Genomic DNA, 55,236 nt, shown 5'->3' with positions numbered 1-55,236 from the left:
GCGTGCATCGTTATAGGACAAGCCGTCATGAGCCAGTGCGGCGCGGAATTGCTCTACGCTCATGTTGTTGCGCTGGGCAATGGTGCCAATGGCCTGATTCAGCTCGTCGTCGGAGACACGAATACCGGACCGTTCGCCCATCTGCAACTGCAGGTTTTCCAGGATCAGACGATCCAGAACCTGTGGTTGCAGGGCTTCTGCAGGCGGCACACCAGAGCCACGCTTGGCAATGGTCTGCTGAACTTCACGTACACGCTGGTCCATCTGGCTTTTCATGATCACATCGTTGTCGACGATAGCCACGACACTGTCCAGAGGTTGAACCGCAGCATGCACTGTACCGCTCAGGAGTAACGCGCCCAGCATCAGCGGGCGCAGACAATCAGAAAGCTTGGTCTTCACGTTCACGATAACCTTGAATGCCTTTGTCGAGGAAGCTGTCTACCTTGGCGCCAGTTACACCGCCGAGCCCCTTCAACACGATTTGTAGGAATATGCCGCGGTCGCCTTTCTCGTTCTGAGGCGCTGCCTGACTGAACTCGTCGTAGTCGACCCAATAGCGGTTGACCAGACGCATTTTCCAGCAGCAGTTGTCGTACTCGAACCCGCCGAAAGCTTCGATGGTGCGCTCACGGTTGTAGTCATACTGCCAGCGGCTGATCAGGCTCCACTGCGGCACGATTGGCCAGATGACCGAGAAATCGTGCTGCTGGATCTTGTAGTAGTCCTTCACGTAGTTGGCATCGCCCGGACGTCCGTAGTCGCCACCGCCCACGATCCAGCGGCCAGTGCTTTCGTCGTAACGAATCTGGTCGTTGCGATAGCGATAGCCGAGGTTGACGATCTTGTTCGGGTTGTCTTCAGGCTGGTAATGGAACATTGCGCTGCCCGAACGGGTGCTCTTGCTGTCCGGATCCCAGTTGAAATCGGAGTTGAAGCGCCAGTCGCGGTTGAAGCGGTATTCGTATTCCAGCGCGTAAGGCGAAACGTTGGCGCGCGCATCATCACGATCAGCGAACACTACGCCAGGCAACTGCACCTTACGGTCTTCGAAATACAGCGCCTGACCGATGCTGAAGCGTTGACGTTCAAAGCCGTTGCTTTCAATCCAGCGGTTGGTGATACCCAGCGACAGCTTGTTCTCGTCGCCGATGCGGTCGGAACCGGTGAAGCGGTTGTCACGGAATAGCGAGGCATAATTGAATGTACTTTCGCTGGTGTCGAATACCGGGATGTCGGTCTGGTCTTTCTCGGGTACATAGAGATAGAACAGGCGCGGTTCCAGGGTTTGACGGTAATCCTTGCCGAACCAGTTGGTGTTGCGGTCGAAGTACAGGCCGCTGTCGACGCTGAAGATCGGCACGCTGCGGCTTTGACTACTGCTGTATTCCTCGCCAGCCAGAAGCGAGCTTTTGCCCTGACTGTCCAGGTCCAACGCGTACTGGGTGTAGACGTACTTAAGCTTCGGTGTCAGGAAACCATAGGTCCAGTTCATTGGCAGGCTGACGGACGGCGCCAGATTCAGGCGGTCCCCGTTTGCCCGGGCAAGGCCGGTGATGTTGTTGTCCAGGCGTGTCTCGGAGTTGCCATCTTCATCGATGAACGCGCCGCTGCGCAGATCACGTTCGAAGCGAACGGCTTCAGTCTGATAATCAAACTTCAGACCACCCGGGTTGTAAGGCAACGTACCGTTGAGCGTCAACTGTGGCAGGCGGTTGTAAGGCGTAACGTTCGCAACCGTAGCCAGCTTGTAAGCCTGAGCGTTGAGCACTGCCGAGTAGCTGTCGCCACGGTAGGTCAAAGAGCCCTGCTGGTTGAGGAAGTCCGTCCGTTTAACGCCGATCTGATCGGTTTCCAGATCCTGGAAGTAATACGGGTCGCTGATGTCGGTGTAATCAACCTGGGTCAGCCAGCGCGTATCAAGCCCGCCCTTGTGCTGCCAGTTGATCATCCAGCGAGTCTTGTCGTAGTCCGACTGCAGCTTGCGGTCGTCGTTCTCGTCGTTCAGGTACGCGCCGCCAAACTGGCCTTCGCTGCCTTTGGTCAGGTAGCGGAACTCGCCTTCCATCAGCAGGCCGCGGTCGGCCATGTAACGCGGGTACAACGTGGCGTCGTAGTTCGGTGCCAGGTTGAAGTAGTACGGAGTAACGAGTGTGAAACCGTTATCGCCGCCTGCCGCAATGGTCGGCGGCAGGAAGCCGGACTGGCGACGGTCGTCGATCGGGAAGTAGATATACGGCGTGTACAGAACCGGTATGTCCTTGACCCGCAGGGTAACGTTGGTCGCTGTACCAAAGCCGGTGGCCGGGTTCAGCGTGATGTTGTTGCCCTTGAGCGTCCATGCGTTACTGTTCGGCTCGCACGAGGTGTAGGTACCGTCCTTGAGCCGGATGATCGCGTTTTCTGCACGCTTGGCATACAGGGCGTTACCGCGAATGTTCGACTTGTGCAGGACGTACTCGGCATTGTCGACACGGGCTTCGCCGGTATCGAGTTGCAGCTCGGCCTTGTCACCGACGATCAGCGCGCCGTTGTCGCGCAGACGGACATCGCCGTTCAGCTCGCCACGGTTTTCGGCCTGATGCAGTGCTGCCTCTTGAGCCTGTACCTGCATGCTGCCCTGGCGCAACACGACATCACCTGCCAGCGTCGCGACCTGCGCTTCCTGTTCGTAACGCGAAGCCTTGGCTCCGACGAACATAGGCGCGTCTTTCATCGGCGTCTTGTCGTCCATGCCTGGGCGGATCGGCTCGACGTAGGCACCCGAGCAATACGGACCGGTCTCGGCCAGTTGTGCTGCGGTGAGCTTTTCGCGAGGAACCCAATCAAGGTGGCTGTAGTCAGCACTACGCGACCTGAGACCTTTGCCCTTGGCTTCGGTAACCAGTTGCGTACCTGCAACCTGCTCACCCGAAGAGGTGCCTTGCGAGGTAACTGTGCCGTTGGAACTGACCGACGTCGTGTCATGCACGGGGCGCGGAGGCAGATCCACTGCAGCAGCATTGGATTTCGGCGCACAGTTCCAGGCACCCGAAGCAGAGACTGAGCAGTCATACTGTTCCGCGGCGACCACGAACTGAGTGGCCAGAGGTTGCATCGCCAGCAGACTGCCGGTTACGAGCAACGGAAATTTTTTACGAAACGCGGGGGATTTCAATGCCATCTTATTAGTCCGGGCTTCCTGCGCGCCATCTGCCCGCGGGGGGGCCGCACGCCTCTCGATGGGCTGAAAAAGATTCCGGATAATAAAGCATGACCCGCTTGACGGCTAGCGCCGTCGGAGACCCTTGTAATGTCAGATCAAGATATACGCCTGCAATCCCTGAAAGTTTGGCTCGATGAGCAGTTGCCAGCGCTGTTTGCGGCACAAAATTGGGGCGCTGTACCCCCGGCCACATTGACTGCGGCCAGTAGTGACGCAAGTTTTCGTCGTTATTTTCGCTGGGAGGGCGCTGGCCGAACTTTTATTGTGATGGACGCTCCGCCACCGCAGGAAAACTGCAAACCGTTTGTGGATATCGCTCATTTACTGAAAAAGTCGGGCATTAATGTTCCAGAAATTTATGCCGAAGACCTGAAGCAAGGCTTTTTGCTGCTCAATGATCTTGGCCGTCAGACATATCTGGATGTGATTGACGCTGACAATGCCGATGCCTTGTTCGCCGATGCAATCCAGGCGCTGCTGGCCTATCAGCAATTGCCGATGGACGCGCCGCTGCCCAGCTATGACGTCGCGTTGCTGCGCCGTGAACTGGAGCTTTTCCCCGAGTGGTACGTGAAGCGCCACCTGGGTATCGAGATGGACGAGGCGCAACTGAGCGATTGGCAGCAGGCCTGCGAGTTGTTGATCAACAGCGCTCTGGCGCAGCCCAAAGTGCTGGTGCATCGCGACTACATGCCGCGAAACCTGATGATCAGCGAGCCCAATCCAGGCGTGCTGGATTTTCAGGACGCTGTCTACGGCCCGGTCACCTATGACGTGACCTGTCTGTTCAAGGACGCGTTCCTGAGCTGGCCACAAGAACGCGTCAGCGACTGGCTCAGAATCTACTGGGATCAGGCGCGTGCCGTTGGTATCCCGGTGCAGGAAGATTTTGCCGCCTTTGAGCGCGCCAGTGATCTGATGGGTATTCAGCGCCATTTGAAGGTGATCGGTATTTTTGCCCGCATCTGCCACCGCGATGGAAAACCGCGTTATCTGCAAGACGTCCCGCGCTTTTTCGCTTATATAGAGGCAGTTTTGTCGCGTCGCCCCGAGCTGGCTCAACTCGGGCAGTTGCTCACCAGTCTGCAGCAACCGGTAGAGACCGCTGTCTGATACGCCAGCGACGGCCTGAAAATGGCTATTTTGAAAGAAACCTGATTGTGTTGAAGAGGACTGCATGAAAGCCATGATTCTCGCCGCCGGTAAAGGCGAGCGAATGCGCCCGTTGACCCTGCACACGCCCAAACCGTTGGTGCGTGCCGGGGGGATGCCGTTGATCGAGTACCACCTGAACGCCTTGCGCGCAGCCGGGTTTCACCAGCTGGTCATCAACCATGCCTGGCTGGGGCAGCAGATCGAGGATTATCTGGGCGACGGTCAGCGTTTCGACCTGAGCATCCGTTATTCTCCCGAAGGCCAGCCGCTGGAAACAGGCGGCGGGATTCATCGGGCCTTGCCATTGCTGGGCGTTGAGCCGTTTGTGGTGATCAATGGGGATATCTGGACGGACTATGACTTCAGCGCTTTGCGCGTGCCGCTAGCCGGTCTCGCGCATCTGGTGCTGGTCGATAACCCGGCACATCACCCCACTGGCGATTTCTCGTTGGTCGACGGTCAGGTACGCGATGACGATTCGGCAGGTCAGCGGCTCACCTACAGCGGTATCGCTATCCTGCATCCACAGTTGTTTGCCAACTGTGAGCCCGGTGCGTTCAAGCTTGCGCCGTTGTTGCGTGAGGCCATGCATCAAGGCCTGGTAACGGGAGAGCACCACAGAGGGCGGTGGGTCGATGTCGGCACGCACGAGCGTCTGGCTGAAGTCGAGCAGTTGCTTGCGGAGACCCGCTGAATGCTTTGGCCTGGCACGTTGATCGGCGCGGGTGTCGGCTATGCAATTGCCAGCATCCCGGGCGCAATGCTGGGTGCTCTATTGGGGCAGGCGCTGGACCGGCGCCTGAAGCTGCAGAGCTGGGCGCACCTGCGCGAGCGTCTGGGAGGGCGGGCGGCGATACCCGCCGATGGGCTGCTGTTTGTGTTGCTGGGCCGTCTGGCCAAGAGTGACGGACGTGTCCTGGCCAGTCATATTAATCAGGCCCGTACCGAAATGCGCCGTCTGAACCTGAACGAGGCGGATCAGTTGCGCGCCATCAACGCCTTCAAACGCGGTCGTGACGGTGCCGACGGCCTGCGCAGTTATTTGCGCGGTCTGCACGGGCAGCCGGACACCGCCGAGGAGTTGTTGTGTGCCTGCTGGCGCATGGCCTGGGCGGATGGCAAGGCTTCCCGGGTCGAGCGTGAGTTGATCGGGGTATGGGGCATGTGGCTGGGTTGGACAGGCCCACAAGTCGAAGCGCTGGCTGCCGATCACGACCCGATGAAGCGTTCGCCGGTCAGTAGTGGTGATGACTACAAAAGCGCGATGACGCTTCTGGGAATAAAACCGGACACCGATCCTTTAAGCATCAAGCGCGCCTACCGTCGGCTGCTCAGTCGGCATCATCCTGACAAGGTTGCCGGTTCGGGTGCCAACCCTCAGCAAGTGCGGGTGGCTACCGACAAGACCAGCCAGCTGCATAACGCCTATCGGGTGGTAAAGGCCCGACGCGGGTTCAACTGAGCCTGCTGTGCGTCGGGCGCTCGGGGTGAAGCTTATTTTTCTTCCTTGGCGTCTATCCAGCCACGAACCCTGCGGAACAGTTGTTCTTGCTCGGTATCTTCATTGCCCACGATATTGATCAGACCAATCTGCGTAAAACCGGGGCCTTTGGCGCGTTTGCTGGCCTGCAGACGTGCTTTGGCGGCCTGGTCCGGCGAGTTTTTGTAGATGAAGTCGGCGGTCTTTATTTTCAGCTGAGGCACCATGTCCAGCAGCGAAGGCGCAGCATTGACCGGCTCGCGCGCAGCAAGCATCACCAGCTTTTGCACGGCAGGCGATGTGCGTTCATTGAGGAATCTGGCTGCCCAATAGGCACCGCTGCTATTGCCGATCAATACGATGCTGCGAGCCTTGTTCTGCTGCGCAAAGCTGATCGCGCTTTCGATCCGCGCGAAGATGCGCTCGGCCTGAGCCTTGTTGAGTTCCTCGTCGGCAGCTGCCTTTGCGGTTGCTGCGGCAGCCAGAGCCTCGGCTTCAGCTGCCGGGTCTTGCGCTTTCGCACTGGCGTCCTTGGGGGATTCCTTGGGTTTGGCAGCGTTCGCGTCGGTCGAGGCGGCGTCGGGCTCGCGTGGCACCAGGCTGTTGTCTATCGCATCCGGCAGGGTGATGCTCAGGCTTGACCAGCCGACATCCGGAAATTTTCTGCGCAGCGGGCCGACGGCATCCGGCCAGTCCGGTGACTCGGCGTCGCCAGGCACAATGATCACCGCGCCCTGGGGCTCGTCACTGTTTGCAGGCTTCCAGAGCGCGAGAAAGCTTTCGTCACCCGCCTGAAGTTGCTGCTGATCCTCGCGAGGCAATTGACGCTCCAGCGCTATCGCGTCTTCCTGCGAGCGGCTGAGCAGCGGTGCCCGTTCTACCGGCGCTTCGGCAGCCGCGTCCTTGGCCGGGGCCGGATCGGCTGCGAGCACAGGCAATGCGCAAGGCAGGACCAATGACAGAAACAATGCAGGAAACGTTGCGCGAAAGGTGTAGGACATCGGATATTCCAAGCCAGAAACTATCCCGGCAGCCTAATGGGTTGATCGGCTTTTGTCAGGCCTGAGCCTGCGCGGCATATGGCCGTCATACGAACACACGAGAGCGACACATTGATGATTGGTCTTCTGCGCACCGGCTTTATCGGCTGCCTGGCTTTGCTCTTGATGGTTCAGATGGCGAATACGCAGGCCGACGAGCCACAAACGCCTGAACCTGCGCAGTTGAGTTCAGCACAGCGTAGCTGGCTCGATCAGCATGGCCCGTTGCGGATTGGCCTGGTACTGCGCGCGCCTTACGCCCAGTTCGATCAGCGTTTGCAGCAGTTGTCCGGAGCCAATGTTGACCTGATGAATGCGCTGGCTTCGACGCTGCCGGTCGAGTTGCTGTGGCGAAACTTTCCTGATCAGGCGGCGCTTGAGAAGGCCTTGGCCAATGGTGAAATCGATGTTGCGCCTGGCTTGATGCAGACCCCGGCGGGCCTGCGTCTGTGGTTGTTTTCCGATCCGTATCTGCGTGTTTCGCAACTGTTGATCGGCGAACGCGATGGCAGCACTGCCGTGGACCTCGAGAAACTCGACAGCTTTTCGCGGGTTGCTGTACGCATGCCAGGCCCTGCCGCCGATTACCTGCGCAGCAACTTTCCGCACCTGAACCTGCAAGGCGTGCCGCTGGAGCGTCAGGCGCTGCAATTGTTACTCAGTCAGCAGGCACGGTATGCCGTGGTGGACGAGGCGCAGCTCAGCCGTTTGCTCCGCGAGCCGGAGTTTGCCGGGCTTGCGATAGTGGGGGATATCGGGCTGCCGCAATTGTTGCGCGTGGCTTCACGCCGTGACATGCCGGAGCTGGCCGCCATTGTCAGCGAAGCGTTGCGCGCGATTCCTGCCAAAGAGCTGGAGCAACTGCACGCGCGCTGGATGCCACTCACCCCATCGCATTTCATCGAGTCGACCAAGCTCTGGAAAAACCTGTGCATTCTGCTGCTGGTAATGTTGCTGGCCTGTTTCGCCATCGTGGTCTGGCAGCGTCGCCAGCAGCAGGCGCAGGAGCAGGAGTTGCTTTGCGCGCGAGAAGAACTCGCCCGTCGCGTCGAGGGGGAGGAGGCGCTGCGTCTGGCGCAATTCTCCATCGACCAGAGCACTGTCGGCATCCTTTGGGTCAATTGGGACAGTCGTGTGCGTTACGCCAACCGGGCGGCGGAATCCATGCTCGGCTACGCGCCGGGACAGGTGGTCGAGCGCCCGTTGATTGATTTCGAGCCCGGTCTGCACATGGACCGCTGGCTCAACCTGTGGAAAAACGCGCGTTCCCGCGAAGACAGCCCGCAGGTGTTCGAGGCCCATTGTCTGCGCGCTGATGGCAGTCTTCTGCCTGCCGATGTCTCGTTGAGCTTCCTGCGCTTTCACGAGGCGGAATACCTGGTGGTGTTTCTCAGCGACGCCAGCGAACGACGCCGTGCGCATGATCAGTTACGTGAATTATCAGCGCATCTGGAAAGCGTGCGTGAAGAAGAGAAGGCGCGTATTGCTCGCGAGGTGCATGACGAGCTGGGGCAGATGCTGACGGTGCTGAAGCTGGAAACATCAATGTGCGAACTGGCCTATGCTGACCTGGACCCCGGCCTTGGTGAGCGACTGGACAGCATGAAGCGTCTCATCGCTCAGCTGTTTCAACTGGTGCGTGATGTTGCCACGGCATTGCGGCCACCGATTCTCGACGCCGGCATTGCGTCGGCCATCGAGTGGCAGGCACGCCGTTTCGAGGCGCGCACGCAAATCCCTTGCCTGGTGCAGGTGCCGGACAACCTCCCGGTGCTTAGCGATGCCAGAGCCACTGGCATGTTCCGGATTCTCCAGGAAGCGCTGACCAACGTCATGCGCCACGCCCAGGCGCACACGGTGGAAATCAGCCTGACGTTGCAGGATGGCATGATGTGCATGAGCATCGCCGATGACGGGCAGGGGTTTGTCGTCGAGTCGGGCAGGGTGGTTTCATTCGGTCTGGTCGGGATGCGCGAGCGGGTGCTGATGCTCGGCGGCAGACTGGAGCTGGACAGCGATGCCGGTGAGGGCACAACCTTGCGCGCCTACATCCCGTTGGACCCCGTCGCACAGGAGCGAAGCCAGTGATTCGTGTTTTGGTAGCCGAAGACCACACCATCGTGCGTGAAGGGATCAAGCAGTTGATTGGTCTGGCCAGAGACCTGCAAGTGGTCGGTGAGGCCAGCAATGGCGAGCAGCTGCTCGAAACCTTGCGTCATGTGGCCTGCGAAGTGGTGTTGCTGGATATCTCCATGCCCGGCGTCAATGGTCTTGAGGCGATTCCGCGAATTCGCGCACTGGCCAGTCCGCCCGCCATTCTGGTGCTGTCGATGCACAATGAAGCACAGATGGCGGCACGTGCGCTGAAAGTCGGCGCCGCAGGTTATGCCACCAAGGACAGCGACCCGGCGCTGCTGCTGACGGCAATTCGTCGGGTAGCGGCAGGCGGGCGCTATATCGACCCGGACCTCGCCGACCGCATGGTCTTTGAAGTGGGCCTGACCGATAGCCGGCCTTTGCACTCATTGTTGTCGGAGCGCGAGTTCTCGGTGTTCGAGCGCTTGGCGCAGGGCGCCAACGTTAACGACATCGCCCAGCAACTGGCACTGAGCAGCAAAACCATCAGTACCCACAAGGCGCGGCTGATGCAGAAAATGAAACTCAGCTCACTGGCCGATCTCGTCAAATACGCGATGGAGCACAAACTGCTCTGAGTCTGAAAACGACACTCCAGCTGAGTGTCGGGTCGGTGCCTTACTCACAACTATCGTGCGACGCTCCGCGTCGGCATGCCGTTCTGGACGCTCCGCGTCCTCTTTTGTGACGCAGAGCGTCACGCACTGCATTCCCACGCTGGGGCGTGCGCAACGATCAGGCTCACTCACATACTCAATCGCGCCATCTCTGTAGGGCAATCCCTACCCCTGGCCTTCCAGCCAGCCTAGGCGATTCTCTCCCGGCTGCCGATTTGCGGGGCATTCAGGCTGCTCTAGGCTTGAGCCCACGCAGACAAAACAAAGGTGTGGGTAATGAGCGACGTCGATACAAGCGCTGGAGCAAATGATGTTCTGGTCAGCTTTCGTGGTGTGCAGAAGAGCTACGACGGCGAAGCACTGATCGTCAAAGACCTTAACCTGGATATTCGCAAGGGTGAGTTCCTGACGCTGCTCGGTCCGTCCGGCTCGGGCAAGACCACCAGCCTGATGATGCTGGCCGGTTTCGAAACCCCGACTGCCGGCGAAATTCTTCTCGGCGGGCGCGCTATCAACAATGTGCCGCCGCACAAGCGCGATATCGGCATGGTGTTCCAGAACTACGCATTGTTTCCACACATGACGGTGGCCGAGAACCTGGCGTTCCCGTTGTCGGTGCGTGGCATGAGCAAGACCGATGTTGGCGAGAAAGTGAAAAAGGCGCTGGGCATGGTCCAGCTGGACACCTTTGCACATCGTTACCCGGCGCAGTTGTCCGGTGGCCAGCAGCAGCGTGTGGCGCTGGCGCGTGCGCTGGTGTTCGAACCGCAACTGGTGCTGATGGACGAACCGCTCGGCGCGCTCGACAAACAGCTGCGCGAGCACATGCAGATGGAGATCAAGCACCTGCATCAGCGTCTGGGTGTGACCGTGGTCTACGTGACCCACGACCAGGGCGAAGCCCTGACCATGTCCGACCGGGTAGCCGTCTTCCATCAGGGCGAGATCCAGCAGATCGCACCGCCCCGCAGCCTGTACGAAGAGCCGAAGAACACCTTCGTGGCCAACTTCATCGGTGAGAACAACCGCCTCAATGGACGTCTGGTCAGTCAGGATGGCGACCGCTGTGTCGTCGAGCTTGAGCGCGGCGAAAAAGTGCATGCGCTGGCGATCAACGTCGGCCAGCCTGGCGGCCCGGTGACCCTGTCTATCCGCCCTGAGCGCATCAACCTCAATGGTCGCAGCGAGAATTGTGCAAACCGTTTTTCCGGCCGCGTGGCCGAGTTCATCTACCTGGGCGACCACGTTCGCGTGCGTCTGGAGGTAGCCGGCAAGAACGACTTCTTCGTCAAACAGCCGATTGCCGAACTGGACCCCGGCCTGAGTGTGGGCGACGTGGTGCCCATCGGCTGGCAAGTCGAGCACGTTCGCGCGCTCGACCCCTTGAAGCAAGTGCATTGATCTACCGATAAAAGCAATAACAGAGGCGACCTGATCGCCCATCCCAATCGCTTACCAACACTGCTCGTGGAGAAAAGAACCTATGTTGAAGTCTTTGAAGTTCACCGCCATCACGTTGGGCCTGATGTGCGCCGCGCAGGCCATGGCTGCCACCGACCTGACCGTCATCTCCTTTGGCGGTGCCAACAAGGCCGCTCAGGAAAAGGCGTTCTACGCGCCGTGGGAAAAGGCCGGTAACGGCAAGATCATCGCCGGTGAATACAACGGTGAAATGGCCAAGGTCAAAACCATGGTCGACACCAAGAGCGTTTCCTGGGACCTGGTAGAAGTCGAATCGCCGGAACTGGCCCGTGGTTGCGATGAGGACATGTTTGAGGAGCTGGACCCGAAACAACTGGGCAATGCCGCTGATTTCGTGCCTGGCGCCATCACCACCTGCGGTGCCGGTTTCTTCGTCTGGTCCACCGTGCTGGCCTACAACGCCGACAAGGTCGCCACAGCTCCAAACGGCTGGGCCGATTTCTGGGACACCAAGAAATTCCCAGGCAAGCGCGGTCTGCGTAAAGGCGCCAAGTACACCCTGGAATTCGCCCTGATGGCTGACGGCGTTGCGCCGAAAGACGTTTATAAAGTGCTGGCCAGCAAAGACGGCCAGGACCGCGCGTTCAAGAAGCTCGATGAACTCAAGCCAAACATTCAGTGGTGGGAAGCAGGCGCACAGCCGCCGCAGTACCTCGCTTCCGGCGACGTGGTGATGAGCTCGGCCTACAACGGCCGGATCGCTGCTGTGCAGAAGGAAAGCAACCTCAAGGTCGTGTGGACCGGTGGCGTATATGACTTCGATGCCTGGGCCATCCCGAAGGGCTCGAAAAACGCCGATGCCGCGAAGAAGTTCATCGCCTACATGCTGAGCCCCGAGCAGCAGAAGACCTATTCGCAGAATATCGCCTACGGCCCGGCCAATACCCAGGCGGTCAAGCTGCTGGACAAGGAAACCCTGCAGAACATGCCGACCACGCCTGAGAACATCAAGGATCAGGTGCAGATGGACGTAGCGTTCTGGACCGACAACGGCGAATCCCTTGAGCAGCGTTTCACTGCCTGGGCTGCCAAGTAAACAGGCTGCATCACGTCAGATCCGGGCGCTCTCTGCTGTAGGGAGCGCCCTCTCGTTGAAAGATTCCGGAGTTCGCTATGGCCATCGCCGTGCCCCTGACTGAAGGCGCCAGCCCTAACTTGAAGCAACGTCTCGCTCGCGCGGAGCGGGTCAACCGCTGGAAGGCTCAGGCATTGATCGCTCCGCTGGTGATTTTCCTGTTGTTGGTGTTTCTGGTGCCCATCGCCGCGCTGCTCTACAAGAGTGTTGGCAACCCGGAAGTTGTGACTGCACTGCCGACCACTGTGGTCGACGTGCAAAAGTGGGATGGAAAAGGGCTGCCGCCCGAGTCGGTCTACAAGGCAATGAGCCTGGACCTGGCCGAAACACGCAAGAATTCCACGCTGGGCGATCTGTCCAAGCGTTTGAACATGGAACTGGCCGGTTATCGCAGCCTGCTGAGCAAGACCGCCCGCGCGCTGCCGTTCAAGACTGAGCCGGCCTCTTATAAAGAAGCGCTTGAAGGGCTGGACGAGCGCTGGGGTGACCCGGCCTATTGGCAGGCGGTACGCCGCAATACCAGCAGCATTACCCCGTATTACCTGCTGGCGGCGGTAGACCATCGTATCGACGATCTCGGCGAAGTCGCCCCGGCGACCCCGGACCAGGCGATCTATCTGGATATCTTCGCCCGTACCTTCTGGATGGGCCTGGTGATTACCGCGATCTGTCTGGTGCTGGCTTATCCGCTGGCTTACCTGCTGGCCAGCCTGCCTGCGCGGCAGAGCAACCTGCTGATGATTCTGGTGCTATTGCCGTTCTGGACCTCGATTCTGGTACGTGTGGCTGCCTGGATCGTGTTGTTGCAGTCGAGCGGTCTGATCAACAGCGCGTTGCTGGCGATGGGCATTATCGACAAGCCGCTGGAACTGGTCTTCAACCGCGTCGGCGTGTACATCTCGATGGTGCACATCATGCTGCCGTTCATGATCCTGCCGATCTACAGCGTGATGAAGAACATCTCCCCGACCTACATGCGCGCTGCGATTTCGCTGGGCTGCCACCCGTTTGCGAGCTTCTGGCGCGTGTACTTCCCGCAGACTTACGCCGGGATCGGCGCCGGCTGCCTGCTGGTGTTCATTCTGTCGATCGGCTACTACATCACCCCGGCCTTGCTGGGCAGTCCGAACGACCAGATGGTCAGTTACTTCGTCGCCTTCTATACCAACACCAGCATCAACTGGGGCATGGCCACCGCGCTCGGCGGGTTACTGCTGTTGGCGACCATCGTGCTGTACCTGATTTATAGCTGGCTGGTCGGCGCCAGCCGCCTGCGTCTGAGCTGAGGAGTGTCACCATGTTGAACCCCTACACATCGCCGATCGAACGCATCTGGTATTACGCCCTGCGCATCATCTGTGCGCTGGTGCTGCTCTTTCTCGTGTTACCGGTGCTGGTCATCGTGCCGTTGTCGTTCAATTCAGGCAGCTTTCTGGTCTATCCGCTGCAAGGGTTCTCGTTGCAGTGGTATCAGGACTTCTTCAACTCCGCCGAGTGGATGCGCGCACTGAAGAACAGCATGATCGTTGCCCCGGCCGCTACGTTGTTGGCGATGGGCTTCGGCACGCTGGCGGCGATCGGCCTGACCCGTGGCAACTTTCCCGGCAAGGCGCTGGTCATGGCGCTGGTGATTTCGCCGATGGTGGTGCCAGTGGTTATCGTCGGTGTCGCCAGTTACCTGTTTTTCGCGCCACTGGGCCTGGGCAATAGCTACACTTCGCTGATTCTGGTCCACGCGGTACTGGGCGTGCCGTTCGTGATCATTACCGTGTCGGCCACTTTGCAGGGTTTCAACCACAATCTGGTACGCGCTGCCGCCAGCCTCGGCGCATCGCCGCTGACTGCATTCCGTCGTGTGACCCTGCCGTTGATTGCGCCAGGGGTGATTTCCGGTGCGCTGTTCGCCTTCGCGACCTCGTTCGACGAAGTGGTGGTGACGCTGTTCCTCGCCGGGCCGGAGCAGGCGACCTTGCCTCGGCAGATGTTCAGCGGCATTCGCGAAAACCTCAGCCCGACCATCGCTGCCGCCGCGACCTTGCTGATCGGCTTCTCCGTGCTGTTGCTGCTGGTACTGGAGTGGTTACGCGGGCGCAGTGAAAAACTCCGAACGGCTCAATAACCGGGCGCCGCAAGTTTCAAGCTGCCAGCCAAGGCGAATCCATTGGCGTGCAGCTTGAGGCTTACCGCTCCAGGCGAAGCTTGGCGTACAATCCGCGCACCGTGATTCTGCTCAAACAGGTGCGTCATGCAGCCCTTCGTTATTGCCCCATCGATTCTTTCCGCTGACTTCGCCCGTCTGGGTGAGGAAGTCGACAATGTGCTGTCCAGCGGCGCCGACTTCGTTCACTTCGACGTGATGGACAATCATTACGTCCCGAACCTGACCATTGGTCCGATGGTGTGCAGCGCGTTGCGCAAATATGGCGTTACTGCACCGATCGATGTGCATTTGATGGTCAGCCCGGTGGATCGCATCATCGGTGATTTCATCGAGGCCGGTGCCACCTACATTACCTTTCACCCGGAAGCGACCCAGCACATTGATCGTTCGTTGCAACTGATCCGTGAAGGCGGCTGCAAGGCGGGGCTGGTGTTCAACCCGGCAACTCCGCTGAACCTGCTGGAGTACGTGATGGATAAGGTCGACATGATCCTGCTCATGAGCGTCAATCCGGGTTTCGGCGGGCAGAAGTTCATTCCCGGTACGCTCAACAAGCTGCGCGAAGCGCGGGCGTTGATCGATGAGTCGGGCCGTGACATCCGTCTGGAAATCGACGGTGGCGTAAACGTCAACAACATCCGTGAGATCGCAGCGGCAGGTGCTGATACCTTCGTTGCCGGTTCGGCCATTTTCAACGCACCGGACTACCGGGAAGTGATCGAGAAAATGCGTGCAGAACTGGCAGCATCCCGCGCATGAGCGGCTTTGAGCAGCTATTTGCAGGCAAGTTGCCCAAGCTGATCATGTTCGACCTGGACGGGACCCTGGTGGACTCGGTCCCTGATCTGGCAGTAGCGGTGGATACCATGCTGGCTGAACTTGGCCGGCCAATAGCCGGGCTTGAGTCGGTCCGCGCCTGGGTCGGCAATGGCGCACCGGTGCTGGTACGCCGCGCGCTGGCCAACCACCTCGACCACAGTGGCGTCGATGATGAACTGGCTGAGCAGGGTCTGGAGATCTTCATGCGTGCCTACGCTCAGAAGCACGAGTTCACCGTGGTCTACCCCGGCGTGCGTGAAACCCTGAAATGGCTGCAGAAGATGGGCGTCGAAATGGCCCTCATCACCAACAAACCGGAGCGCTTTGTCGCGCCGCTGCTGGATGAGATGAAACTGGGGCGTTTCTTTCGCTGGATCATCGGTGGCGACACCATGCCGCAGAAAAAACCTGACCCTGCCGCGCTGTTTTTTGTAATGAAAATGGCGGGTGTGCCTGCCTCGCAAGCGCTGTTCGTTGGCGATTCGCGCAGTGATGTACAGGCTGCCAAGGCGGCCGGTGTGGCCTGCGTCGCGCTGAGCTATGGCTACAACCATGGGCGGCCGATTGCCGAGGAAAACCCGGCGATGGTCATCGATGATCTGCGCAAACTGATTCCCGGTTGCCTGGACATGGACGCTGAGATACTGTTGCCCGACATCAAACGTCCCTCCCCAAGAGAATCCATCGTGGTGGTCACTCGCAAGCTCTGGATGAAAGTCATCAAGGCCCTGGCCCGCTGGCGTTGGCGCGCCTGACTTGATCCTGGCCGGCCTGCCGGCACGTTTGCCTGACTGACCGTTTTTCCTCAAACCACGAGGTTGCTCATGAACCGTGAAGAATTCCTGCGTTTGGCCGCCGAAGGCTACAACCGCATCCCGCTTGCCCGCGAAACCCTGGCCGACTTCGATACGCCGCTGTCGATCTACCTCAAGCTTGCCGATCAGCCCAACTCCTACTTGCTGGAGTCGGTTCAGGGCGGCGAGAAGTGGGGGCGCTATTCGATCATCGGCCTGCCATGCCGCACCGTGATGCGCGTTCATGGCCATCACGTCAGCGTGACCCACGATGGCGTCGAGATCGAAAGCCTGGATGTCGAAGACCCGCTGGACTTCGTAGAGACCTTCAAGGCGCGCTACAACGTACCGACGATTGCCGGGCTGCCACGCTTCAACGGCGGGCTGGTGGGCTACTTTGGCTACGACTGTGTGCGTTATGTCGAGAAGCGTCTGGCCAACTGCCCGAACCCTGACCCGCTGGGCGTGCCGGATATCCTGTTGATGGTTTCTGACGCGGTCGTGGTGTTCGACAACCTGGCGGGCAAGATGCACGCCATCGTGCTGGTCGATCCGGCGCAGCAGGATGCCTACGCACGTGGCGTCGCGCAGCTTGATGAACTGATGCACAAGCTGCGTCAGCCGATCACTCCGCGTCGCGGTCTGGACCTGGACCGGCCTCCGGCTGCCGACCCGGTGTTTCGCTCCAGCTTTACTCAGGGCGATTACGAGGCTGCGGTCGACACGATCAAGCAGTACATCCTCGCGGGTGACGTCATGCAGGTTGTGCCGTCGCAACGCATGTCCATCGATTTCAAGGCCGCGCCCATCGATCTGTATCGGGCGCTGCGCTGCTTCAACCCGACGCCTTACATGTACTTCTTCAACTTCGGCGACTTCCATGTCGTCGGCAGTTCGCCGGAAGTGCTGGTAAGGGTCGAGGACAACCTGATTACGGTGCGTCCAATCGCCGGTACTCGCCCTCGCGGTGCCACCGAAGAGGCCGATCTTGCGCTGGAAGAAGACCTGCTGTCCGATCACAAGGAAATCGCCGAGCACCTGATGCTCATCGATCTGGGCCGTAATGACGTTGGGCGGGTGTCCGAGATCGGTACGGTCAAACTGACCGAGAAGATGGTTATCGAGCGTTATTCCAACGTGATGCACATTGTTTCCAACGTCACCGGTCAATTGAAAAACGGGCTGACGGCAATGGACGCACTGCGGGCGATTCTGCCGGCTGGCACGTTGTCCGGTGCGCCGAAAATTCGCGCCATGGAAATCATCGATGAGCTGGAGCCGGTCAAGCGCGGTGTCTATGGCGGCGCCGTGGGGTATATGGCCTGGAATGGCAACATGGACACGGCTATCGCGATTCGTACTGCGGTTATCAAGAACGGCGAACTGCATGTACAGGCCGGTGGCGGCATTGTTGCCGACTCCGTGCCAGTGCTGGAATGGGAAGAAACCCTGAACAAACGCCGCGCCATGTTCCGCGCCGTGGCCCTGGCCTCGCAGACTGCCGAGGGTTGAGCAGGCTTGCTGCTCTGGTAATGAACGGTAATTAGAGAGCTATCGTTCCTCACGCTCCAGCGTGGGAATGCCTTGGGTGACGCTCCGCGTCACAGATTTGCACCGCGCCGCAGTTCTCAGGAGAGGACGCGGAGCGTCCAGAACGGCATGCGACGCGGAGCGTCGCACGATAGCCGAGATCATCGTTCCTCACGCTCCAGTGAACTGCCCCCAAGAAGTTGGACACCAATCCGACCTCACGGGGGTGTTCAAATGGGTAAGTATTCAGAGCAGTTCAAGCTCACTGTCGTCAAAGCGTATCTTGAAGACAACATGGGCTTTCGTATGGTAGCCCGCCAGTTCTCGATCGATTTCAGCCTGCTTCGACGCTGGGTCGCTAACTACAAGAGTCATGGTCACACCGGCCATCGCAAGCCTGGTCTTCGATACAGCGAAGCTTTCAAGCGCTCAGTGCTTGAGCACAGGCGTGAACACAAGCTATCGCTCCGTCAGGCCGCTGCGCATTTTGGTATCGGGGATCCCGGCCAAATAGTCATTTGGGAAAAGCGGCATTACAGTAGCGGTACAGCCCCGTATGTTCCTGCCAGAAGAAAGCCTGTCGCCATGCCAAAGAAGCCTTATCCCGCCAAACCAGTAACCGCCGACGATACGCAGAAGACGCGCGACCAGTTGATGAGCGAGCTTGAATATCTGCGCATGGAGAACGCTTACCTAAAAAAGTTGGAAGAGCTGAAGGAGCAGAAACGACGGCAACCGAAAAAGCCCTGAGCATCAAGCAACTGAGGGGCCGGTTCCCGCTTTGCGCTCTGCTGAGGCTGGCGGGCTTGGCACGCAGCACGTTTTACTATCAGGTTCAGGTGCAATCCAGACCCGATCCCTATGCTGCTTTGAAACAGTTAGTCGAAAGCATTTACCACGAGGAGAAAGGCCTTTATGGCGCTCGGCGTATCACGGCGGTCATTCGCACTGCAGGTATTTTGGTCAACAAGAAGGTTGTAGAACGACTGATGGCAGAACTGGGCCTGCGATCAGTGGTGCGCCCCAAAAAATACCGCTCCTATAAGGGCGTAATCGGAACCATTGCGCCGAATTTGCTGGAGCGCAATTTCAGCGCGCAACGCCCGAACCAGAAGTGGGTGACCGATGTGACTGAGTTCAAGGTAGGCAATCGAAAGCTGTATCTCTCACCCGTGATGGACTTGTACAACGGTGAAATCGTGGCGTATGAAGTGTCGACAAGGCCGAGCTTTGAGCTGGTCACCAGCATGCTGGACAAGGCGCTTCAGCAGTTGCAGGACGAGCCGAAGCTTGTGATGCACTCGGACCAGGGCTGGCAGTATCAACACGCGCAGTATCGCCATAAGCTATCGGTACGAGGCGTCAAACAAAGCATGTCCCGTAAGGGCAACTGCCTGGACAATGCGGCAATGGAAAGCTTTTTCGGTACACTGAAATCCGAGTTTTTCTACCTGAAACAGTTTGAAAGCATCGATGAGTTGAAAGCAGGTCTGGATGAGTACATCCACTACTACAACCATGACCGCATCAAGCTGAAGCTCAACGGCCAAAGCCCCGTAAAATACAGGGCTCAGGCGGCAAGCTAAAACCGTCCAACTTTTGGGGGGCAGTTCACCAGCGTGGGAATGCCTTGGGTGACGCTCCGCGTCACAGATTTGTACAGCGCCGCAGTTCTCAGGAGAGGACGCGGAGCGTCCAGAACGGCATGCGACGCGGAGCGTCGCACGATGGCCGAGATTATCGTTGGATCATCGTTCCTCAAGCTCCAGCGTGGGAATGCCTTGGGTGACGCTCCGCGTCACAGATTTGCGCCGCGCCGCAGTTCTCAGGATAGGACGCAGAGCGTCCAGAAAGGCATGCGACGCGGAGCGTCGCACGATAGTGAAACCCTGAAAAAGCGCCACGCACGATAGTGAGGCTGCCCGGCGGACTCTCTAGAAACTCATACTCAACGCAACATTCACGCCTTGCTGGGTCACGTCGTCGTTCTTGCGCCAGTTGTAGTTGCCGCGCAGTGTCAGGTCTTGGGTCAGCTTCTGGCTGACGCCCAGCGTTGCCCGATTCAGGTCGCGTTGCGGTGTGTAACCTTCCAGCGTGAAACCCACTGACTGGACGCTGTTGAGCGCCATGGTCACGTTCTGCTGATCGGTCTCGAACTCCCGTTCATGGGCAACTTCTCCCCATACCTGTGTGCTCGGTGTCACCTGGAACTTGCCCTGCACACCCACGCCTGCACGCCGCGACTTGCGGGTCTGGTCGCTGAAGGTCAGTGCCGTCGAGCGATCACCTTTTTCCGAGTAGCCATCGACATCGATGTGCGCGTAGTCGGCGCTGACAAAAGGCGACAGATGCCAGCGGCTGGAAGCCCCCGCGATGTCGAAGCCGACTCGACCGCTGGCCGCCCACATCTCACCGTCGGTATCGCCTTTTTCCTGACCCTCGCTGACCCCCAGTGCGAACTTGCGCTCGGCATTTTCGTAGTCCAGCTTGCCGCCTGAAACCGCCAGATCACCCCACCAATGGTTGGCCTGATACTGCAGAAACGCGGTGGCGATGTAGCTGTTGAGTTTGTAGTCCGAGTCCCTGGGGCCTACCTCAAGATTCTGCCGATACGCTCCGGCAACAACGCCAGTGCGCCAGTTTTCGGCAAATCGGTAGCTGCCGCCTATGGTCAGGTTGTAGCCTCTTCCATCAGCATCGGCCGAGCTGTCCTGCGCGTCGAAGTCCATTTTCTGACCACCCGCCGCAAGCACGCTCTGCCACTGGCCGACACCTTGCCAGTTGCCCCAGTCGCTCAGCCACTGCGCGCGAATCTCGTCCTGATGCATCCGCAGCGTGCCATTGGCCATTTCCGGCAGCAGGGAGACTTCCCAAGGGGCCGAAAGCAGCGAGTAGGCGTAGTCGGCCAGCAACCTCTGTCCGGCCTCGGTCGGGTGCACGCGATCGTTGAAGAACAGCCGGTTCGGATTCGGCGTCGCACTGGACCTGCCGTTGGTGGTGCTTTCCCGGCAGCTATTGCCGCTGAAGCAGGTACTGACCAGGTTCTCGTTGGGATCGAACCCGAAGCGTGCCGGTTCAGCGAGGACTTCATTGATCAGCAATGGAACATTCAGTGGAATGATCTGGGCATTGATCTGCGCCAGTCGGCTGACCAGCTGCTGATTGAAGCCCGTGCTGAGTGCGGAAGTTGCCGAAGCCAGTGGCGAACCGCTCAAGGCTGGCGTTTTACCGATATCCGGCAGCAACCAGACCATGATGTAGCGCGCACCGGCCTGTTGCAGGGCTTGCGCGCTGTCAGCCAGCTGATTGGCGGCTTGCGCTGCGCTGCTGGCACTCACCACGCGACCCTGCAGGAAGTCGTTGCCGCCTCCGGTCAGGTAATAAAGCGCATTGGGGTCGGCGCGAAAACCGTTTGCGGGCAGGTAGCCGGTCCGGCTGCGCAGCAGTGTGCCGGTGTTCGGGTCGACAACGGTGGATTGCGAGTTGATCGACTCAAGAATCTGGTCGGTCCGATAGCCGCCGACTGCCCAGTTATTGCCATCCGGGGCACCCAGCGCAGCATTGACTGGCGACGTGGAGGCCGCCAGATCTCCTGCCGGAACACCGAGCATTCTGCCAATCAGCGTCGATGAGTTCAGATTGAACACTTCACCGCTGCCGTCCTGATACGTGGGGCCGACACGATTGGTGAACCTTAGCGTAGAGCCCCTGGGCCCTGCGGTATCCGGAAACTGCCCGGCATCGGCCAGACTGTCACCGAACACCACCATGGTCGAATAGGGCGCGGCAGCAGCGGTGCCGCAGGCAACCGATAACAGGCAGGCCGCGAAGGGCCAGCGCCTCGATGTCTTGGTCATGAACGGATCCCGATTGTTTTTGTTTTGTACCGGAAACGTAGCAAGATTTTTCATGGCTGCAAAGTTTGATGAACATTATCGCGCTGCGGCGGTGCTTTTTTGACCTCAGGCAGCCCTGTTGGTCACGATGGCGCTCAGATAGTTGGCCAGGTCATGCAGGTACACGAAGGGGTGACCCTGACGACTGCCGCCTGTGCGGCTGACCTTCAAGTCGATGCGTCCTGCGTTGATCTTGCGCAGCAGATTTCTGTCGCTCGACAGGTGCGAAAAATAACGCTCTCTGACGGCGCTCAGCGAAGGGCACGGCGTGGCGAATTCTTTGCGAAGTTGATCCAGTATTTCGTTCATTCCATGACTCCCTGTGGTTTGCATGTGAGGACTCCCGAGATGGGGTGCAGACAAACAATACGATATGTAGCGCGTCGTGACAATACAGTTTGTATTTTAAATACGATTTGTATTGTTCGTCTCACAGGGAATCAATGTACCAGGACACGCGAGCAGTGCCGTTTTCAGGGTTGCGGGTGACGCTGATACCTTCGGCCTCGCTGATCTGATCCATGATGCGCTCCCAGTGAGCCACCGATTCGCCAGGCTCCCTGATCAGCAGGACCTGATGCTCGATCTGCGCCTTGTCACTGGTGATAGCGTCCTGAATGCGCTGTGCCAAGGCCAGGTAAGCGTCATGTTGCGAGGTGTCGGGGAACTGCTTGAGCATGAGTGAACTCCTTTTACTGTATGTGCATACAGTAATTGAGGGGTGTTTCTCACGCAAGCTACAAATGTTTCCTACACGGACACCTGCCCGGGACGAAACAGTGGCGCATGAAAAAGCCCCGGTTCTCGGGGCTTGGACGTGGCATGCCGGGTCAGAGACGCATCGTCATCTGCCTGATGACACCGATCAGTTTGCACTCCTCGGTCACCGCAAGGGTCGGGTAGGCGGGGTTCAGCGGCTTGAGAAAGTAGCGTCCGGCGTCTTCGACCAGTTTTTTGAACGTGGCCTCGTTACTTTCCGGCAGTTTGGCGATCACCAGCTTGCCGGCAGTGGGCTCGACTCCGGTGTCGACCAGAATCAACATGCCTTCAGGAATGCTCTGGCCTGCGGGTGCGGTCATCGAATCGCCACGGACCACCAGCCAGAAGGCTCTGCCCTTGGCTTTATAGTCGCTGATCTCGAAGGTGTCCGAATAGCCGGCAGGGTAGGGCTCGACGGCTTCACTCCAGCCACCGGCCTCTACCCAGCTGATGACCGGATAGCGATAGAAACGCGAGGGCTGCACCGTGGGCTCCACGTTGTGCATGCCGGGCTCGCTGGCCGGAATGGAGGTGGTGAGAATCGGCAGGCCGAGCTCGGTCAGGAACCGATTGATGACCTCGATCTTCGGCTCACGCTTGCCATTCAGCCAATGCCCTACCGCGCCGGGCGTCACGCCCATCCGCTCAGCCATCTCTTCCTGGCTGATCTGCTGGGTTTCCATGACCTGTCTTGCGACTTCATACCATTTTCTGTTCATGCGTCGAATCATACAGGCTGTAGGGTGTTGAGCAATATACATAATGTAATGCTTCGTTGTGTCATAAAAATACAGAATGTATTTTAAGGCCTTGGTTCTGCGCAGCGAAAGACGCTGCGCAGCGTTTCAGAAAGGTCCTACAGGAGAGACACGATGATCGAGAAAATAGAAGCCGTAATGCAGCATTGGGGGGAACAGCGCATGCGCATTGGCCTGGGCGGCGGACTGAGCAGCCCGATGGCCGGGATCATGGAATGGGGCGCGTACATTCCGCGTCGCACACCCGGCTCGCGCGCACTGGTGGGTAATGGCAGCGGCCTGGACTATATAAGCAGCGAAGTCGAGGCGGCTGTGGCGCAGCTTTCGCGCAGCCCTGCAAAGAGCCGCGGGCCTGAACTGGCCCAACTGGCGACATTGCGTTATGTCGAGTCGTTGCCGGTGCGCGAGCAGATGCGTCTGGTGGGCATCAATGAAGGCGCAGACCGCACCTATCGCAACTGGATCAACAAGCTTCACCAGCAAGTGCTGGCAATTCTCGCTGAGCGCAGCGCTTCCAGAAGCAACAACGCCGTCGCCGACAAGGCTGCGCAAGGGTAAATGAAGACACGGTTTCACGCCGTTTATCCGGGTCGATTGCACAGCTGTGGCCGAACTCGTGTTGAACTCCGGTCAAACTCGACCCACCCCGAAACTGCCCCTTCCCAGCCTTTCCGGAGGGGGGTAAAAAGGTCCCACGATATGCGATTTGCGCCTCAGGGCAGCAGCCGGAAACAGGCTGAACAACAGCCACAACCGGTCACTCGCGACCCATCTCAAACCCCGCCTCGGCGGGGTTTTTCATTGGGTCAGGCACACGGAGGCCAGTGCAAATGTTGAAGGACTTTCGATGCGGGCAGTGCAAGAAGCTGCTGGCCCGCATGGGTGAGTACACAGAGCTCCAGATCAAATGTTCCCGCTGCGGAACGTTGAATCATGTGAAGGCCGCGAGCCTCGAGTTATCGTCGTTGAGCGACAGAGGTACAGCAGCGTCGTTGCTGCCTCGCGGTGCTAACCAGAGGTATTAATCATGTCCAATAGCAGTTCTGCTGTCAGCCAGCTCAAGAATATTCCGCTGGTAGGTATCAACCTGGGTTCAGTGGCTAACGCCGGGCAGATCGTGCCTGGCGAGGCAGGGACTCATTATCAGTGGCCCAATCGTGGAACCATCACTACCTGGGTCAAGAACCGGGGCGTGCGTCTGATCCGTTTCCCGTTCGAACTTCAGCGCGCTATTCAGCTGTCGACTCTGGACGGCCTGCCAGGTCAAGGGGCGAACCTGAATACCGACTTCGTGAAGCGCTGGAAAGAAATGCTTGGCTGGATTCGTGAAGACTCTAATGGCGAGGCCAGAATCATTCCTGATCCGCACCACTACATGCGTTTGAATCGCTACGAAACCGATGCAAACGGGAACCTGACCGGGCGCATTCTTCCTGCCGCGGAGGCCGGTAATCAGAACGGCTGGAAGGCAACCGAGTCGGTATTGATCAAGGATGGGAACGGTGTCAACGGCACTTTCTGGAGCGCCGTTCACCTGGCCAACTTTCACCAGAAGCTGGTCACCGAATGCGACGATCCAATGGTGCTGGGCTGGGGGTTGGGTAACGAGCCGTATTCGAATACTACGGTGGGTGCCAAGGACTACATTACGTTCCCTGCTCTTGAGGCACTGTACATCAGCACGATGAATACCGTGCTGCAGGCGTTGCGCAACAGCTCGAAAAAGCCGGTGTTCATTTGTGGGCTTGAGTTTGCAAGCGCCAGAAACTGGGCCACCGTCTCTGCCAACCTTCAGTCGAAGATCGTCGACCCGGCCAATGCAATTGTCTGGGAAGCCCATGCTTACGGCGATTACGATAAAAGCTCCAGCGGTGCCTACGCCAATAACAACGACCTGATCTCGCCGACCGTTCTGCGCGATGAAATCGTGGGTCCGTTTCTGACCTATGCCAAGACCAACAAAATGGCCGCATTTATCGGCGAAACAGGGATTCCGCCAACGGCTGCCGGTCGCACCGCGCTGAAAAACCTGCTCGATAAAGCGAAGGCGGAAAAAGTGCCAGTGACACTGTGGGTCACAGGGCCAGGCACCGATGGCGAAAAGATGAGCCTGGAGGCCAGCAATCAGGCGGAGACCGTCGCACTGGTCACACCATACTTTGCCGAGCGCATTGCCCTGTGGGGTTATGCACAGGCATGACGGTGCAAGTCATTCCGTTCTGACCCAACAACGGAGCCCCGCATCAAGGGGCTCTTTCCAGTTTATTCAGGCTTTCGATTTTCGAGGGCCTTGAGAGTCCACCACCCTATTACGGAGCACCAATGGACCCAACCGACCTAGGCCCAGGCACAGCTACCTGGCTGGGCGGCACGGGCACAATTCTGCTTGGCGGCTTTCTTTGGCTGCGCAAGTTTCTTTCCAGAGATGCAACAGACCGGGCGATGGACAACGCGGACATCGGTACGGTGCGCCGCCTCAATGAGCTGCTCGACTCCGAGCGCCAGGCGCGCAAGGAAGCCGAAGCGCGGGCTGATTAGTTCGCCAAGGAGCGCAACGAGCTCGCCGCAGCGGTTGGGCGGATGGAGGGCAAGATCGAAGCCCTGACCAGCCACATCGTTCAACTCACCGACAAGGTCACCACGCAAAGCGCCGAAATAGCCCGGCTGCGATCCCAACTCGGAGGTGCAAACGATGCACAGATGCGCAATTGATTTCATCGCTCGCCATTGGTGGCGGCGTCTGGAGGTCTGGCTGATTTCCGTGCTGCTGATCGCTGGCTGCCTGATGCTCGGTTTTCAGGCCGGGCAGTGGTCGGCGAATGCCGAGCATACGCAGCAGCTGGCCGAGGTTCGCAATGCCTACGACGCAGCGCTGGGCAAGCGCGACCGGTGCCTGGACAGGCTGGCCGAAACCACCACCCAGGCGGCAGACAAGGTCGAAAGTGCTGCATCAATTGCCAATCAGACCGCTCACACGGCCAGCCGTGCTGCAGACAAGGCTGATGAGGCGTTGGGCAAGGCGAACCAGTAGGCGTTTCCCACGCCGCAATCAACCTTCAACACACGCGGAACCCCTCATGAAGATAACCCCGATAGTTGCCCACTTGCAGGCGACCTGCCCGAGCTTTGCCGGGCGAATCAGTGCCGGTATCGACTGGGCGGCGGTCGCCCTCGGTGATCAGCTCGCCCACCCGTCGGCGTACGTGATTGCCACTGGCGATCAGTCCACCGCCAACGATTTGCAGAACGTCATTCGCCAGAACATCACCGACACGATCGATGTCGTGGTGGTGCTCGATGGCGGTGATAAGCGCGGGCAGGAAGCCAGTGAGCAACTGCACACCCTGCGCGCTGAGTTGTGGCGAGCGCTGGTGGGCTGGAACCCGGATCAAGATTACGACGCGATGCAGTACACCGGTGGCGCGCTGGTGCAGATCAGCGGCGACCGGGTGACGTATCGCTTCGGGTTTGCAGCGCAGTTTCAACTGGGCCGCAACACCTCCGATCAGCCTGCCGAGACCTGGCATGAAGCGTATCTGGACGGTTTGCCCGGATTTACCGGCGCCACCCTCGAGATGGACTGCGTTGACCCCGCAGATCCGAACCTGAAATCCCCCGGCCCTGATGGCCGTATCGAAGCGAAATTCACAATAGAGGTAACCCCATGACTCAACGCATCACTGTAGTACCGGCCGAGGGCCGCACTGTGCCGGATCCGGAGGCGGGCGATTTGCTGCCCGTCGAAGGTCGGCAGGTGACCTTCAACGCCTGGTGGCAGCGTCGTCAGAACGACGGCGATATCACCCTTCAAACCGAGCAATCCACCACCACCCATCAAGCCTTCACGGCTTAACCAAGAGGAAGCCAAACAATGGCTATCAGCTTTAACAACATTCCATCCGATGTTCGCGTGCCGCTGTTTTATGCGGAGATGGACAATTCGGCCGCCAACAGCGCGTCGGCCAGCATGCGTCGACTGATCGTTGCGCAGGTCAACGACGATGTGTCCGGCCCCGAACTGGGTTCTCTGGTGCTGGTGCCAAGCGTGGCGCTGGCGAAAAACATCGGCGGTCAGGGCTCCATGCTGGCCTCGATGTATGAAACCTGGCGCAAGGCGGACCCACCGGCGAAGTCTGGTGCCTGCCGCTGCTCAATACCGAAGGCGCCAAGGCCGGCGCGAAAGTCACCCTCAGCGGGGCGGCGACCGAAGCCGGTTTGCTGAATCTGTATGTCGGCGGCATGCGAGTGCAGGCCACTGTCGTTAACGGCGCAACCGCTGCCCAGGCGGCCACGGCACTGTCGGTGAAAATCAACGCCACACCTGATCTGCCGATCACCGCGGCTGTCGAAGCGGGTGTGCTGACCCTTTCCTGCAAATGGAGCGGGGCAAGCGGCAATGACATCCAGCTGGAATTCAATCGCCAGGGCAAGACCAATGGCGAAGTCATTCCTGCCGGCCTGACGGCGGCAGTCACCGCCATGACTGGTGGCGTAGGTACGCCTGATCAGCTCAAGGCACTGGCTGCGCTGGGCGATGAACCGTTCGAGTTCATCTGCATGCCCTGGACCGACACCGCCACGCTGGATGCCTGGAAAGCGGCAATGGATGATAGCACCGGTCGCTGGAGCTGGGCGCGTCAGTTGTACGGCCACGTTTACAGCGCCAAGCGCGGCACGGTCGGTACGCTGGTGGCCGCAGGTCAACTGCGCAACGATCAGCACATCACCCTGCAGGGTGTCGAAAACGGTGTGCCGCAACCGGTCTGGCTGCAGGCCGCTGCCCTGGCTGCGCGCACGGCGGTGTTCATTTCTGCCGACGCCAGCCGTCCGACCCAGAGCGGCACCATGCCTGGTATCGATCCGGCTCCGGCCAGTCAGCGTTTCACCCTGACCGAGCGTGAGTCGCTGCTGCGTTACGGCATCGCCACGGCGTACTACGAAGGCGGTTACGTACGCATTCAGCGTTCGATCACCACCTACCAGAAGAACGCTTACGGCCAGGCTGACAACTCGTACCTGGACAGTGAAACCATGCACCAGTCGGCGTTCATCATCCGTCGTCTGCAAGGCATCATCACCAGCAAGTACGGTCGCCATAAGCTGGCCAACGATGGCACGCGCTTCGGTGCCGGCCAGCCGATCATCACGCCGAGCACCATCCGTGGCGAGTTGATTGCGCAATACGCACGTCTTGAAGAAGAGGGTCATGTGGAGAACGCCGAAACGTTCGCCCAGCACCTGATTGTCGAGCGTGATAGCAATGACCCAAGCCGCGTGAACGTGATGTTCCCGCCTGACTACATCAACGGCCTGCGCGTGTTCGCGCTGCTCAACCAGTTCCGCTTGCAGTACGACGAAGCGGCATAAGCCTAACCAACCCTTTCAAGCCCGCCTCGTGCGGGTTTTTTCATTCTGGAGATAAACAACATGGGTCAGAAAGTTGCGGGTACCTGCTACATCAAAGTGGATGGCACCCAATTGACTATCAGCGGCGGCGGCGAAGCGCCTCTGATGAACATCAAGCGCGAGACCGTCGTGCCTGGTTACTACAAGGAAACCGAAAAGGCCGCCTGGTTGAAACTCACCGCCGTGCATACCGCGGATCTGCCGCTCAAGCTGCTCACTACCGGTGTGGACATGACCATCACCTGTGAATTCAAGAACGGCAAGACCTACGTCCTGTCCGGCGCCTACCTGGTCGATGAGCCGAGCAGCAAGGCTGACGACGGCACCATCGAACTGCAATTCGACGGCAATCAGGGGAGCTGGCAATGAGTGAAGTCATCGACCTGGCGAGCCCGATCGAAGCGCACGGCGAAACCCTTTCGCAACTGACCTTCCGGCGCCCTACGGCGCAGGAAGCGCGGGCCATCAAGGCTCTGCCGTACAGGATCGACAAGAACGAGGAAGTTTCCCTGGATCTGGACGTGGCGGCGAAATACATCGCCGTCTGCGCCGGCATCCCGCCCTCGTCGGTCAATCAGATGGATCTGTGCGACATCAACACGTTGAGTTGGAAGGTCGCGAGTTTTTTCATGGCAGCGGCATCAGCAACCTTGAAGGACTGATCGCCGTCGTTTACGACCTCGCGTACTTCTGGAAGACCGATCCCGAACTGATGATGTCCAGGGAGCTGGACGTCATCACCGAATCGATCTTGCAGGCGCAACGCATCAACCAGATCCTGCAGGGGGAGTGATGGCAGACACTATCAGAACGCTGATTACCGGCGTCGACCAGCTGTCTCCAACGCTGGCAACTATCCGCAACAATGTCAAAGGCCTCGAGACCAGTCTGGGGGCCATAGACCTTGGCAAGGCAGTCACGGACAACGCTTTGGCGGGGCCTTTGATTGCCGGGGTGAAGGCAGCGATCGGTTTCGAGACCAGCATGGCCGGCGTGAAACGCTCGGTAAGCTTTGAAACACCGCAGCAGTTCCAGCAGATGGGGTCCGATATTCTGGACCTCAGTGAACGGCTGCCGGAAAGCGCCAATGGCATCGCGGCGATTGTTGCTGCCGGTGCCAAGGCCAATGTACCGCGTGAAGAACTGACCGGGTTTGCCAGCGATGCCGTGAAAATGGGTGTCGCATTCGATCAGACGGCGGCCGAGTCGGGCGACATGATGGCTTCGTGGCGGTCATCGTTTCAGATGACTCAGCCGCAGGTCGCGGCGTTGTCCGAGAAGATCAACGTGCTCGGCGGCAACAACCTGGAAAAGAAAATCGCCACCATGGTCACTGCAATGGGCCCGCTCGGGCCGGTTGCGGGGATGGCCTCCGGGCAACTGGCGGCCATGGGCGCAACCCTGGCCAGCGTCGATGTGCCGGCCGATGTGGCCGCCAGCGGCATGAAGCGTTTCATGCAGTCGTTGACCGAAGGGGGCGCGGCGAAAGCCGGGGCGTTCGAGGCGTTGCAGCTCGACGTCAACCAGCTGACCCAAGGCATGCAGAGTGACCCGTCCGGGACCATTGAAAAGGTTCTGACGGCGGTTTCCAGTGTTGACCCTGGCAAGCAGTCGGATGTCATCACGCAATTGTTCGGCGCGGAATCGCTGGGTGCTATCACGCCACTGCTGGCCAATCTGGATGTGCTCAGGTCCAACCTGGCCAAGGTCGGCGAGGGCGTGCAGAACAGCGGAACTATCGAGAAGGAATTCGCCGACAACTCGCAGACCACGGCCACTGCCATCAAAGAGATGACCAACCGTGTCGATCGTCTGGGCATCAACATCGGCAGTATGTTTCTGTCGGCGATGAACGAAGCAATGGCCGTGATCGGGCCGATGATTTCTCAGGTCGCCGCGCTGGCGGCCGAACACCCTGGCGTGATCAAGGGTGTGGTGGCCGCTGCGATTGCGTTCGGTGTATTGCAAGTTGCGGTCATGACCGCGACGACCGCCATGAGCGTACTTAGCGCAGTGATGGGCCTGTCACCGCTGGCCCTGATCGTGCGTGGCCTGGCGCTGGCGGCAGGTCTTCTGATTGCCAACTGGTCGACCGTCGCGCCTTATTTTCAAGCTGTCTGGGAAGCGATTCGTGGGCCGGCCATGGCGCTTTGGGACGTACTAAAGGCGGTATTCGCCTGGACGCCGCTCGGTATGATCGTCGCCAACTGGCAACCGCTGTCCGAGTTCTTTGCTGCGCTTTGGGACGTTATCAAGGCGCTGGCAACCCCGTTTTTCGACTTCCTGCAGACGCTGTTCGCCTGGACGCCGTTGGGCATGGTCGTGGCCAACTGGCAGCCAATCTCCGAGTACTTCGCCGGGCTATGGGAAACCATCAAGGCCGAGGCGCAGCCGTTTACCGATGTGCTGGCAACGCTGTTCAGTTTTTCGCCGCTGGGCATGGTCATCGAGAATTGGCAGCCGATCAAAACCTGGTTCGCAGGTCTGTGGGCGGACATCAAGCCATTCATCGAACCGATCATGAGCTGGTTTGGTGGCGACACTGATAAGACCGTCCTGCAGCGGGCAACCGAGAAGGCCAATCAGTTCGCGGAAGAACAGCGGATACGCAACGCAGGGCCGGGCGGCGGGACCGGTGCATTTCTGGCGGCCGGTGCCGTCGACAACGTTCGCATGAGTCAGCAGTTGCTCAATCAGGCCACTGGCGTGCCGTCGACCAGCCAATTGCTCGGCGTACCCACCCCGCTGGCGCCCGGCAGCCTGTTGTTGCAGCAGGGCGCAGGCGGGGCCGGTCCGCGACTTGAAGGCGAGCTCAACATTCGCTTTGAAAACGCGCCGCCGGGCATGCGTGCCGGGCAAGTGCAAACCAACCAGCCGGGTTTGACGATATCGCCAAACGTCGGTTATCGAACCCTCGGCGCAGGAGCCGGATCATGAGTACATGGCGTGACAGCCTGCTGCCAGCGTCTTTTCGGGGCGTCGGTTTTTTCATTGAAAAAGCCGTCGTCCCGGCAGGCCGCAAGGGGCAGTTGCATGAGTTTCCACAGCGCGACGAGCCTTATTTCGAGTCGCTGGGCAAACAGTCGAAAGTTCATACGCTGACGGGGTTCATTGTCGGTCCCGACTGTTTCGAACAGCGAGACAGACTGCTGCAGGCACTGGAGCAGGAAGGTGCCGGCGAGCTGGTACATCCCTGGCTGGGTCGCGTGCAGGTTCAGGTTGGCGAGTGCGGCGTCACACACAACCTGAACGAAGGCGGACTCGTCCGACTGGACCTGAAATTCTATCCGGCCAACCCGCTCAAGTTTCCCGTGTCGACGCTCAATACGCGACGGCAGTTGCTGGGCGCGTCCGAGAGCCTGCTGGATTCGGCGCTCAGGCGCTATCGCTCGGTGATGGCCACAGTGGACGCGGTACGTATCAACATTCAGGCGCTGCGCAGCGCCCTGTCGGGTGTGTTCGCGACCATTCAGCGGCAGTTCGTACCGTTTATGGCGATCTATTCGGATGTCACCGCGCTGGTGCATTCGCTGGTCAATGCGCCGTTGACGGTCAGCACGCTGTTTACCACGTTCTTTGCCAGTTTCGACGGGGACAGCCAACGAGCCAGAAGAGCGAGCGGCACCAGCAGCTCCGGCAGCTCGGTCACCGGCAGTTCAGCAAGCGATTCCGCGAGCGGCAACGGTGGGGCGTCTTCTGTTGAAACGGTCGATTACCGGTCTGTGATTTCCGAGGCCACACAACAGGCAGAGGCGGTGTCCGGTATCAATCTGGTCAGCCAGGGCAGCGGTCGTGATACCAGTGTGACGGCTCAGGCCACTGCCAACCTGGTTCAGGATGCGCTGTTGGTCAAGGTGGCGAGAATCGTCGCGAGCATGCCGATTGCGACGACGGTCACGCCGCTCAACGTGGTGCCCTCGCTTGATCAGCAGGTGACGCAAGCGCTGCAACGCGTGGATGTGCCGGTTGCCGATGACGTCATCGAACTGCGCGACACGCTGAGTTCGGCCATCTGGGAAGCGTCGTTGAAAGCCGATCCCGAACATTACCTGGCGCTCAACACGTTGCGTCAGGCGTTGATCAGGCACCTCAACGCGGTGGCGGCCTCCGGTGTACGTCTGGTGGACATGAAGGTCTCTGAGCCTTTGCCCGCGCTGGTGCTGGCCTATCGCCGATTCGGTGACGCCAGCCGGGCGCAGGAAATGGTGCAGCGCAATCGGCTGGCCCACCCGGGTTTCGTACCGCCAGGCACGCTGAAGATCGCACAGGAGTGACCCATGATCGACCCTAACGTTGTCACCCTGACGGTTGACGAGCACGACTATGCCGGCTGGAAGTCGGTGGAAATCTCTGCCGGGATCGAGCGTCAGGCGCGCAGCTTTGACGTGAGCATTACCTGGCAGTGGCCGGGCACTGAAATCTCGCATCCGATCACGCCCGGCGCAGCGTGCGAAGTACGTATCGGCGGCGAGTTGATTCTGACCGGCTGGGTGTTTGCCGCGCCGATCAGCTATGACGGCAAGCAAATCACGCTAAAGATTTCCGGACGCTCGAAAACCGCCGACCTCATCGACTGCTCCGCCATCAACAGGCCGAGCCAGTGGAAGGAGGTGGGGGTGTTGAAGATCGTTGAAGCGCTGGCTGCTCCTTATGGTTTGTCGGTGATCAGCGAAATACCGGAGACCTCGAAGATGGCCGATCACACCATCGAGCCTGCCGAAACCGTGTTCAAGTCCATTGACCGGCTGCTGACCCTGTTCCGGATTTTTTCCACCGATGACGAATACGGCAATGTGGTGCTGGCCAGGCCGGGTAGTCGCGGGCAGAGCGCAGACGCGCTCGAACTCGGCAAGAATGTGTTGAGCGCCGTCATCGCGCGGGACTTTTCCGGGCTTTTTTCCGAATACCGGGTCATTGGTCAACAGACCGGTAATGACCAGACGTTCGGCAAGGAGTCGTCGGAGGTCTCGGCAGAAGTCACGGATGACCGGCATGACGACCCTGCGCGTAAAAAGCGTCTTCGCGTACTGGTCGTTCATGAGGATGCGCCGATCACACCGAAGCTCGCCTTGAGTCGCGCCAATTGGGAGCGTGGTCAGCGGGCCGGCAAGGCACTGCTCACCACCTACAAGGTCCAGGGCTGGCGGCAGTCCAACGGGGCGCTCTGGCGGCACAACACCATGGTCCGGGTGATTGATCCGGTCATCGGTTTCACGAGCCGCAACATGCTGATTTCAGCCGTGACCTACTCGCTGAGCGACCAAGGCACGATCACCACACTGGTGGTCGGTCCGCCTGAAGGTTTCCAGGCCGAGCCAGGTGACCCCAACAAGCGCAGCAAGGTGCAGGTCAATCAGGACGCTTACTCCTGGCTGTTGCCCATCGACGAGGAAACAACCTCATGAGCTTACTCAATCGCATGCTGGTGCGCGGCACGGTGGTGCTCGCCAGGGCCAGCAGCAAAATGCAGGCGCTGCAAATGCGCCTCACCGCCGGAGAGGTCAAGGACGACATGGAGCACTTCGAACCCTATGGCTTCACCAGCAACCCGCTGGCCGGCGCCGAGGGCATCGCCGCCTTCATTGGTGGCGACCGGTCGCACGGTCTGCTGCTGGTAGTGGCCGACCGGCGCTATCGCCTCAAGGGCCTGGAGTCGGGCGAAGTAGCGATCTACACCGACGAGGGCGACAAGATTCACCTCAAGCGCGGCAAGGTCATCGACATTGAAACCGACACCTTGAACATCAAGGCCGCGGTAGCGGTGAACTTCGACACACCGCAGATCACCCAGACCGGAAAGATTGTTTCCAAAGGCGACCAGCTTGCCGCTGGCATCAGTCAGATCAGCCATCTGCACGGCAACGTGCAGGGCGGTAATGGCCAGAGCGGGCCGCCCGTTGGAGGTGCCGGATGATTATCGAAGGCTCTCTGCAAGCGTCCTTGCTGCGCTCGGTGGTCATCAGCCTGTTCACCTGGCGTCGCGCCGAAGCGGACGATCCGTTCGACGATGCCGAACGTTTTGGCTGGTGGGGCGACACCTACCCGGCACAGGCCAATGACCGCATCGGTTCCAGGCTGTGGCTGCTGCGCCGGGTCAGGCTGACTGCCCAGACCCAGCGCGATGCCGAGTTCTATGCCCGCGAAGCGCTCGACTGGCTGATCGAAGATGGCCAGGTCAAGCACATCAACATCCTTACCGAACAGGTTCAGAGCAACCGCCTGAACCTGGGCGTCGAGCTGGTCGTCTCGGACGGTCAGCTCGTGCGTTTCAACCCTTCTGAACAGTGGCAGGTGATTTATGCCGTTTGAAACACCTACGTTACCGGCGCTGATCAACCGAACTCAGGTCGACCTCGCCGACGAAGCGCTGCGTCAGTCCGATGCTCGGGTATTGTCCCGTGCGCACAGCGGCGCGGCCTACGGGCTGTACGGCTATCAGGACTGGATCGCCGACCAGATTCTGCCGGACACCGCCGACGAGGAGACCCTTGAGCGGCAAGCCATCCTGCGTCTGAGGCAGCCACGCAAGGTTGCCCAGGCCGCCACTGGCTCCGTGCGCTTTACCGCTGCTGCCGGTGCGGTGCTGGATGTCGACACGGTTCTGCAATTTAGTGACGGGCGCTTCTATCGAGTGACAAAAGGCGTCACCACGGTTGCAGGCAACAACACAACCACGGTCGAAGCAGTGGATGCAGGCGTGCTCGGTAATGCGGATGCCGGTCTGGCGATGACCGCTGTGCAACCGGTCGAAGGCATCGACAGCAGGCATCGACAGCACCTTCACCGTCATTGCCGACGGACTTTCCGGCGGTATCGCGCAGGAAAGTATCGAGTCGTTGCGTGCTCGTGTGGTGCGTTCCTATCGGGTCATTCCGCATGGCGGCAATCAGGACGACTACGTGACCTGGGCGCTGGAAGTGCCGGGCGTAACGCGCGCCTGGTGTGTGCGTCGCTTCATGGGGCCGGGCACGGTGGCGGTGTTCTTCATGCGTGATGATGAGGCTGACCCGATTCCTGACGCCGAGCAACTGGCTGCGGTGGCTGCTTACATAGAGCCGCTGCGTCCGGTTACTGCCGATGTATATGTGTTGGCGCCGGTGCAGAAGCCGGTGGTTTACACCATCCGGCTCACACCGGATACCTCCGCCGTGCGGGCGGCGGTCGAAGCGCAACTGCTGGACCTGCACAACCGTGAGGGCGGACTGGGCGAAACCCTGTTGCTCACGCACATCGCCGAGGCCATCAGCCGCGCGACAGGCGAAACCGATCATGTGCTGGTTTCACCCGTGGCCAACGTTACTGCTGCGGCCAACCAGTTGCTCACATTCGGGGGTATTCAATGGTCGTCATAAGAACTGCCGAACATTACGCCGGACAACTGCAGGCGCTGTTGCCACCCGGTCCCGCGTGGGATCCGGAGCGGGTGCCGGAATTGCAGCAGGTGATTGCCGGCCTGTCCCGCGAGTTCGCACGCATCGATGGCCGCGCGTTCGACCTGCTCAACGAGATGGACCCTGCAACCGTCAGTGAATTGGTACCGGACTGGGAGCGGGTCATGAACCTGCCGGACCCATGTCTGGGGCTCAAACCCTTGTTCGCAGACCGACGCTTGTCAGTGCGCCAGCGGCTGGTAGCAACAGGAGGGCAGAACGCAGCGTTCTACATCGACATTGCCGTCAGCCAAGGCTACCCCAACGCCACCGTGACCGAACACCGAACGCCCCGTATGGGGCGTTCGCGTTTTGGCCAGGCGCACTTCGGCACCTGGAGCGCGCAATTCATGTGGACCCTGAACACCGGCGGGCGCCAGCGCCTGGGCCGACGCTTCGGGGCCAGCTACTGGGGCGAGCGGTTCGGGGTGAATCCCGGGCTCGCCATCGAATGTTTGATCCGTCGAGCAGCACCGGCGCACAGCGTCGAATTCGTAAACTTCAACTGAGGAACACAATGTGGATTATCCCAAGAGTGTGCCGGGCGTAGGCTTGGCAAGCGGCAAGTTTGTAGATGAAAACCCGGTTACCGGCATGCCCGGCTCGCTTATTCCCGCGCAGTGGGGTAACTCGATCACGCAGGAAATTTTGAATGCGATGGCGGCCGGTGGTGAGCAGCCTGATGAAACCAGAACAGACCAGCTCGCAACCGCAATTACGCAGATTGGTTCGCAGGTCAGGCAGGCTTATAAAGGTGCAGGATTTGGCTACACGGATTCCGAAACTCTTCTACCCGGAGCGGCGGGGCATTGGCACAGAATCAATGCCGGTGGTATCACGCTGACGTTGCCCTCCAAGGCGAACGTAGTGGTGGGTAAGTCGATAACCTTTCATAACGCATCGCCAGCAGCGGCAACGATCAAGGCCAATGGTGCTGAGGTCATCTCTCTATTCGGTGCTGGCAGCAATACGTTGAAGCTCAATGCGGCGGAGTGGGTAGAGCTTGTTTTTAACCCTGATGCGATCTACATCACCAAGCGCGGCAAAATTACGGAGGTAAAGGAGGTCGACTCTCAAAAAGTGTTCTCTTTCAATACCGATACAGTTTTTACAAGAGACCAGATGGAGTTGCTGCTACTGGATGCTACTGGCGGCAATCGTGCGTTCACACTGCCCTCCTCAAACGCGGCACTAGGCGTCAAAGACGTCATTGTTCGCAGGATAGACAGCAGTGGCAACCGGCTGACCGTTAATGCAAGTGCCGGGGAAAAGATCAGGTTCCATACCCATTTAAATGCTGCGGGTTATTCCTTTCTGGTTCTTATGGGGGCTGGCGACTGGTGGCACCTGCGCAGCGATGGTGCTGGAAGTTGGTGGCCAATAGGGCGATATGACAGCACTCCTTTGGGACGGCCTGTTTTCGAGACAACGACATTGTTCAGCCCAGGAGGATATGGAGCGTTGAACGGTGGGCTTCTCAATCGTGCCGACTGGCCGTGGCTTTGGGATCATGCGCAAAAGTCGGGGATGCTTTACACCGAAGCAGCTCGTACCGGCAAGGAAGGTGGGTGGACCAGTGGCGACGGCGCTCTGACCTTCCGAGGGCCTGAAGGCCGAGGCGAGTTCCTGCGGGTACTGGATGAGTCTCGGGGCGTCGATACGTCGCGTGTCGCCGGTTCTTGGCAGGACGGCACTTGGCTCAGGACGGTGGCTCAGGAGTGGAGCGGGTCAGATGTAGAGACTGGCACCTACCTGCTGGGCAGCGGTCATGCGCAGGCAGATGGGCGCTTGAACTCTACAGGCCCGGGTGGCTTGTTGCCGCCAGGCGCACTGGTCCCGGCTGGCGGTTCGGCCTACCTGGCAGAAACAACAGACAACGGCGTTGTGGCGACTGTAATGAGAGACCAGCAACCGATGAATAACTGGATTCGTTTCCGTAGCCGCAACATGGCCTATCCCGGCCGTATCAAACTGATCTGAGGACGTTATGCCTACTTACTTGATAGATGACTCTGGGGCCTTGATAGGGCCTGTTGAATTACCGATTGTTCCTTGACTGGGCGAGCAAACGCCCAGCAATGCTGTAAGCATGACCGAATTGCTCAGCGAACCGAACACAGGATTTGCCTGGACACTGATAAACGGTGAGCTGCAGCAGGTCATAGATCGCCGTGGCTTGATGTATCGAATAAACGACGGCTCGGTAGAGGAGTGGAGCAGCCTCGGTCTGCCGCCTGAACGGCTTACCGCCAAACAATGGCCCGGCAAGTATTACGTTTGGCGAGAGGGTGAATGGGTTCTTGATACCGAAGCGCAGAAGACCGCTTTGGCGTCCGCCGCTCTGCTGGTTCGTGACCAGCGTTTGCAGCAAGCAGCTACACGTATCGCCCCGTTGCAGTATGCCGAAGAACTGGGAGATGCTACCGAGGCCGAGAAGGCAAGTTTGCTCGAATGGAAACGCTATAGCGTAGAACTGAACCGGATCGAGCAAACCCCGGATTACCCTCTCCAGGTCAAATGGCCTTCACCGCCCTCCGATGCAACTGCCCTGTAAACATGACCGCGAGAGCGGTTTTTTTGCCCGTTGCCTACTGAACAGCTAGCCCCGGTAGGGCGCGAGTACAGACGAACTGCCCCGCTCTGAGGGGGAGTTGTTTTATTCGCCATTTAATCTCGCTTTTGAACAGGAGAGCTTTATCGGCTCATGGGGTGGGCTAGTCCCGCAAGCCCTTGGGAGGATCAATGCCTCTTGGCCCGCAACAACAACTCAACATCATCCCTGACGTCGGCCCCACCGCCGGCGTTTTAGTTCCTGTCCTTAAACGAAACAGGAGGTCCGCCGACACCCGCAAGCGTCAATCATTCATAAACCCATACTTTCTCAATAGAAAATCAAAGGTATTCCTATGTACACAGTAATAAGCGCTCGTGATCCACGTTGGTCCGATATGACACACACATACATTAATCTGTGGGTGTTGTTTGCAGAGTTTAAAGACACTTACGGCGAGGTGCCTTTTAGTGCATCTCCCAACGACTCCGCTGCTCATGGAGTCGATCTGTTTAACCGTGCCCTCGCCGGTGAGTTCGGCCCGGTTCTCGAGCCGACCGAGGAGGCGGTCTTGCAGCAGGTGACGAGTCAGCGAAATAACTTGTCAAGTAACGCTACCTATCGAATCCACTCGCTGCTGGACGAACTGGATATTCTTCAAGACGCCATAGCAATGAATCTGGTGACCGAAGAGCAATTGAAATCCGTGCCAGCAATAAACGCTGAGCTGTACGCGTTCCGTCTTTATCGCGTGCGGCTTTCCCTGATTGATACATTGCCAGGTTATCCAAGGAAGTTCGACTGGCCCGTAGCTCCTGCGCAGCCTTTTGTGTATGTGCCACCTTCTGAGTAGTTGGCCATTTGGTAGGGCGAGCGCGAAAACGAATTGCATCCGACGCCGGCTCTGAAGCTGGCGTTACTGTTTATGCTTTCGATATCGCCGCGACCAGCCGACATGACTGCTGCTAACGACTCAGGTAACGACGCCTCGCAATGATGGGGCGTTTGTTACCCCTAATGCGCGTCGCTTTTGAGTCACGAGAGCTTCGTCGATTGGGGACACTGACGAGCTTCATAAGCAAGGCAGGAGTAACCATGCCTATCAACCAGCAACAACTACTGCAAATCCTCCCCAACGCCGGCCCTAAAGCCGGCGTTTTTGTTCCTGCTCTCAACATCGCCATGGCCCGCTACACCATCGACACCCGGCTGCGTATCGCCGCGTTCATCGCCCAGATCGGGCATGAGTCCGGGCAGCTTCGTTATGTGCGCGAGCTGGGTAGCGACAGCTATCTGGCCAAGTACGACACCGGGCAGTTGGCGCTGCGTCTGGGCAACACGCCAGAGGCAGATGGCGACGGTCAACTGTACCGAGGGCGCGGGCTGATTCAGGTGACGGGGCGGGCTAACTACGAAGCGTGCGGGGAGGCGCGGGGGCTGGACTTGTTGCGCCAGCCGCAACTGCTTGAACAGCCGGAGCATGCCGCCATGTCGGCAGCGTGGTTCTGGGACCGTGCCAACCTCAACGCGCTGGCAGACAAGGGTGATTTTCTGATGATCACCCGCCGTATCAACGGAGGCACCAATGGCCTGGCAGATCGGCAGGCGCTTTACCAGCGGGCATTGGAGGTGCTGCCGTGAAAGTGCTGGATATGCGATTCCTGATCCTCGCATTCGTGCTGGGGTCAGGGCTGGGTACATGGGCCGCTTGGCAGTGGCAGGCGGCTCACTATGGTCTGCAACTGTCTACGCAAACGCTGGCTTGGCAGCAAGAGCGCGAGCAGGCGGCGCTGGCGGTCGTCGACTGGCAGAACGCTGAACAAGCACGAAGACGGGCGCTGGAACTCCGTCTGCAAGATAACGATACAACCATTCATAAGGAACTGAGCGATGCACAGACTTCTCAGGCCCGCTTGCGTGATCGTCTGGCTACCGCTGATTTGCGGCTGTCAGTCCTCCTTGCCAGCCCCACCGGTGGCGATGGAATGCCAACCGCCTCCGGTTCCGGCGGCGTGGTTCATGGAAGCTCGCGAGGCGAACTTGACCCAGCGGCTGCTGGACGAATTGTCGCCATCACCGACTACGGCGATCAGGGATTGATCGCTTTGAAGGCCTGCCAGGCCTACGTGCGCGAGATTGCGCACTGATGTTCCCTCCGGCACCCCACCTTTGGCCATCGTGCCCCTGCCTGAAACCCGCCTCCGCAAGGAGGTGCGGCCCTCTTTTCAGCCTTTAACCGCTTTTCAATCGGCGCAGCCCGGTACATTCATATTGCACCGGTCGGTTCGGTACGCTAATGTCCCGAAACGTACCGATGAGACCCCTTCCGTGACGACTGTCAGCAAACTCTTGATGCGCGTTATCAAGGCTCACGCCCGTTGGCGTTGGCGCGCCTGACTATTTCCTTGCCGGCCCTGCCGGACCCGTACCTGTATGCCTTCGATATGTGATGCCTTTGCCTCTGTCACCCCCAGCGTTGTGGCTGAAGAGGGGACGCATGGGCGAAGTGGAATCCGGAAGGCCTGAATCAAGTCAGTAAATCAAAAGGTTGATAGCAAAATGCTGCTGATGATCGATAACTACGATTCGTTCACCTACAACGTCGTGCAGTACCTCGGTGAGCTGGGGGCCGATGTCAAAGTCATTCGTAACGACGAACTGACCATTGAACAGATCGAGGCCCTGAACCCCGAGCGCATCGTGGTCTCGCCTGGCCCGTGCACACCCAATGAAGCCGGTGTCTCGCTTGAAGTGATCAAACATTTCGCGGGCAAACTGCCGATTCTGGGTGTGTGCCTGGGGCATCAGTCCATCGGACAGGCCTTTGGTGGCGATGTGGTGCGTGCGCGTCAGGTGATGCACGGCAAAACCAGCCCGGTGGTGCATCAGGACGGCGGTGTGTTCGAAGGCCTTAATCATCCACTGGTGGTAACCCGCTACCACTCGCTGGTGGTAAAAAGCGATACCTTGCCCGAGTGCCTGGAAGTGACCGCCTGGACTGCGCTGGAAGACGGCTCGGTTGACGAGATAATGGGCCTGCGTCACAAAACGTTGAACGTGGAAGGGGTACAGTTTCACCCTGAGTCGATTCTGACCGAGCAGGGCCACGAGCTGTTCGCCAACTTTCTCAAGCAGAGCGGCGGCCATCGTCAGGGCTAAGGATTTTTTATGACTACCCCCATGAACATCAAAAGCGCGCTGAACCGCGTGGTCAACCAGCTGGACCTGACCACTGACGAGATGCGCGACGTCATGCGCGAGATCATGACCGGCCAATGCACCGAAGCGCAGATCGGTGCGTTTCTGATGGGCATGCGCATGAAGAGTGAAACCATCGATGAGATCGTCGGTGCTGTTTCGGTCATGCGTGAGCTGGCCAGCAGTGTCGAGCTGAAAACACTGGATGGCGTTGTAGACATCGTTGGCACTGGCGGTGACGGCGCAAATATTTTCAACGTGTCCACGGCGTCGGCTTTTGTCATCGCCGCTGCTGGCTGCACGGTGGCCAAACACGGCAACCGCGCCGTGTCGGGCAAGAGCGGCAGCGCCGACCTGCTGGAAGCCGCCGGGGTTTATCTGAACCTTACGCCTGTTCAGGTGGCTCGCTGCATTGACAGCGTGGGCATCGGTTTCATGTTCGCCCAGTCTCATCACACGGCCATGAAGCACACTGCCGGGCCGCGCCGCGAGCTGGGTCTGCGCACACTGTTCAATATGCTTGGTCCGCTGACCAATCCGGCGGGCGTTCGCCACCAGATCGTCGGCGTGTTCAATCAGGCGTTATGCCGGCCGCTGGCCGAAGTGCTGCTGCGGCTGGGCAGCAAGCATGTGCTGGTGGTGCACTCGCAGGACGGCCTGGACGAGTTCAGTCTGGCCGCGCCGACCTTCGTTGCCGAGCTGAAAAATGGCGAAGTGACTGAATACTGGGTACAGCCCGAAGACCTGGGCATCAAAAGCCAGAGTCTGTACGGCCTTGCCGTGGAAAGCCCGGCGGCTTCGCTGGAGCTGATTCGCGATGCGCTGGGACGTCGCAAGACCGAGAACGGTCAGAAAGCCGCGGAAATGATCGTGCTTAACGCTGGCGCCGCGCTCTATGCTGCCGATCATGCGACCAGCCTGAAAGAGGGTGTGGCCTTGGCACACGATGCCCTGCACACCGGCCTTGCGCGGGAAAAGCTGGAAGAGTTGGGTGCCTTCACGGCAGTATTCAAACAGGAGAACGAAGCATGAGCGTGCCAACCGTACTGGAAAAGATTCTTGTCCGAAAGGCCGAGGAAATTGCGGCCCGTCGAGCAATTGTCAGCCTCGCCGAACTTGAACAACAGGTCGCCAGCGCCGGTGCGCCACGTGGCTTTGCCAACGCGCTGATCACTCAGGCCAGGTTGAAGCTGCCTGCCGTCATCGCAGAAGTCAAAAAGGCGTCTCCAAGCAAAGGCGTTATCCGGGAGAATTTTCTGCCGGGCGAGATCGCCAGAAGTTATCAGGCGGGAGGCGCGACCTGTCTTTCAGTGCTCACTGATGTCGATTTCTTTCAGGGTTCCGATGCCTATCTTCAGGAAGCGCGGGCGGCGTGCAATTTGCCGGTGATCCGCAAGGATTTCATGATCGATCCTTATCAAGTGGTCGAGGCTCGCGCGCTGGGCGCTGACTGCATTCTGCTGATCGTGTCGGCACTGGAAGACGCGCAAATGGCTGAGCTGGCCGACGTTGCCAAGCGTGTCGGGCTGGACGTACTGGTCGAGGTGCACGACGGCGACGAGCTGGAGCGCGCACTCAAGACGCTTGATACACCGCTGGTGGGTGTCAACAATCGCAACCTCCACACCTTTGAAGTGAGCCTGGAAACCACGCTGGAGTTGCTACCGCGTATCCCGCGTGATCGCTTGGTCATCACCGAAAGCGGCATTCTCAATCGTGCGGATGTCGAGCTGATGGAAATCAACGATGTCTATTCGTTCCTGGTGGGCGAGGCTTTCATGCGCGCCGAACACCCGGGCGCCGAGTTGCAGCGGCTGTTCTTTCCGGAGCGCAAGCTTGCGGCGAGCGGCCCGTCCATCGACTGACTGAACTGAACACCACGCTGAGGTCCGGCATGCAAGACTCGATCATCGACATCTGCGTCGAACAAGGCTTGCAGGCCGAGCAGGACCTTCTGGCGGCTGTGTGCTCCGGCGCTGCCGATCATGGGTTGCTGTTCTGGCGACCTACTGATCGGGCGCTGGTCATGCCGCGGCGCATGAGCCGCTTGCCGGGTTTTGTCGAGGCCAGCGAGACTCTGGCTGACAATGGATGGCCCGTGTTGTTGCGTGAAACCCGTGGTGAGCCGGTGCCACAATCCTCTTCCACGGTGAATATCGCGCTGGTCTATGCACAGCCCGCTGCTGATGTTGATCGTGACCGCATAGAAACCGCCTACCTGCGCTTGTGTCAGCCGCTGCTCGACCTGCTGGTCGAATTGGGCGGCCAGGCTTCATTGGGCGAAGTGGCAGGTGCATTCTGTGACGGCCGCTTCAACGTCAACCTTGATGGTCGCAAGATGGTCGGAACAGCCCAGCGCTGGCGGCAGAGTCAGGGCGGAACGCGTCCTGTGGTGTTGGCCCACGGCGCATTGCTGCTGGATGATGAACGTGTACAGATGGCGGGAGCGGTCAACCGCTTCAACGAGCTTTGTGAGCTTGAGCCACGTATCCGGGCCGAAAGCCACGTTGCCTTGCACGAAGTGTTTCCGGATGTCGACGTTCTGCCGCGTCTGGCGCAGGCCTATCGGCAGCTACTCGCTGAACTCTGATTGGCAGAGGTTCAGCGCGTACCGTACACCACCATCGTTTTTCCCTTGACGTTGACCAGGCTCTGCTCTTCCAGGGCCTTGAGCACGCGCCCGACCATCTCTCTTGAACAGCCTACGATGCGTCCGATCTCCTGGCGGGTAATCTTGATCTGCATCCCGTCCGGGTGGGTCATTGCATCTGGCTGCTTGCACAGCTCAAGCAACGTGCGAGCTACTCGCCCGGTGACATCGAGAAACGCCAGATCACCGACCTTGCGTGTGGTGTTGCGCAGGCGCTCGGCCATCTGACTGCCCAGCGCGTAGAGAATTTCCGGCTCCTGGCGGGTCAGCTCGCGGAAGGCGCCGTATGAAATCTCGGCCACTTCGCATTCGGTCTTGGCTCGCACCCATGCGCTGCGCACGGATTCGCGTCCCGGCTGCTCAAACAGACCCAGTTCACCAAAAAAATCCCCGCTGTTGAGATAGGCGACGATCATCTCGCGTCTTTCGTCATCTTCGATCAGAACCGTGACTGAGCCTTTCAAGATCAGAAACAGCGACTCAGAGCGATCACCCGCATTGATGATGTTGCTTTTGGCGGGGCAGCGGCGGCGTTCCGCATGGGGCAGCAGCTTGTCGAGACTGTTTGCTTTGGGCGTAAAAGTTATTGCGACCATGCGTGACTTCCGAAATAAGGTGTATGGCCAAATGGCATACCTGTAGGTATCGGCTGCGCCTGCATTCTCACCAGCTTTTCCAGACGTGTAGGAAGCTATTTGCGAATATTCCTACGCGTTTCCTACAAAAAGCATTTTCCCAATGCGTCCAGGCAGCGTTTGGCGCTGTGCTAAGCTGGCGACCCCTTTTTTACAGTGGAGTCCTGGCGATGAAGGCACGCATTCAATGGGCTGGCGAAGCCATGTTCCTCGGCGAATCCGGCAGCGGTCATGTAGTAGTGATGGACGGCCCGCCTGAAAGCGGTGGCCGCAACCTGGGTGTACGCCCGATGGAAATGGTGTTGATCGGTCTGGGCGGCTGCAGCAACTTTGACGTGGTGAGCATCCTGAAGAAGTCGCGCCAGCCAGTGGAAAGCTGCGAGGCATTTCTTGAAGCCGAGCGCGCGGATGAAGATCCGAAAGTGTTCACCAAAATTCATCTGCACTTCGTCGTCAAGGGTCGCGGCCTGAAAGAAGCTCAGGTCAAACGGGCTATCGAGCTGTCGGCGGAGAAGTATTGCTCTGCTTCTATAATGCTCGGAAACGCGGGAGTGGAGATCACTCACGATTATGAAATTGTCGAGTTGACCTGAACGCCAGACATCCAACGATCATAAAAACGGCGCACACTCTGGCAGACGGCTTCGGACGTCTGCATAATGCGCCACTTTTTCAGGGCGCAGCATGTACTGGTTTTCTGCTGCCGGCCCGAACAGACAACCAAAATCGCCAACGCGAAGAGGTGTTAACCGTCCTACGCAGATGAGCCGGACTCAACTGACGGGCATGCTTGATCACGCGGCTGGCGCCGCACCCATATAGAGAGTTTTTAACGGTGAAAAGCAAACTCAAGCTCCACGGGTTCAATAACCTGACAAAGACCTTGAGCTTCAACATTTATGACATCTGCTATGCGGAAACCCCGCAGGACCAGCAGGCGTATGTCGAATACATCAACAGTGTGTACGACGCAGAACGCCTGACGCGGATTCTGACTGATGTTGTCGATATCATTGGTGCCAACATCCTGAACATTGCACGTCAGGATTACGATCCACAAGGTGCCAGTGTGACCATTCTGATCTCCGAGCAGCCGGTGACGCCTACCGAAAGCCAGATCGAAGAGTCGCCAGGTCCACTGCCGGAAACCATCCTGGCGCACCTGGACAAGAGCCACATCACGGTTCATACCTACCCGGAAATTCACCCGGTAGATGGCATCGCCACGTTCCGCGTGGATATCGATGTGTCGACCTGTGGCGTTATTTCACCGCTCAAGGCGTTGAATTACCTGATTCACAAGTTTGAGTCGGATATCGTGACCGTCGATTATCGCGTGCGCGGCTTTACCCGTGACGTGGAAGGCAAGAAGCACTTCATCGATCATGAAATCAACTCGATCCAGAATTACCTGTCCGAAGACACGCGCAACGGTTACCAGATGACCGACGTGAACGTGTATCAGGAAAACCTGTTCCACACCAAGATGCTGCTCAAGCAGTTCGAACTGGATAACTACCTGTTCGGAGACGCGACCAGCAACTTGTCTGCCGAGCAGCGCGAACAAGTGACCGCCAAGGTCAAACACGAAATGCTGGAAATCTTCTACGGCCGTAACGTAGCCGTATAAGCCCGGATTCCGGACATTAAAAAGGCGCCTGATGCAGGCGCCTTTTTTATTCGTCCTTATCCGTCCTGATGCGTCGTCAGATGCGATAAGTCGACTTGGTCATGACCTTGGCCAGTACGCTCATGCCAAACTTGACCGGTGCCGGGAAGCGAAAGCCGCCTGCTTCCAGCGCTGACTCGGCATGGTGTTCTTCATCATTAAGCATCTGTTCCAGAATGGCCCGCGACTTTCCGTCTTCGCTCGGCAATTGCTCAAGGTGCTCACTCAAGTGCTTGCAGACCTGATCCTCTGTCGCCGCGACGAAACCCAGGCTGACCCGGTCGCTGATAACGCCAGCTACCGCACCGATCCCGAATGACAGTCCGTAGAACAGCGGGTTCAGCACGCTGGTATGGCTGCCAAGCTGATGAATGCGCTGTTCGCACCACACAAGGTGATCGATTTCCTCTTCAGCCGCATGCTCCATCGCCTTGCGCACCTTGGGCAGCTTCGCTGTCAGCGCCTGCCCCTGGTACAGCGCCTGGGCGCAGACTTCACCTGTATGGTTGATGCGCATCAGGCCTGCAACGTGGCGTGTGTCGACGTCGCTCATCTTGTGATCGGGCTGGACAACCGCAGGGGAGGGGCGCTGCGGATGTGCGCTCAATGGCAGCAATGTGCGCATTGCGCTATCGGCTTGCAGTAAAAGACGGTCGAGGGGGGAATAGTGACGTTCGGTAGCCATGGGCACCTCCGGAAGATCATGTGGGCAGTTTACCCGAATCGGCCGCAGGCAGCAGGGGCTTGTGTCGACCGGCCAGCGAACATAACGGCCGCTGACCGGCTGCAAAGCCCGGAAACGCGGGATCAGCCCGGCGGCCAGTTCATCTGACGCTGACCGAGTACATGCATGTGAATGTGATGAACGGTCTGTCCGCCCAGATCATTGCAATTCATGACCACGCGGAAGCCTTCTTCACAACCCAGTTCAATAGCCAGACGCTGCGCTGTGAACATGATATGCCCCGCCAGGCCTTTGTCTTCTTCGGTCAGATCGTTCAGGGTCCGAATGGGCTTTTTCGGGATAACCAGAAAATGCACGGGTGCCTGTGGGGCGATGTCGTGAAAAGCCAGTACCTGGTCATCTTCGTAGATGATCTTCGCCGGAATTTCCCGATTGATGATCTTGGTAAACAAAGTTTCCACAGCCGTTTGCTCCTTGTCGGTTGATGGTCGTCGCAGGGTATCGCTGTGCAGCAGTGCGCCTGAGTGTACTGAGCGAGACGCCGCTCGCCCAGTCGTTTGTCTGTCAGCGTGGGCAGTACTTCCTGTTGATGTAGCCGCTGATCTGGCGGGCCAGCCAGCGCGAGACCAGGCGCGGGCTGAACGTCCATAGGCGGGTGCTGAAGCCGGGGATGATCACTGCACGGTCCTTTGCCAGTGCGCGAACGGTATACAGGGCCACTTCTTCGGGGCTCATCAGGTTGTCGACATTGACCTGCAACTGCGCGGTACGGAAAAAAGCCGTTCGGGTCGGGCCGGGGCACAACACCGAGACCTTCACCCCGGCCTTCTTCACTTCCTCGCGCAGCCCCTCGGAAAAATGCAGCACATACGCTTTGCTCGCGTAGTAGGTGCTCATCCACGGCCCTGGCTGGAAAGCCGCCACCGAGGCGACATTGAGTATCTGCCCACCGCCCTGAATGGCCATGAGGTTGCCGACCGTATGGCACAGGCGCGTCAGAGCGAGGATGTTCAGGTCGATCAGGTCCTGCTCGGCGCTCCAGTCCTGCGCCAGAAAAGGTCCGCACGTGCCGATGCCCGCTGCATTGACCAGCAGGTCAATCTGATGCGCGCCGTCTTCCAGCTCCAGCAGGAAGCCCGAGAGTCGCAGCGGTTCGCCCAGGTCGCATGCACGAAACAGCACTTCCACGCCAAAACGCTGAGTCAATTCCAGTGCAATTGTTTCCAGCAGGTCGCGCTGACGGGCGACCAGAATCAGGCTGCGACCACGGCGTGCCAGCGCTTCGGCCATCGCCAGGCCTATGCCGCTGGACGCGCCGGTGATCAGGGCGTAACGGGTCATGCATTTCTCCATTGAGCATATTGCGCCCGGCAGTCTGCCGAACCGTGAGCAGTCTATTACGTGTCACTGTGTTTCTTTGAACTCTTTGTTGACATCCACCGGCACGATCAAGGCACTGTCCTGGTCTTGTTCATCGTCGTACGGGAGGGATTGCTCGTACTCGTCGGTCTGCAATTCCAGCTCGTCGCGCAGCATGCCTGCGCCTCCGGCAGTGAGGCCGATCAGAATAATCGGTAGCAGCAACAACCACAGAACGGCCAGCGTCTTTACGCCTTTCGAGTTCGGCGGTGGCGGTCGGCCGAACTGATTGGGGCCTTTTGTACCCGGCAGCAGGACCATGAGGAACGGGAAGACGCTGCCTATGAAGGGCACCATCGTCAGCAGTAAAAGCCAGCCCGACCAGCCCAGGTCGTGCAGCCGTTGTATACCGATCTGTGCACCGATGACTGCAAACACCACGAGCACCACTGCGCTCAGCAGCCCGCCAGCGACCAGTGACTCGTTCATCGTCAGCAGGCACACGGCAACCAGCGCCAGTGCCGCTGCGCTCAATACCAGGCTCCAGGCCAGATAGCGCAAACGCCCGATGCGCCCGTTTATGCTCAGGACTTTTAGAGTCGAATGCTCTGGCTGATCACCGCCAACCTTTGCTTTGGGCGGCGCATAGGGCGATATTTCCAGATGCGCGGGTTTTTGTGGCGGCGCGCTGGCTATTTCATTGAGGCTCAGGCTGATGTCACTGTCAGGTTCGATGCGTGCTTCGACGCCTGCGTCATTAAGTGCCTTCAGGTAGCGCTCAGCATTCGTATGGGTCAGCCCGCGCTTGAGCGCAACGGGCTGGCCGTTGAACAACTTTTGCACTGCGCGAGCTTCACTTTTGAACAACCCCGCAAGGTTGGCCTTCGCGGTATCAAGCTCGACGCCTTCACGCACCTGTCCTTCAAATATAATCTTGAAGAGGGAATCGGCCATACAGGGCTTCCTTGTCTTGTGGTTGGGGACAGTACCGGGCGCTTGCGTTACACATTGCGTAAAGCCGAGCGCCCTGGTGTGTTACTGGAGAGGCCGAATGCTTTCCGGTCAGAAGGGTTTGACGATGACCAGAATGACGATAGCGATCAGGATCAGCACAGGAATCTCGTTGAACCAGCGATAAAACACATGGCTGCGGCCATTTTCACCACGGGCAAAGCGTTTCATCTGTGCGCCGCAGACGTGGTGATAGCCGATCAGCAGGACAACCAGTGCGAGCTTGGCGTGCATCCAGCCCTGACTGAAATAGCCGCTGACGTCAAAGCTGATCAGCCAGCCGCCGAAGACCAGCGTTGCGATCATCGCCGGGGTCATGATGCCTCGGTAGAGCTTGCGTTCCATCACCATGAAGCGCTCGCGGCTGACCGTGTCCTCACTCATCGAGTGATAGACGAACAGTCTTGGTAGATAGAACAGGGCTGCAAACCAGCAGACCATTGAAATGACATGCAGCGCTTTGACCCATAGATAGAGCATTTTTGATTATTCCCAGGTTCACGGTGGCCGAATAGTAGTGTCTTGTGCGTCCATACGTCACGTTGTCGGTTGTCGCAGAGGCGATAGGCTCCTATTATCGACCGCTTTCCAGTTGTTTCGTTGAGGGCAGGTTATGGTCAAGGTCGGTATTGTCGGCGGCACGGGTTACACCGGGGTCGAGCTGCTGCGTCTGTTGGCACAGCATCCGCAGGCAGAAGTAGTGGTCATTACCTCGCGCTCGGAGGCCGGCATGCCAGTCGCCGAGATGTACCCGAACCTGCGAGGTCACTACGACGGCCTGGCTTTCAGCGTACCTGACGTGAAAACCCTGGGTGCCTGTGACGTGGTGTTCTTCGCCACGCCCCACGGTGTTGCTCATGCACTGGCCGGTGAACTGCTTGCGGCAGGCTCCAAGGTGATCGACCTGTCTGCCGACTTCCGTCTGCAGGACCCGGTCGAGTGGGCCAAGTGGTACGGCCAGCCGCACGGTGCTCCGCAGCTGCTGCAGGATGCGGTTTACGGATTGCCGGAAGTCAATCGCGAACAGATCAAGAATGCTCGGCTCATCGCCGTGCCGGGTTGCTATCCGACAGCTACACAATTGGGTTTCCTGCCGTTGCTTGAGGCGGGCATTGCCGACAACACTCGCCTTATTGCCGACTGCAAATCCGGCGTGAGCGGTGCCGGACGTGGCCTGAGCATTGGTTCTCTGTATTCGGAAGCCAATGAAAGCTTCAAGGCTTACGCCGTGAAGGGCCATCGTCACCTGCCTGAAATCACTCAGGGCCTGCGTCGCGCTGCGGGCGGTGATATCGGCCTGACGTTTGTTCCGCATCTGGTGCCGATGATTCGTGGCATTCATTCCACCCTCTATGCGACAGTCGCTGATCGTTCGGTGGATCTGCAAGCGCTGTTCGAGAAGCGCTACGCCGACGAGCCTTTTGTGGATGTAATGCCCGCTGGCAGCCATCCCGAGACCCGCAGTGTGCGCGGAGCCAACGTTTGCCGCATCGCGGTACACCGTCCGCAGGGCGGCGATCTGGTTGTCGTGCTGTCGGTTATCGACAATCTGGTCAAAGGCGCGTCAGGTCAGGCGGTTCAGAATATGAACATCCTGTTTGGTCTTGATGAGCGCGCCGGTTTGTCTCACGCGGGCATGATGCCGTAAGCACTGCCGCCGTCCAGCAAATAGTTGACCGATTTTCTAGGAGAAGCGGATAATGCCGTCATTACGCATTACGACGGCTAACGCCGGGAGATATCTGACATGAGTGTCGAATCCTTCACGCCTACCGCTTTGGAGTTCACTCCGAATGCAGCGCACAAGGTGAAAACCCTGGTCGACGAAGAGGGCAATGATCGTCTCAAACTGCGTGTATTCGTTACAGGTGGCGGTTGTTCAGGTTTTCAGTATGGCTTTACGTTTGATGAAGACGTGGCCGACGATGACACTATCGTCGAGCGCGAGGGCGTAAGTCTGGTTGTCGATCCGATGAGCTTCCAGTACCTGGCTGGCGCAGAGGTCGATTATCAGGAAGGGCTTGAGGGTTCGCGATTCGTGATCAAAAACCCGAATGCTTCCACGACCTGTGGTTGTGGCTCGTCGTTCTCGATCTGATTGAAGCTTGTTGTAAACAAAAACGCCGCTCATTGAGCGGCGTTTTGCGTTCAGGCACGAGGTCAGGCGGGGTAGATCGCGCCCAGAACACGTCTGCCTTTAGCGCCGGTTACCGTTGGGCGGTTGGCCGGTACGCCTTCGAGGCAGCAATGAGCCAGCCAGGCAAATGCCATGGCCTCAACCCAGTCAGGGTCCACGCCGAACTTCTCGGTACTGCTGACCTCGGTGTCAGGCAATAGCTCTGCAAGGCGTTTCATCAGCGCCTTGTTATGTGCGCCGCCGCCACAGACCAGAAGCTCCTTGGTGATCGCTTGTGCCGATTGCAGGGACTCTGTGATGGTCAATGCAGTCAGTTCCAGCAGCGTGGCTTGCACGTCTTCAGGTGTCAATGTTGGCAGCTGGAACAGATGATGGTGCACCCAACCCAGGTTGAACACTTCCCGACCGGTGCTTTTTGGGCCTTTGGTCAGGAAAAACTGATCGCTGAGCAGCTTCTTGAGAAGCGCTTGATCAACCTCGCCGCTCGCCGCCCATGCCCCGTCCTTGTCGTAGCTTTCATGGCGCTGGGATTGTATCCAGGCATCCAGCAGCACGTTGCCTGGACCGCAATCGAAGCCTTCGACCGGGCGATCGGATTCGATCAGGCTCAGATTGCTGAAGCCGCCGATGTTCAATACAGCGCGGTGGTCTTTGTTATCGTCGAACAGTGCTTCGTGGAAGGCGGGCACGAGCGGCGCACCCTGTCCGCCTGCGGCGATGTCGCGACGACGAAAATCGCTTACCACGGTGATTTCGGTCAGCTCTGCCAGCAGCGCCGGGTTGCCGATCTGAATGCTGTAGCCGCGAGCAGGTTCATGACGAATAGTCTGGCCGTGGCTGCCAATGGCGCGAATCTGAGCAGGCACCATGTTTTGATCTTCCAGCAAGGTCTGCACGCCCTGTGCGACCAGCCTGCACCACTTCTGCTCGGCGATTGCTGCACGTGCAAGCTCATCGACGCCACTGGAGCAAAGCCCCAGCAGTTCGGCATGCAGATCTTCCGGCATCGGGATGTAGTGAGTAGCCAGAAGCCTTGAGCGGTCATCCTGCTTCAAAAGGGCGATATCAATCCCATCGAGACTGCTGCCGGACATCACACCTATATAGAAGAAGTCCATGGATTACCTTTTATTCGAGGCCAGCGTGGTGGCCTTTTCCTGATCCATGCGCGCCATCAACGGCTGGCTTTGTTGCATGAACCGCTGTTTTTCGGATTTGGCGATCGGATCCGCCATCGGAAGCTTCTGGCCCAGCGGGTCTACGTGAACGCCATTGACCTGAAATTCATAGTGCAAGTGCGGGCCGGTAGACAAGCCGGTAGTTCCAATATAGCCGATTACCTGGCCCTGTTTAACGGTTCCGCCGGTTTGTATGCCTTTGGCAAAGCCTTGCATATGACCGTACAGCGTGCGGTAGGTATCGCCGTGCTGGATGATGACGGTATTGCCGTAACCGCCGCGACGGCCAGCGAGCAGAACCTTGCCGTCGCCGGTTGCCTTGATCGGCGTACCGCGTGGCGCCGCATAGTCGACGCCCTTGTGCGCACGGATCTTGTTGAGGATAGGGTGTTTGCGACCCATCGAGAACATGGAGCTGATGCGGGCAAAGTCTACCGGGGTGCGGATGAATGCCTTGCGCATGCTGTTGCCGTCGGCCGTGTAGTAATTGGTATTGCCTTGCTTGTTGGTGTAACGAACGGCGGTGTAGGTCTTGCCGCGGTTTGTAAAGCGAGCGGACAGGATATTACCTGTGCCGACGCTTTTGCCGTTGACCACTTTCTGCTCATACACCACGTCAAACTCGTCACCCTTGCGGATGTCCTGCGCGAAGTCGATGTCGTAGCCGAAGATGTTGGCCATGTCCATTGTCATGCTATGAGTCAGGCCAGCGCGCTGCGCGGATTGCGAAAGTGAGCTGTTGATCACGCCATGCACATACGCATTGCGCACATTGGGCTTGCTGATCTCGCGATTGAAAACGAAGCCGGAAGCCGATTTCGACAGGCTGATGGTCTCGAGCTCGCTGAGTTTGGTATGCAGTTGCTTGAGCTGGCCGTCCGGCGATAGTTCGAACTGCAGGGTTTGCCCGTTCTGCAGCTTGGTGAACTGTTTGGCCTGCTTGTCGCTGGCCAGTACTTCATGAACGGTAGCGGCTGGCAGCCCGACTTTTTCGAACAGAGTCGAAAGCGTGTCGCCCTTGCTGACGATCACTTCCCGATGGTTAGGGTCTTTGGCTGGTGCCGGCTTTTCTGCGTCAGACTGTGCTGTGGCGGTGTCTTGAGCCTGGTCATCGGCATTGTCGATCTGGGCAAATGGCGATTCAGTGGTTTCAGGTGTGGCTTGAGCAGCGTCTGGAGCGTCTTGATCTTGTACGTCCTGATCCGGCATCTCCAGATCAAGGGAAAGGTTCGTTCGTTTGGCTTCAACTTCGCTGGAAGGGAAAACCAGGAGAGCCAGGCTCAACAATGCGGCAATGCCGCTTGCAGCGAGCAGGTGACTCTTCGGATAAAGCGGGGGCGCTTTAGGCGGTGTGTCTTTCATAGGTAATTTGACTTTGAAAAAGGTGAAATGGAAAAGATGAATGACATGATGAAGATGAAATAACTGTATAAAATATAACCAAAACCTGCTCGAAGCAACCCTTCCCGCGTATCAGTCACTGATTCGCAGGCGAACGCTGGGCAAAACTTGTAATTGGGCTCTGATCTTGTAAGGTTGGTTCCCTTTGAATTGGGGGCTGAAATGAAGTCGGTTGAAGAGCAGCTGGCGCTGATCAAGCGCGGTGCGGATGAACTCCTGGTCGAGGCCGAACTGGTCGAGAAGCTGAAGCGTGGCCAGCCACTGCGTATCAAGGCTGGTTTCGACCCGACAGCGCCCGATCTGCACCTTGGGCACACGGTGCTTATTAATAAGCTGCGCCAGTTTCAGGATCTGGGGCATCAGATCATCTTCCTGATCGGTGATTTCACCGGCATGATCGGCGACCCGAGCGGCAAAAGCGCCACGCGTCCGCCGCTTACTCGTGAGCAGGTTCTCGACTACGCCGAAACCTACAAGTCTCAGGTTTTCAAGATTCTCGATCCGGCCAAAACCGAGGTGGCGTTCAACTCCACCTGGATGGACAAGCTGAGCCCGGCTGACTTCATTCGATTGTCTTCGCAGTACACGGTCGCCCGTATGCTTGAGCGTGACGATTTCGACAAGCGCTATAAAAGCAACCAGTCCATCGCCATCCACGAATTCCTTTACCCGCTGGTGCAGGGTTACGACTCAGTGGCCTTGAAGGCTGACGTCGAACTGGGTGGTACTGATCAGAAATTCAACCTGCTGATGGGGCGCGAGCTTCAGCGCGCTTATGGGCAGGAGCCGCAATGCATTCTGACCATGCCGCTGCTGGAAGGCCTGGATGGCGTGAAGAAGATGTCCAAGTCGCTGGGCAACTACGTTGGTATTCAGGAAGCACCGGGCATTATGTACAGCAAGCTGGTATCGATTCCGGATTCGCTGATGTGGCGCTACTTCGAGCTGCTGAGCTTCCGTTCGATGGAAGAGATCAATGGCTTGAAGGCCGATTGTGAAGCGGGTGCCAATCCGCGTGA

At 58.7% G+C, this 55,236-nt stretch carries 56 protein-coding genes and 4 pseudogenes (2 of these 60 running past the window's edge); 45 read left to right on the top strand and 15 right to left on the bottom strand.

The features are described from left to right. Positions 1 to 402, bottom strand: the 5' portion of a protein-coding gene (locus AC4ANK_RS26060; RefSeq protein ID WP_460383679.1) for a peptidylprolyl isomerase. The gene continues 921 nt to the left of window position 1, outside the view; only the first 402 of its 1,323 coding nucleotides appear in the window; it begins with the start codon at positions 400 to 402; the stop codon falls past the left edge of the window. Next, a complete protein-coding gene (locus tag AC4ANK_RS26055; RefSeq protein WP_002551892.1) occupies positions 383 to 3,163 on the bottom strand; it encodes an LPS-assembly protein LptD in 2,781 nt (926 codons plus the stop codon). The genes AC4ANK_RS26060 and AC4ANK_RS26055 overlap by 20 nt, the downstream gene beginning before the upstream one ends. A 129-nt stretch (positions 3,164 to 3,292) precedes the next feature. On the opposite strand from AC4ANK_RS26055, the gene AC4ANK_RS26050 reads away from it, so the two are divergent. From AC4ANK_RS26050 to AC4ANK_RS26040, 3 genes are all read left to right on the top strand, one after another. Further along, positions 3,293 to 4,318, top strand: coding sequence for an aminoglycoside phosphotransferase family protein (locus AC4ANK_RS26050; protein WP_002551893.1), 1,026 nt, complete (start codon positions 3,293 to 3,295; stop codon positions 4,316 to 4,318). Between the two features lie 64 nt (positions 4,319 to 4,382). Then, positions 4,383 to 5,054 (top strand): N-acetylmuramate alpha-1-phosphate uridylyltransferase MurU, encoded by a 672-nt coding sequence (murU, locus tag AC4ANK_RS26045; RefSeq protein ID WP_002551894.1) that lies wholly within the window; start codon positions 4,383 to 4,385, stop codon positions 5,052 to 5,054. Further along, a complete protein-coding gene (locus AC4ANK_RS26040; protein WP_002551895.1) occupies positions 5,055 to 5,822 on the top strand; it encodes a TerB family tellurite resistance protein in 768 nt (255 codons plus the stop codon). Between the two features lie 32 nt (positions 5,823 to 5,854). On the opposite strand, the gene AC4ANK_RS26035 is transcribed toward AC4ANK_RS26040, so the two are convergent. Then, positions 5,855 to 6,841, bottom strand: coding sequence for an alpha/beta hydrolase family protein (locus AC4ANK_RS26035; protein ID WP_002551896.1), 987 nt, complete (start codon positions 6,839 to 6,841; stop codon positions 5,855 to 5,857). Between the two features lie 78 nt (positions 6,842 to 6,919). Between AC4ANK_RS26035 and AC4ANK_RS26030 the strand changes: the two genes are divergently transcribed. The 10 genes from AC4ANK_RS26030 (at position 6,920) to AC4ANK_RS25985 (ending at position 19,080) form a co-directional block, all read left to right on the top strand. After that, positions 6,920 to 8,968 carry a sensor histidine kinase gene (locus tag AC4ANK_RS26030; RefSeq protein WP_031597738.1) on the top strand — a complete coding sequence of 683 codons (2,049 nt, stop codon included), beginning with the start codon at positions 6,920 to 6,922 and terminating at the stop codon, positions 8,966 to 8,968. After that, a complete protein-coding gene (locus AC4ANK_RS26025) occupies positions 8,965 to 9,594 on the top strand; it encodes a response regulator (RefSeq protein ID WP_002551898.1) in 630 nt (209 codons plus the stop codon). The genes AC4ANK_RS26030 and AC4ANK_RS26025 overlap by 4 nt, the downstream gene beginning before the upstream one ends. Positions 9,595 to 9,909: 315 nt before the next feature. Next, complete coding sequence (locus AC4ANK_RS26020; RefSeq protein WP_002551899.1) at positions 9,910 to 11,034, top strand: ABC transporter ATP-binding protein; 1,125 nt, start codon at positions 9,910 to 9,912, stop codon at positions 11,032 to 11,034. An 82-nt stretch (positions 11,035 to 11,116) separates the two neighbouring features. After that, the gene (locus tag AC4ANK_RS26015; protein WP_002551900.1) at positions 11,117 to 12,151 is read left to right on the top strand and encodes a polyamine ABC transporter substrate-binding protein; all 1,035 of its coding nucleotides are present in this window, start codon (positions 11,117 to 11,119) and stop codon (positions 12,149 to 12,151) included. A gap of 77 nt (positions 12,152 to 12,228) precedes the next feature. After that, positions 12,229 to 13,476 carry an ABC transporter permease gene (locus AC4ANK_RS26010; RefSeq protein ID WP_002551901.1) on the top strand — a complete coding sequence of 416 codons (1,248 nt, stop codon included), beginning with the start codon at positions 12,229 to 12,231 and terminating at the stop codon, positions 13,474 to 13,476. 11 nt (positions 13,477 to 13,487) lie between these two features. After that, entirely contained in the window at positions 13,488 to 14,309 is an 822-nt protein-coding gene (locus tag AC4ANK_RS26005; protein ID WP_002551902.1) for an ABC transporter permease, read from the top strand. A 126-nt stretch (positions 14,310 to 14,435) separates the two neighbouring features. Continuing rightward, positions 14,436 to 15,110, top strand: coding sequence for a ribulose-phosphate 3-epimerase (rpe, locus tag AC4ANK_RS26000; RefSeq protein WP_002551903.1), 675 nt, complete (start codon positions 14,436 to 14,438; stop codon positions 15,108 to 15,110). Then, a complete protein-coding gene (locus AC4ANK_RS25995) occupies positions 15,107 to 15,925 on the top strand; it encodes a phosphoglycolate phosphatase (RefSeq protein WP_002551904.1) in 819 nt (272 codons plus the stop codon). Before rpe ends, AC4ANK_RS25995 begins: the two co-directional genes overlap by 4 nt. A gap of 69 nt (positions 15,926 to 15,994) precedes the next feature. Further along, positions 15,995 to 17,476, top strand: a complete 1,482-nt coding sequence (gene trpE / locus AC4ANK_RS25990; protein WP_002551905.1) for an anthranilate synthase component I — start codon at positions 15,995 to 15,997, stop codon at positions 17,474 to 17,476. A 252-nt stretch (positions 17,477 to 17,728) separates the two neighbouring features. Continuing rightward, positions 17,729 to 19,080, top strand: a protein-coding gene (locus AC4ANK_RS25985) for an IS3 family transposase (RefSeq protein ID WP_095077641.1) whose coding sequence is annotated in 2 segments (ribosomal slippage) — positions 17,729 to 18,188 and positions 18,188 to 19,080 — 1,353 coding nt in all. Because the reading frame shifts where the segments join, the coding sequence is not laid out codon by codon here. Positions 19,081 to 19,428: 348 nt separating this feature from the next. Here AC4ANK_RS25985 and estP read toward each other — a convergent pair. From estP to AC4ANK_RS25965, 4 genes are all read right to left on the bottom strand, one after another. Continuing rightward, the gene (gene estP / locus AC4ANK_RS25980) at positions 19,429 to 21,351 is read right to left on the bottom strand and encodes an esterase EstP (RefSeq protein WP_460383673.1); all 1,923 of its coding nucleotides are present in this window, start codon (positions 21,349 to 21,351) and stop codon (positions 19,429 to 19,431) included. Positions 21,352 to 21,456: 105 nt separating this feature from the next. Further along, the gene (locus AC4ANK_RS25975) at positions 21,457 to 21,699 is read right to left on the bottom strand and encodes a pyocin activator PrtN family protein (protein WP_031597872.1); all 243 of its coding nucleotides are present in this window, start codon (positions 21,697 to 21,699) and stop codon (positions 21,457 to 21,459) included. A 121-nt stretch (positions 21,700 to 21,820) separates the two neighbouring features. After that, a complete protein-coding gene (locus tag AC4ANK_RS25970) occupies positions 21,821 to 22,069 on the bottom strand; it encodes a DUF1654 domain-containing protein (RefSeq protein WP_002551908.1) in 249 nt (82 codons plus the stop codon). Between the two features lie 151 nt (positions 22,070 to 22,220). Further along, entirely contained in the window at positions 22,221 to 22,832 is a 612-nt protein-coding gene (locus tag AC4ANK_RS25965) for a LexA family protein (protein ID WP_031597869.1), read from the bottom strand. A 189-nt stretch (positions 22,833 to 23,021) separates the two neighbouring features. Between AC4ANK_RS25965 and AC4ANK_RS25960 the strand changes: the two genes are divergently transcribed. The 27 genes and pseudogenes from AC4ANK_RS25960 to AC4ANK_RS25830 all read left to right on the top strand — a co-directional run bounded on the left by AC4ANK_RS25960 (position 23,022) and on the right by AC4ANK_RS25830 (position 44,082). Then, on the top strand, positions 23,022 to 23,465 hold the full coding sequence (locus AC4ANK_RS25960) for a hypothetical protein (RefSeq protein WP_002551910.1): 444 nt from the start codon (positions 23,022 to 23,024) through the stop codon (positions 23,463 to 23,465). Between the two features lie 272 nt (positions 23,466 to 23,737). Next, a complete protein-coding gene (locus tag AC4ANK_RS25955; protein WP_031597867.1) occupies positions 23,738 to 23,932 on the top strand; it encodes a Com family DNA-binding transcriptional regulator in 195 nt (64 codons plus the stop codon). A 2-nt stretch (positions 23,933 to 23,934) separates the two neighbouring features. After that, a complete protein-coding gene (locus AC4ANK_RS25950) occupies positions 23,935 to 25,107 on the top strand; it encodes a cellulase family glycosylhydrolase (protein ID WP_002551911.1) in 1,173 nt (390 codons plus the stop codon). A gap of 122 nt (positions 25,108 to 25,229) precedes the next feature. Continuing rightward, positions 25,230 to 25,619 (top strand): annotated as a pseudogene (locus tag AC4ANK_RS25945) (chemotaxis protein). Then, entirely contained in the window at positions 25,600 to 25,938 is a 339-nt protein-coding gene (locus AC4ANK_RS25940; protein ID WP_002551912.1) for a hypothetical protein, read from the top strand. The pseudogene AC4ANK_RS25945 and the gene AC4ANK_RS25940 overlap by 20 nt, the downstream one beginning before the upstream one ends. A 46-nt stretch (positions 25,939 to 25,984) precedes the next feature. Next, positions 25,985 to 26,575 carry a phage tail terminator protein gene (locus AC4ANK_RS25935; RefSeq protein WP_002551913.1) on the top strand — a complete coding sequence of 197 codons (591 nt, stop codon included), beginning with the start codon at positions 25,985 to 25,987 and terminating at the stop codon, positions 26,573 to 26,575. Further along, the gene (locus AC4ANK_RS25930; protein WP_002551914.1) at positions 26,572 to 26,760 is read left to right on the top strand and encodes a DUF2635 domain-containing protein; all 189 of its coding nucleotides are present in this window, start codon (positions 26,572 to 26,574) and stop codon (positions 26,758 to 26,760) included. The genes AC4ANK_RS25935 and AC4ANK_RS25930 overlap by 4 nt, the downstream gene beginning before the upstream one ends. An 18-nt stretch (positions 26,761 to 26,778) precedes the next feature. After that, positions 26,779 to 28,274, top strand: a pseudogene (locus tag AC4ANK_RS25925) (phage tail sheath subtilisin-like domain-containing protein). Positions 28,275 to 28,334: 60 nt separating this feature from the next. After that, positions 28,335 to 28,682: a phage tail tube protein gene (locus AC4ANK_RS25920; protein WP_002551917.1), complete on the top strand. Its 348-nt coding sequence runs from the start codon at positions 28,335 to 28,337 to the stop codon at positions 28,680 to 28,682. Next, complete coding sequence (locus AC4ANK_RS25915) at positions 28,679 to 28,975, top strand: phage tail assembly protein (RefSeq protein ID WP_002551918.1); 297 nt, start codon at positions 28,679 to 28,681, stop codon at positions 28,973 to 28,975. The genes AC4ANK_RS25920 and AC4ANK_RS25915 overlap by 4 nt, the downstream gene beginning before the upstream one ends. After that, positions 28,921 to 29,106, top strand: a complete 186-nt coding sequence (locus tag AC4ANK_RS25910; RefSeq protein ID WP_103356788.1) for a hypothetical protein — start codon at positions 28,921 to 28,923, stop codon at positions 29,104 to 29,106. The genes AC4ANK_RS25915 and AC4ANK_RS25910 overlap by 55 nt, the downstream gene beginning before the upstream one ends. Beyond that, positions 29,106 to 31,250 carry a phage tail tape measure protein gene (locus AC4ANK_RS25905; RefSeq protein ID WP_460383668.1) on the top strand — a complete coding sequence of 715 codons (2,145 nt, stop codon included), beginning with the start codon at positions 29,106 to 29,108 and terminating at the stop codon, positions 31,248 to 31,250. Before AC4ANK_RS25910 ends, AC4ANK_RS25905 begins: the two co-directional genes overlap by 1 nt. Further along, positions 31,247 to 32,587: a DNA circularization protein gene (locus AC4ANK_RS25900; RefSeq protein ID WP_002551921.1), complete on the top strand. Its 1,341-nt coding sequence runs from the start codon at positions 31,247 to 31,249 to the stop codon at positions 32,585 to 32,587. The genes AC4ANK_RS25905 and AC4ANK_RS25900 overlap by 4 nt, the downstream gene beginning before the upstream one ends. A 3-nt stretch (positions 32,588 to 32,590) precedes the next feature. Further along, the gene (locus AC4ANK_RS25895; RefSeq protein ID WP_002551922.1) at positions 32,591 to 33,718 is read left to right on the top strand and encodes a phage baseplate assembly protein; all 1,128 of its coding nucleotides are present in this window, start codon (positions 32,591 to 32,593) and stop codon (positions 33,716 to 33,718) included. Then, positions 33,715 to 34,227 (top strand): phage baseplate assembly protein V, encoded by a 513-nt coding sequence (locus AC4ANK_RS25890; protein WP_002551923.1) that lies wholly within the window; start codon positions 33,715 to 33,717, stop codon positions 34,225 to 34,227. Before AC4ANK_RS25895 ends, AC4ANK_RS25890 begins: the two co-directional genes overlap by 4 nt. Next, on the top strand, positions 34,224 to 34,622 hold the full coding sequence (locus tag AC4ANK_RS25885; RefSeq protein WP_002551924.1) for a phage GP46 family protein: 399 nt from the start codon (positions 34,224 to 34,226) through the stop codon (positions 34,620 to 34,622). The genes AC4ANK_RS25890 and AC4ANK_RS25885 overlap by 4 nt, the downstream gene beginning before the upstream one ends. Beyond that, positions 34,612 to 35,665, top strand: a pseudogene (locus tag AC4ANK_RS25880) (baseplate J/gp47 family protein). Before AC4ANK_RS25885 ends, AC4ANK_RS25880 begins: the two are co-directional and overlap by 11 nt. Continuing rightward, positions 35,653 to 36,252, top strand: a complete 600-nt coding sequence (locus tag AC4ANK_RS25875; protein ID WP_044423919.1) for a YmfQ family protein — start codon at positions 35,653 to 35,655, stop codon at positions 36,250 to 36,252. The pseudogene AC4ANK_RS25880 and the gene AC4ANK_RS25875 overlap by 13 nt, the downstream one beginning before the upstream one ends. A 10-nt stretch (positions 36,253 to 36,262) precedes the next feature. Next, positions 36,263 to 37,723: a hypothetical protein gene (locus AC4ANK_RS25870; RefSeq protein ID WP_044423920.1), complete on the top strand. Its 1,461-nt coding sequence runs from the start codon at positions 36,263 to 36,265 to the stop codon at positions 37,721 to 37,723. Positions 37,724 to 37,730: 7 nt separating this feature from the next. After that, positions 37,731 to 38,297, top strand: a pseudogene (locus tag AC4ANK_RS25865) (tail fiber assembly protein). A gap of 352 nt (positions 38,298 to 38,649) precedes the next feature. Beyond that, the gene (locus AC4ANK_RS25860) at positions 38,650 to 39,147 is read left to right on the top strand and encodes a tail fiber assembly protein (protein ID WP_044318589.1); all 498 of its coding nucleotides are present in this window, start codon (positions 38,650 to 38,652) and stop codon (positions 39,145 to 39,147) included. A 242-nt stretch (positions 39,148 to 39,389) separates the two neighbouring features. Beyond that, positions 39,390 to 39,935 (top strand): glycoside hydrolase family 19 protein, encoded by a 546-nt coding sequence (locus tag AC4ANK_RS25855; RefSeq protein WP_002551931.1) that lies wholly within the window; start codon positions 39,390 to 39,392, stop codon positions 39,933 to 39,935. Beyond that, on the top strand, positions 39,932 to 40,441 hold the full coding sequence (locus AC4ANK_RS25850; protein WP_005733294.1) for a lysis system spanin subunit: 510 nt from the start codon (positions 39,932 to 39,934) through the stop codon (positions 40,439 to 40,441). The genes AC4ANK_RS25855 and AC4ANK_RS25850 overlap by 4 nt, the downstream gene beginning before the upstream one ends. Positions 40,442 to 40,853: 412 nt before the next feature. After that, complete coding sequence (locus AC4ANK_RS25845) at positions 40,854 to 41,453, top strand: aminodeoxychorismate/anthranilate synthase component II (protein WP_002551940.1); 600 nt, start codon at positions 40,854 to 40,856, stop codon at positions 41,451 to 41,453. 21 nt (positions 41,454 to 41,474) lie between these two features. Then, positions 41,475 to 42,524, top strand: a complete 1,050-nt coding sequence (gene trpD / locus AC4ANK_RS25840) for an anthranilate phosphoribosyltransferase (protein ID WP_005733295.1) — start codon at positions 41,475 to 41,477, stop codon at positions 42,522 to 42,524. Beyond that, entirely contained in the window at positions 42,521 to 43,357 is an 837-nt protein-coding gene (trpC, locus tag AC4ANK_RS25835; protein WP_002551942.1) for an indole-3-glycerol phosphate synthase TrpC, read from the top strand. Before trpD ends, trpC begins: the two co-directional genes overlap by 4 nt. Positions 43,358 to 43,386: 29 nt before the next feature. After that, entirely contained in the window at positions 43,387 to 44,082 is a 696-nt protein-coding gene (locus AC4ANK_RS25830; protein WP_002551943.1) for a lipoyl protein ligase domain-containing protein, read from the top strand. Between the two features lie 11 nt (positions 44,083 to 44,093). On the opposite strand, the gene crp is transcribed toward AC4ANK_RS25830, so the two are convergent. Continuing rightward, positions 44,094 to 44,738 (bottom strand): cAMP-activated global transcriptional regulator CRP, encoded by a 645-nt coding sequence (gene crp / locus AC4ANK_RS25825; protein ID WP_005743964.1) that lies wholly within the window; start codon positions 44,736 to 44,738, stop codon positions 44,094 to 44,096. A gap of 209 nt (positions 44,739 to 44,947) precedes the next feature. On the opposite strand from crp, the gene AC4ANK_RS25820 reads away from it, so the two are divergent. Both AC4ANK_RS25820 and speD read left to right on the top strand, forming a co-directional pair. After that, positions 44,948 to 45,370 carry an OsmC family protein gene (locus tag AC4ANK_RS25820; RefSeq protein WP_002551945.1) on the top strand — a complete coding sequence of 141 codons (423 nt, stop codon included), beginning with the start codon at positions 44,948 to 44,950 and terminating at the stop codon, positions 45,368 to 45,370. A 242-nt stretch (positions 45,371 to 45,612) separates the two neighbouring features. After that, positions 45,613 to 46,407, top strand: coding sequence for an adenosylmethionine decarboxylase (gene speD, locus AC4ANK_RS25815; RefSeq protein WP_002551946.1), 795 nt, complete (start codon positions 45,613 to 45,615; stop codon positions 46,405 to 46,407). Between the two features lie 76 nt (positions 46,408 to 46,483). On the opposite strand, the gene coq7 is transcribed toward speD, so the two are convergent. From coq7 to hemJ, 5 genes are all read right to left on the bottom strand, one after another. Continuing rightward, on the bottom strand, positions 46,484 to 47,131 hold the full coding sequence (gene coq7 / locus AC4ANK_RS25810; RefSeq protein ID WP_002551947.1) for a 2-polyprenyl-3-methyl-6-methoxy-1,4-benzoquinone monooxygenase: 648 nt from the start codon (positions 47,129 to 47,131) through the stop codon (positions 46,484 to 46,486). A 122-nt stretch (positions 47,132 to 47,253) separates the two neighbouring features. Then, positions 47,254 to 47,592 carry a histidine triad nucleotide-binding protein gene (locus AC4ANK_RS25805; protein ID WP_460383661.1) on the bottom strand — a complete coding sequence of 113 codons (339 nt, stop codon included), beginning with the start codon at positions 47,590 to 47,592 and terminating at the stop codon, positions 47,254 to 47,256. Positions 47,593 to 47,695: 103 nt separating this feature from the next. After that, positions 47,696 to 48,472 carry an SDR family NAD(P)-dependent oxidoreductase gene (locus AC4ANK_RS25800; RefSeq protein WP_002551949.1) on the bottom strand — a complete coding sequence of 259 codons (777 nt, stop codon included), beginning with the start codon at positions 48,470 to 48,472 and terminating at the stop codon, positions 47,696 to 47,698. Between the two features lie 63 nt (positions 48,473 to 48,535). Then, positions 48,536 to 49,444, bottom strand: coding sequence for a DUF805 domain-containing protein (locus tag AC4ANK_RS25795; RefSeq protein WP_002551950.1), 909 nt, complete (start codon positions 49,442 to 49,444; stop codon positions 48,536 to 48,538). A 108-nt stretch (positions 49,445 to 49,552) separates the two neighbouring features. Then, a complete protein-coding gene (hemJ, locus tag AC4ANK_RS25790) occupies positions 49,553 to 49,981 on the bottom strand; it encodes a protoporphyrinogen oxidase HemJ (protein ID WP_002551951.1) in 429 nt (142 codons plus the stop codon). 133 nt (positions 49,982 to 50,114) lie between these two features. Here hemJ and argC point away from each other — a divergent pair, with 133 nt between their 5' ends. Beyond that, entirely contained in the window at positions 50,115 to 51,149 is a 1,035-nt protein-coding gene (gene argC / locus AC4ANK_RS25785; protein WP_002551952.1) for an N-acetyl-gamma-glutamyl-phosphate reductase, read from the top strand. Positions 51,150 to 51,248: 99 nt separating this feature from the next. Next, on the top strand, positions 51,249 to 51,599 hold the full coding sequence (erpA, locus tag AC4ANK_RS25780; protein ID WP_002551953.1) for an iron-sulfur cluster insertion protein ErpA: 351 nt from the start codon (positions 51,249 to 51,251) through the stop codon (positions 51,597 to 51,599). A 62-nt stretch (positions 51,600 to 51,661) separates the two neighbouring features. Here the strand turns inward: erpA and AC4ANK_RS25775 are convergent, their stop codons facing one another. Together AC4ANK_RS25775 and AC4ANK_RS25770 are read right to left on the bottom strand one after the other, a co-directional pair. Continuing rightward, a complete protein-coding gene (locus tag AC4ANK_RS25775) occupies positions 51,662 to 52,756 on the bottom strand; it encodes an anhydro-N-acetylmuramic acid kinase (RefSeq protein ID WP_002551954.1) in 1,095 nt (364 codons plus the stop codon). A 3-nt stretch (positions 52,757 to 52,759) separates the two neighbouring features. After that, on the bottom strand, positions 52,760 to 54,178 hold the full coding sequence (locus AC4ANK_RS25770) for a peptidoglycan DD-metalloendopeptidase family protein (RefSeq protein ID WP_005743959.1): 1,419 nt from the start codon (positions 54,176 to 54,178) through the stop codon (positions 52,760 to 52,762). A 201-nt stretch (positions 54,179 to 54,379) separates the two neighbouring features. On the opposite strand from AC4ANK_RS25770, the gene tyrS reads away from it, so the two are divergent. Then, positions 54,380 to 55,236, top strand: the 5' portion of a protein-coding gene (gene tyrS, locus AC4ANK_RS25765; RefSeq protein WP_010203126.1) for a tyrosine--tRNA ligase. The gene runs 355 nt beyond the window's last position; only the first 857 of its 1,212 coding nucleotides appear in the window; its start codon is at positions 54,380 to 54,382; its stop codon lies off the right edge, out of view.

The sequence above is a fragment of the Pseudomonas sp. Pmew2 genome (assembly GCF_058129885.1).
The sequence above is the reverse complement of the archived record's forward strand: the minus strand, read 5'-3'. Positions and strand labels throughout refer to the sequence as shown.

What these genes read in the sequence shown, in the direction of transcription:
- AC4ANK_RS26055 (WP_002551892.1), bottom strand. Translation starts at nt 3,163, where the DNA reads ATGGCATTGAAATCCCCCGCGTTTCGTAAAAAATTTCCGTTGCTCGTA.
- AC4ANK_RS26050 (WP_002551893.1), top strand. Translation starts at nt 3,293, where the DNA reads ATGTCAGATCAAGATATACGCCTGCAATCCCTGAAAGTTTGGCTCGAT.
- murU (WP_002551894.1), top strand. Translation starts at nt 4,383, where the DNA reads ATGAAAGCCATGATTCTCGCCGCCGGTAAAGGCGAGCGAATGCGCCCG.
- AC4ANK_RS26040 (WP_002551895.1), top strand. Translation starts at nt 5,055, where the DNA reads ATGCTTTGGCCTGGCACGTTGATCGGCGCGGGTGTCGGCTATGCAATT.
- AC4ANK_RS26035 (WP_002551896.1), bottom strand. Translation starts at nt 6,841, where the DNA reads ATGTCCTACACCTTTCGCGCAACGTTTCCTGCATTGTTTCTGTCATTG.
- AC4ANK_RS26030 (WP_031597738.1), top strand. Translation starts at nt 6,920, where the DNA reads ATGGCCGTCATACGAACACACGAGAGCGACACATTGATGATTGGTCTT.
- AC4ANK_RS26020 (WP_002551899.1), top strand. Translation starts at nt 9,910, where the DNA reads ATGAGCGACGTCGATACAAGCGCTGGAGCAAATGATGTTCTGGTCAGC.
- AC4ANK_RS26015 (WP_002551900.1), top strand. Translation starts at nt 11,117, where the DNA reads ATGTTGAAGTCTTTGAAGTTCACCGCCATCACGTTGGGCCTGATGTGC.
- AC4ANK_RS26010 (WP_002551901.1), top strand. Translation starts at nt 12,229, where the DNA reads ATGGCCATCGCCGTGCCCCTGACTGAAGGCGCCAGCCCTAACTTGAAG.
- AC4ANK_RS26005 (WP_002551902.1), top strand. Translation starts at nt 13,488, where the DNA reads ATGTTGAACCCCTACACATCGCCGATCGAACGCATCTGGTATTACGCC.
- rpe (WP_002551903.1), top strand. Translation starts at nt 14,436, where the DNA reads ATGCAGCCCTTCGTTATTGCCCCATCGATTCTTTCCGCTGACTTCGCC.
- AC4ANK_RS25995 (WP_002551904.1), top strand. Translation starts at nt 15,107, where the DNA reads ATGAGCGGCTTTGAGCAGCTATTTGCAGGCAAGTTGCCCAAGCTGATC.
- trpE (WP_002551905.1), top strand. Translation starts at nt 15,995, where the DNA reads ATGAACCGTGAAGAATTCCTGCGTTTGGCCGCCGAAGGCTACAACCGC.
- estP (WP_460383673.1), bottom strand. Translation starts at nt 21,351, where the DNA reads ATGACCAAGACATCGAGGCGCTGGCCCTTCGCGGCCTGCCTGTTATCG.
- AC4ANK_RS25975 (WP_031597872.1), bottom strand. Translation starts at nt 21,699, where the DNA reads ATGAACGAAATACTGGATCAACTTCGCAAAGAATTCGCCACGCCGTGC.
- AC4ANK_RS25970 (WP_002551908.1), bottom strand. Translation starts at nt 22,069, where the DNA reads ATGCTCAAGCAGTTCCCCGACACCTCGCAACATGACGCTTACCTGGCC.
- AC4ANK_RS25965 (WP_031597869.1), bottom strand. Translation starts at nt 22,832, where the DNA reads ATGGAAACCCAGCAGATCAGCCAGGAAGAGATGGCTGAGCGGATGGGC.
- AC4ANK_RS25960 (WP_002551910.1), top strand. Translation starts at nt 23,022, where the DNA reads ATGATCGAGAAAATAGAAGCCGTAATGCAGCATTGGGGGGAACAGCGC.
- AC4ANK_RS25955 (WP_031597867.1), top strand. Translation starts at nt 23,738, where the DNA reads ATGTTGAAGGACTTTCGATGCGGGCAGTGCAAGAAGCTGCTGGCCCGC.
- AC4ANK_RS25950 (WP_002551911.1), top strand. Translation starts at nt 23,935, where the DNA reads ATGTCCAATAGCAGTTCTGCTGTCAGCCAGCTCAAGAATATTCCGCTG.
- AC4ANK_RS25940 (WP_002551912.1), top strand. Translation starts at nt 25,600, where the DNA reads ATGCACAGATGCGCAATTGATTTCATCGCTCGCCATTGGTGGCGGCGT.
- AC4ANK_RS25935 (WP_002551913.1), top strand. Translation starts at nt 25,985, where the DNA reads ATGAAGATAACCCCGATAGTTGCCCACTTGCAGGCGACCTGCCCGAGC.
- AC4ANK_RS25930 (WP_002551914.1), top strand. Translation starts at nt 26,572, where the DNA reads ATGACTCAACGCATCACTGTAGTACCGGCCGAGGGCCGCACTGTGCCG.
- AC4ANK_RS25920 (WP_002551917.1), top strand. Translation starts at nt 28,335, where the DNA reads ATGGGTCAGAAAGTTGCGGGTACCTGCTACATCAAAGTGGATGGCACC.
- AC4ANK_RS25915 (WP_002551918.1), top strand. Translation starts at nt 28,679, where the DNA reads ATGAGTGAAGTCATCGACCTGGCGAGCCCGATCGAAGCGCACGGCGAA.
- AC4ANK_RS25905 (WP_460383668.1), top strand. Translation starts at nt 29,106, where the DNA reads ATGGCAGACACTATCAGAACGCTGATTACCGGCGTCGACCAGCTGTCT.
- AC4ANK_RS25900 (WP_002551921.1), top strand. Translation starts at nt 31,247, where the DNA reads ATGAGTACATGGCGTGACAGCCTGCTGCCAGCGTCTTTTCGGGGCGTC.
- AC4ANK_RS25895 (WP_002551922.1), top strand. Translation starts at nt 32,591, where the DNA reads ATGATCGACCCTAACGTTGTCACCCTGACGGTTGACGAGCACGACTAT.
- AC4ANK_RS25890 (WP_002551923.1), top strand. Translation starts at nt 33,715, where the DNA reads ATGAGCTTACTCAATCGCATGCTGGTGCGCGGCACGGTGGTGCTCGCC.
- AC4ANK_RS25885 (WP_002551924.1), top strand. Translation starts at nt 34,224, where the DNA reads ATGATTATCGAAGGCTCTCTGCAAGCGTCCTTGCTGCGCTCGGTGGTC.
- AC4ANK_RS25875 (WP_044423919.1), top strand. Translation starts at nt 35,653, where the DNA reads ATGGTCGTCATAAGAACTGCCGAACATTACGCCGGACAACTGCAGGCG.
- AC4ANK_RS25860 (WP_044318589.1), top strand. Translation starts at nt 38,650, where the DNA reads ATGTACACAGTAATAAGCGCTCGTGATCCACGTTGGTCCGATATGACA.
- AC4ANK_RS25855 (WP_002551931.1), top strand. Translation starts at nt 39,390, where the DNA reads ATGCCTATCAACCAGCAACAACTACTGCAAATCCTCCCCAACGCCGGC.
- AC4ANK_RS25845 (WP_002551940.1), top strand. Translation starts at nt 40,854, where the DNA reads ATGCTGCTGATGATCGATAACTACGATTCGTTCACCTACAACGTCGTG.
- trpD (WP_005733295.1), top strand. Translation starts at nt 41,475, where the DNA reads ATGAACATCAAAAGCGCGCTGAACCGCGTGGTCAACCAGCTGGACCTG.
- trpC (WP_002551942.1), top strand. Translation starts at nt 42,521, where the DNA reads ATGAGCGTGCCAACCGTACTGGAAAAGATTCTTGTCCGAAAGGCCGAG.
- AC4ANK_RS25830 (WP_002551943.1), top strand. Translation starts at nt 43,387, where the DNA reads ATGCAAGACTCGATCATCGACATCTGCGTCGAACAAGGCTTGCAGGCC.
- crp (WP_005743964.1), bottom strand. Translation starts at nt 44,738, where the DNA reads ATGGTCGCAATAACTTTTACGCCCAAAGCAAACAGTCTCGACAAGCTG.
- AC4ANK_RS25820 (WP_002551945.1), top strand. Translation starts at nt 44,948, where the DNA reads ATGAAGGCACGCATTCAATGGGCTGGCGAAGCCATGTTCCTCGGCGAA.
- coq7 (WP_002551947.1), bottom strand. Translation starts at nt 47,131, where the DNA reads ATGGCTACCGAACGTCACTATTCCCCCCTCGACCGTCTTTTACTGCAA.
- AC4ANK_RS25800 (WP_002551949.1), bottom strand. Translation starts at nt 48,472, where the DNA reads ATGACCCGTTACGCCCTGATCACCGGCGCGTCCAGCGGCATAGGCCTG.
- AC4ANK_RS25795 (WP_002551950.1), bottom strand. Translation starts at nt 49,444, where the DNA reads ATGGCCGATTCCCTCTTCAAGATTATATTTGAAGGACAGGTGCGTGAA.
- hemJ (WP_002551951.1), bottom strand. Translation starts at nt 49,981, where the DNA reads ATGCTCTATCTATGGGTCAAAGCGCTGCATGTCATTTCAATGGTCTGC.
- argC (WP_002551952.1), top strand. Translation starts at nt 50,115, where the DNA reads ATGGTCAAGGTCGGTATTGTCGGCGGCACGGGTTACACCGGGGTCGAG.
- erpA (WP_002551953.1), top strand. Translation starts at nt 51,249, where the DNA reads ATGAGTGTCGAATCCTTCACGCCTACCGCTTTGGAGTTCACTCCGAAT.
- AC4ANK_RS25775 (WP_002551954.1), bottom strand. Translation starts at nt 52,756, where the DNA reads ATGGACTTCTTCTATATAGGTGTGATGTCCGGCAGCAGTCTCGATGGG.
- AC4ANK_RS25770 (WP_005743959.1), bottom strand. Translation starts at nt 54,178, where the DNA reads ATGAAAGACACACCGCCTAAAGCGCCCCCGCTTTATCCGAAGAGTCAC.